50 protein-coding genes (1 of these 50 running past the window's edge) are annotated in these 57671 nt (G+C 42.9%); 26 read left to right on the plus strand and 24 right to left on the minus strand.

The window, feature by feature from the left end; all coding sequences use genetic code 11:
* Window positions 1-160: 160 nt before the first annotated feature.
* From G9Q97_RS16190 to G9Q97_RS16200, 3 genes are all read right to left on the minus strand, one after another.
* Complete coding sequence (locus G9Q97_RS16190) at window positions 161-1015, minus strand: fumarylacetoacetate hydrolase family protein (RefSeq protein WP_166148647.1); 855 nt, start codon at window positions 1013-1015, stop codon at window positions 161-163.
* 23 nt (window positions 1016-1038) lie between these two features.
* Window positions 1039-1797 carry an SDR family NAD(P)-dependent oxidoreductase gene (locus G9Q97_RS16195; RefSeq protein WP_166148648.1) on the minus strand — a complete coding sequence of 253 codons (759 nt, stop codon included), beginning with the start codon at window positions 1795-1797 and terminating at the stop codon, window positions 1039-1041.
* 195 nt (window positions 1798-1992) lie between these two features.
* Window positions 1993-2868, minus strand: coding sequence for a PIG-L deacetylase family protein (locus G9Q97_RS16200; protein ID WP_166148650.1), 876 nt, complete (start codon window positions 2866-2868; stop codon window positions 1993-1995).
* 164 nt (window positions 2869-3032) lie between these two features.
* Between G9Q97_RS16200 and serS the strand changes: the two genes are divergently transcribed.
* On the plus strand, window positions 3033-4310 hold the full coding sequence (gene serS / locus G9Q97_RS16205) for a serine--tRNA ligase (RefSeq protein ID WP_166148652.1): 1278 nt from the start codon (window positions 3033-3035) through the stop codon (window positions 4308-4310).
* Window positions 4311-4340: 30 nt separating this feature from the next.
* Here the strand turns inward: serS and G9Q97_RS16210 are convergent, their stop codons facing one another.
* Entirely contained in the window at window positions 4341-5402 is a 1062-nt protein-coding gene (locus G9Q97_RS16210; protein ID WP_246255756.1) for a dihydrodipicolinate synthase family protein, read from the minus strand.
* Window positions 5403-5565: 163 nt separating this feature from the next.
* Here G9Q97_RS16210 and G9Q97_RS16215 point away from each other — a divergent pair, with 163 nt between their 5' ends.
* From G9Q97_RS16215 to rodA, 15 genes are all read left to right on the plus strand, one after another.
* Complete coding sequence (locus tag G9Q97_RS16215; protein ID WP_166148654.1) at window positions 5566-6231, plus strand: heme exporter protein CcmB; 666 nt, start codon at window positions 5566-5568, stop codon at window positions 6229-6231.
* Window positions 6232-6463: 232 nt separating this feature from the next.
* Window positions 6464-7138 (plus strand): cytochrome c biogenesis protein CcsA, encoded by a 675-nt coding sequence (ccsA, locus tag G9Q97_RS16220; RefSeq protein WP_166148665.1) that lies wholly within the window; start codon window positions 6464-6466, stop codon window positions 7136-7138.
* A gap of 1 nt (window position 7139) precedes the next feature.
* Complete coding sequence (locus G9Q97_RS16225; protein ID WP_166148667.1) at window positions 7140-7382, plus strand: CcmD family protein; 243 nt, start codon at window positions 7140-7142, stop codon at window positions 7380-7382.
* Window positions 7383-7385: 3 nt separating this feature from the next.
* A complete protein-coding gene (locus G9Q97_RS16230; RefSeq protein WP_166148669.1) occupies window positions 7386-7802 on the plus strand; it encodes a cytochrome c maturation protein CcmE domain-containing protein in 417 nt (138 codons plus the stop codon).
* 38 nt (window positions 7803-7840) lie between these two features.
* Complete coding sequence (gene ccsA / locus G9Q97_RS16235; RefSeq protein WP_166148680.1) at window positions 7841-10369, plus strand: cytochrome c biogenesis protein CcsA; 2529 nt, start codon at window positions 7841-7843, stop codon at window positions 10367-10369.
* A 180-nt stretch (window positions 10370-10549) separates the two neighbouring features.
* Window positions 10550-11332 carry a Rossmann-like and DUF2520 domain-containing protein gene (locus G9Q97_RS16240; protein ID WP_166148682.1) on the plus strand — a complete coding sequence of 261 codons (783 nt, stop codon included), beginning with the start codon at window positions 10550-10552 and terminating at the stop codon, window positions 11330-11332.
* Window positions 11333-11549: 217 nt separating this feature from the next.
* Window positions 11550-12422 carry a geranylgeranylglycerol-phosphate geranylgeranyltransferase gene (locus G9Q97_RS16245; RefSeq protein WP_166148683.1) on the plus strand — a complete coding sequence of 291 codons (873 nt, stop codon included), beginning with the start codon at window positions 11550-11552 and terminating at the stop codon, window positions 12420-12422.
* A gap of 31 nt (window positions 12423-12453) precedes the next feature.
* Window positions 12454-13389 carry a glycoside hydrolase family protein gene (locus G9Q97_RS16250; RefSeq protein ID WP_166148685.1) on the plus strand — a complete coding sequence of 312 codons (936 nt, stop codon included), beginning with the start codon at window positions 12454-12456 and terminating at the stop codon, window positions 13387-13389.
* 46 nt (window positions 13390-13435) lie between these two features.
* On the plus strand, window positions 13436-13993 hold the full coding sequence (purN, locus tag G9Q97_RS16255) for a phosphoribosylglycinamide formyltransferase (RefSeq protein ID WP_166148687.1): 558 nt from the start codon (window positions 13436-13438) through the stop codon (window positions 13991-13993).
* Between the two features lie 132 nt (window positions 13994-14125).
* A complete protein-coding gene (gene purH / locus G9Q97_RS16260) occupies window positions 14126-15652 on the plus strand; it encodes a bifunctional phosphoribosylaminoimidazolecarboxamide formyltransferase/IMP cyclohydrolase (protein ID WP_166148689.1) in 1527 nt (508 codons plus the stop codon).
* Between the two features lie 223 nt (window positions 15653-15875).
* Entirely contained in the window at window positions 15876-16904 is a 1029-nt protein-coding gene (locus G9Q97_RS16265) for a rod shape-determining protein (protein WP_166148691.1), read from the plus strand.
* A gap of 7 nt (window positions 16905-16911) precedes the next feature.
* Window positions 16912-17745: a rod shape-determining protein MreC gene (mreC, locus tag G9Q97_RS16270; protein ID WP_166148693.1), complete on the plus strand. Its 834-nt coding sequence runs from the start codon at window positions 16912-16914 to the stop codon at window positions 17743-17745.
* The gene (locus G9Q97_RS16275; protein WP_166148695.1) at window positions 17742-18263 is read left to right on the plus strand and encodes a rod shape-determining protein MreD; all 522 of its coding nucleotides are present in this window, start codon (window positions 17742-17744) and stop codon (window positions 18261-18263) included. Before mreC ends, G9Q97_RS16275 begins: the two co-directional genes overlap by 4 nt.
* Window positions 18264-20066, plus strand: a complete 1803-nt coding sequence (gene mrdA / locus G9Q97_RS16280; protein ID WP_166148697.1) for a penicillin-binding protein 2 — start codon at window positions 18264-18266, stop codon at window positions 20064-20066. It begins immediately after the preceding gene.
* Window positions 20067-21341, plus strand: a complete 1275-nt coding sequence (rodA, locus tag G9Q97_RS16285) for a rod shape-determining protein RodA (RefSeq protein ID WP_166148699.1) — start codon at window positions 20067-20069, stop codon at window positions 21339-21341.
* 15 nt (window positions 21342-21356) lie between these two features.
* Here the strand turns inward: rodA and G9Q97_RS16290 are convergent, their stop codons facing one another.
* Genes G9Q97_RS16290 through G9Q97_RS16300 form a run of 3 tightly spaced genes read right to left on the minus strand, consistent with a single transcriptional unit; the run spans window position 21357 to window position 25179 of the window.
* Window positions 21357-22103: an MIP/aquaporin family protein gene (locus G9Q97_RS16290; RefSeq protein WP_166148701.1), complete on the minus strand. Its 747-nt coding sequence runs from the start codon at window positions 22101-22103 to the stop codon at window positions 21357-21359.
* Window positions 22104-22106: 3 nt separating this feature from the next.
* On the minus strand, window positions 22107-23609 hold the full coding sequence (gene glpK, locus G9Q97_RS16295) for a glycerol kinase GlpK (RefSeq protein ID WP_166148703.1): 1503 nt from the start codon (window positions 23607-23609) through the stop codon (window positions 22107-22109).
* Between the two features lie 4 nt (window positions 23610-23613).
* Window positions 23614-25179, minus strand: coding sequence for a glycerol-3-phosphate dehydrogenase/oxidase (locus tag G9Q97_RS16300; RefSeq protein ID WP_166148705.1), 1566 nt, complete (start codon window positions 25177-25179; stop codon window positions 23614-23616).
* A gap of 94 nt (window positions 25180-25273) precedes the next feature.
* Between G9Q97_RS16300 and G9Q97_RS16305 the strand changes: the two genes are divergently transcribed.
* Window positions 25274-26035: a DeoR/GlpR family DNA-binding transcription regulator gene (locus G9Q97_RS16305; protein ID WP_166148707.1), complete on the plus strand. Its 762-nt coding sequence runs from the start codon at window positions 25274-25276 to the stop codon at window positions 26033-26035.
* A 30-nt stretch (window positions 26036-26065) separates the two neighbouring features.
* Here the strand turns inward: G9Q97_RS16305 and G9Q97_RS16310 are convergent, their stop codons facing one another.
* From G9Q97_RS16310 to tilS, 5 genes are all read right to left on the minus strand, one after another.
* The gene (locus tag G9Q97_RS16310) at window positions 26066-27736 is read right to left on the minus strand and encodes a mechanosensitive ion channel family protein (protein WP_166148708.1); all 1671 of its coding nucleotides are present in this window, start codon (window positions 27734-27736) and stop codon (window positions 26066-26068) included.
* Window positions 27737-27765: 29 nt separating this feature from the next.
* On the minus strand, window positions 27766-30492 hold the full coding sequence (locus tag G9Q97_RS16315) for a hypothetical protein (protein WP_166148710.1): 2727 nt from the start codon (window positions 30490-30492) through the stop codon (window positions 27766-27768).
* Between the two features lie 88 nt (window positions 30493-30580).
* Window positions 30581-31519 (minus strand): malate dehydrogenase, encoded by a 939-nt coding sequence (gene mdh, locus G9Q97_RS16320; RefSeq protein ID WP_166148711.1) that lies wholly within the window; start codon window positions 31517-31519, stop codon window positions 30581-30583.
* An 87-nt stretch (window positions 31520-31606) separates the two neighbouring features.
* Window positions 31607-32128, minus strand: coding sequence for a Crp/Fnr family transcriptional regulator (locus tag G9Q97_RS16325; RefSeq protein ID WP_166148713.1), 522 nt, complete (start codon window positions 32126-32128; stop codon window positions 31607-31609).
* Window positions 32125-33450 (minus strand): tRNA lysidine(34) synthetase TilS, encoded by a 1326-nt coding sequence (tilS, locus tag G9Q97_RS16330; protein WP_166148714.1) that lies wholly within the window; start codon window positions 33448-33450, stop codon window positions 32125-32127. Before tilS ends, G9Q97_RS16325 begins: the two co-directional genes overlap by 4 nt.
* Window positions 33451-33499: 49 nt before the next feature.
* On the opposite strand from tilS, the gene G9Q97_RS16335 reads away from it, so the two are divergent.
* The 8 genes from G9Q97_RS16335 (at window position 33500) to G9Q97_RS16370 (ending at window position 42149) form a co-directional block, all read left to right on the plus strand.
* Window positions 33500-35107: an OstA-like protein gene (locus tag G9Q97_RS16335; protein ID WP_166148716.1), complete on the plus strand. Its 1608-nt coding sequence runs from the start codon at window positions 33500-33502 to the stop codon at window positions 35105-35107.
* 202 nt (window positions 35108-35309) lie between these two features.
* Window positions 35310-36023, plus strand: a complete 714-nt coding sequence (locus G9Q97_RS16340; protein WP_166148718.1) for a T9SS type A sorting domain-containing protein — start codon at window positions 35310-35312, stop codon at window positions 36021-36023.
* A gap of 65 nt (window positions 36024-36088) precedes the next feature.
* Complete coding sequence (locus G9Q97_RS16345; RefSeq protein ID WP_166148720.1) at window positions 36089-37015, plus strand: outer membrane protein assembly factor BamD; 927 nt, start codon at window positions 36089-36091, stop codon at window positions 37013-37015.
* Window positions 37016-37030: 15 nt separating this feature from the next.
* A complete protein-coding gene (locus G9Q97_RS16350) occupies window positions 37031-37345 on the plus strand; it encodes a DNA-directed RNA polymerase subunit omega (RefSeq protein WP_166148722.1) in 315 nt (104 codons plus the stop codon).
* Window positions 37346-38563, plus strand: coding sequence for a bifunctional phosphopantothenoylcysteine decarboxylase/phosphopantothenate--cysteine ligase CoaBC (gene coaBC / locus G9Q97_RS16355; protein WP_166148724.1), 1218 nt, complete (start codon window positions 37346-37348; stop codon window positions 38561-38563).
* Window positions 38564-38609: 46 nt separating this feature from the next.
* Window positions 38610-39521 (plus strand): type IX secretion system protein PorD, encoded by a 912-nt coding sequence (porD, locus tag G9Q97_RS16360; RefSeq protein WP_166148726.1) that lies wholly within the window; start codon window positions 38610-38612, stop codon window positions 39519-39521.
* Between the two features lie 47 nt (window positions 39522-39568).
* Window positions 39569-41221, plus strand: coding sequence for a DNA repair protein RecN (recN, locus tag G9Q97_RS16365; protein WP_166148727.1), 1653 nt, complete (start codon window positions 39569-39571; stop codon window positions 41219-41221).
* 106 nt (window positions 41222-41327) lie between these two features.
* A complete protein-coding gene (locus tag G9Q97_RS16370) occupies window positions 41328-42149 on the plus strand; it encodes an enoyl-ACP reductase FabI (protein ID WP_166148729.1) in 822 nt (273 codons plus the stop codon).
* Between the two features lie 80 nt (window positions 42150-42229).
* Here the strand turns inward: G9Q97_RS16370 and leuB are convergent, their stop codons facing one another.
* The 9 genes from leuB to ilvD are packed head-to-tail and all read right to left on the minus strand — an operon-like array spanning window position 42230 to window position 53419.
* Window positions 42230-43300 carry a 3-isopropylmalate dehydrogenase gene (gene leuB / locus G9Q97_RS16375; RefSeq protein ID WP_166148731.1) on the minus strand — a complete coding sequence of 357 codons (1071 nt, stop codon included), beginning with the start codon at window positions 43298-43300 and terminating at the stop codon, window positions 42230-42232.
* On the minus strand, window positions 43269-44858 hold the full coding sequence (locus G9Q97_RS16380) for an alpha-isopropylmalate synthase regulatory domain-containing protein (protein WP_166148733.1): 1590 nt from the start codon (window positions 44856-44858) through the stop codon (window positions 43269-43271). The genes leuB and G9Q97_RS16380 overlap by 32 nt, the downstream gene beginning before the upstream one ends.
* 56 nt (window positions 44859-44914) lie before the next feature.
* Window positions 44915-45505 carry a 3-isopropylmalate dehydratase small subunit gene (gene leuD / locus G9Q97_RS16385; RefSeq protein ID WP_166148735.1) on the minus strand — a complete coding sequence of 197 codons (591 nt, stop codon included), beginning with the start codon at window positions 45503-45505 and terminating at the stop codon, window positions 44915-44917.
* 4 nt (window positions 45506-45509) lie between these two features.
* Window positions 45510-46931: a 3-isopropylmalate dehydratase large subunit gene (gene leuC / locus G9Q97_RS16390; protein ID WP_166148737.1), complete on the minus strand. Its 1422-nt coding sequence runs from the start codon at window positions 46929-46931 to the stop codon at window positions 45510-45512.
* A gap of 21 nt (window positions 46932-46952) precedes the next feature.
* Window positions 46953-48452, minus strand: a complete 1500-nt coding sequence (locus G9Q97_RS16395; RefSeq protein ID WP_166148739.1) for a 2-isopropylmalate synthase — start codon at window positions 48450-48452, stop codon at window positions 46953-46955.
* Between the two features lie 3 nt (window positions 48453-48455).
* Window positions 48456-49499 carry a ketol-acid reductoisomerase gene (gene ilvC, locus G9Q97_RS16400; protein ID WP_166148741.1) on the minus strand — a complete coding sequence of 348 codons (1044 nt, stop codon included), beginning with the start codon at window positions 49497-49499 and terminating at the stop codon, window positions 48456-48458.
* Between the two features lie 30 nt (window positions 49500-49529).
* Window positions 49530-50030, minus strand: a complete 501-nt coding sequence (gene ilvN, locus G9Q97_RS16405) for an acetolactate synthase small subunit (RefSeq protein ID WP_166148751.1) — start codon at window positions 50028-50030, stop codon at window positions 49530-49532.
* 6 nt (window positions 50031-50036) lie between these two features.
* Entirely contained in the window at window positions 50037-51731 is a 1695-nt protein-coding gene (ilvB, locus tag G9Q97_RS16410; protein WP_166148753.1) for a biosynthetic-type acetolactate synthase large subunit, read from the minus strand.
* A 5-nt stretch (window positions 51732-51736) separates the two neighbouring features.
* Window positions 51737-53419 (minus strand): dihydroxy-acid dehydratase, encoded by a 1683-nt coding sequence (gene ilvD, locus G9Q97_RS16415; RefSeq protein WP_166148755.1) that lies wholly within the window; start codon window positions 53417-53419, stop codon window positions 51737-51739.
* Window positions 53420-53965: 546 nt separating this feature from the next.
* Between ilvD and ispE the strand changes: the two genes are divergently transcribed.
* Complete coding sequence (ispE, locus tag G9Q97_RS16420; protein WP_166148757.1) at window positions 53966-54775, plus strand: 4-(cytidine 5'-diphospho)-2-C-methyl-D-erythritol kinase; 810 nt, start codon at window positions 53966-53968, stop codon at window positions 54773-54775.
* Between the two features lie 3 nt (window positions 54776-54778).
* On the opposite strand, the gene G9Q97_RS16425 is transcribed toward ispE, so the two are convergent.
* The 3 genes in view from G9Q97_RS16425 to tgt are tightly spaced (at most 52 nt apart) and all read right to left on the minus strand, a layout consistent with a single transcriptional unit that may run on beyond the window.
* A complete protein-coding gene (locus G9Q97_RS16425) occupies window positions 54779-55696 on the minus strand; it encodes a DMT family transporter (protein WP_166148759.1) in 918 nt (305 codons plus the stop codon).
* A 1-nt stretch (window position 55697) separates the two neighbouring features.
* On the minus strand, window positions 55698-56771 hold the full coding sequence (locus G9Q97_RS16430) for an LptF/LptG family permease (RefSeq protein WP_166148761.1): 1074 nt from the start codon (window positions 56769-56771) through the stop codon (window positions 55698-55700).
* Between the two features lie 52 nt (window positions 56772-56823).
* Window positions 56824-57671 carry the 3' portion of a tRNA guanosine(34) transglycosylase Tgt gene (gene tgt, locus G9Q97_RS16435; protein ID WP_166148763.1) on the minus strand. The gene runs 283 nt beyond the window's last position, so only the last 848 of its 1131 coding nucleotides appear in the window; the start codon falls outside the window, past its right edge; its stop codon occupies window positions 56824-56826.

Below are 57671 nucleotides of genomic sequence, written 5' to 3' on the forward strand. Positions count from 1 at the left end.
TTTTCGGGGTTTTTGAATTAAATTACCTCTATTTAATTCATTGTATATCAGTTTTTTAGGGATTCAGAAAGAAGCCCTATTTTGATAACGTTGACGAATAAAGAGAAGGTAAATTAGCTTTACCTTCTCTATCATTAAAATGTGCTTTGATAAAGTTACCTTACAACTCCTCTACCTTTTGCCTTGAAACACCCAGCCCATCAATTCCCAGCTCGACCACATCCCCGGCTTTGAGATAAGTTGGCGGCTTTAGCCCCATTCCTACACCGGCGGGTGTTCCGGTACTGATAATGTCCCCCGGAAGCAAACTCATGTACTGACTGATGTAGCTTACCAGCTGAGGTACGTTGAACACCAGGTCTGAGGTATAGCTATCCTGCATGATTTTACCATTTACCTTTAACCAAAGCCTTAAATCATGCGGGTCCTTTATCTCATCCCTGCTCACCAGATAAGGCCCTACCGGAGCAAAAGTATCACAACTCTTACCTTTTACCCATTGCCCACCGTGATTCAATTGAAAATCCCTTTCACTGACATCATTGTGTAAAACATACCCGAACACATGGTCCATGGCTTCGGATTCGGAAACATAACTGGCCTTCTTACCAATGACAATGGCCAATTCTACCTCCCAGTCAGTAGCTTTAGATTTTTTTGGGATGACAATGGGGTCAAAAGGCCCCGTCAGCGCAGAGGTTGCTTTCATGAATAAAACCGGTTGCTTAGGTACTTCCATTCCGCTTTCTTTGGCGTGAAGGGAATAATTCAAGCCCACGCACATGATTTTGGATGGGAAAGGAACCGGTGAACCCAGTCTTTCGCCATCAGTTATCTCCGGGCATTGGTCTTCATGGACATTCAGCCATTCCTCCAACTCCTTTAAACTTTCGCCCTTTCCTAAAAAATCAGCGGTCCAATCGAAGCCGGAAGCGGAGCAATCCAACTTCTTTCCCTTGGCTGTCACTATTCCAGGCCTTTCCTGACCAGCTTTTCCAAATCTTATCAATTTCATTGGTTTTCCTTTTTGTTTATTGTTTACATTTTTAATTTACAAAATCCTCCGTCTACCAGATAGTCTGCTCCTGTGAGGAAAGCAGCCTCATCGGAAGCCAAAAAATAAGCCATATTGGCCACTTCTTCCGGACTTCCCATCCTGCCCACCGGCTGCGTAGCTGCCAATTGATCAAATACTTCCCTTTCTTTTCCCGGATAGGTTTTTGAAAGGTAGTCATCTACAAATGGTGTATGAATCCTGGCCGGAGAAATGGCATTGCACCTGATATTGTCTTTTACATAATCCCTGGCAATGGTAAGGGTCATGTTAAGGACGGCTCCCTTCGACATGGAATAGGCAAAACGGTCGGGTATCCCCATGGTTGCAGCTACAGATGCCATATTGATAATAACTCCCCCGCCCTGTGATTTCATCCTGCCGATCACAGCCCGGGAGCAATTGTATACCCCCTTTACATTTACCGCAAACAAGCGGTCCAGGTCTGCCTCCTCTGTTGTCTCCAGATTACCAATATGTGAAACACCGGCATTGTTCACCAATACATCCAGGTTTCCTTCAATGCTATCAATGACTTCTTTAACCTGCTCCTGATCCGATACATCGGTCAGCTTAAAATCCACCTTTAAACCTTCGTTGGTCAATTCATCTGCTACCTTTTGTCCGTTTTCACGATTAAAATCCAGCAAGTAAACCCTTGATCCTGCTGCGGCAAACTTTCGGACGATAGCCAATCCAATTCCGCTGGCCCCTCCGGTTACCAAAATATTCTTTTCATTCATGTGTCTATAATTTGTTCTTTAATGGCCACATGCCCGCCCGGATGATGCCAGTCGGACGGGGAATCTCGCTATGATAATCATCCCACTGTGTGACGTTTTCGTCATGCCTGCCTGCGGTAGGCAGGCTCGATTTCATGTGTCTAATATTTCCTTTGGTTTATTGCTATTCTATTTAACTGTATGCTGATAAAAAAATCAATCTCCCAGCATGGGAAAAAGCTTCTTCAGCTCCTCATCAGAGGGCTGCGAACCATACTCACACACCTCAAAAGCCTCTGCATATTGTACCTCCTTTGCCCTTTCGGCCCCATACCATTTTGCAAGACTTAGTCTTACTGCGGGAGAAATGCTGCCAAATCGCTTTCCTTTCAACCATTCTTTTCGCGCTTCTTTTCCTTCCGGTACTTCATCGGCATAGCCACCAATCCAGGGCAACCACTCATAAAATTGGGATTCGTGCGCATCCATTCCGTCAATTTTTTTATCGATCACCGAACTGATATCAATGGCTACATGTGGTTCGAAAGGGTTGGGCTTTTGAAAATGATCCTGAAAATACAGGAAAACCGGATTCTTGTCCAAAGCAGGGGTATCCGGAGCAATGTTGGGAACACCCACCATATAGGCTGCATCCTGAACCAGCACTCCGGTATAGCGGTGATCCGGATGATAGTCATTGGGGCGGGGCGCAATCACCACATCAGCATCCCATTCCCTGATTTTCCGAATGATCTGCAACCTGATTTCAAGCGTTGGCAACAATTCCCCATCATGGTTGTCCAGTACATCGTATTCCACACCGAGCCTTCTCGCCACCTCCTGGGTTTCTGCTATTCGGCGCTTGGCCAACATCCCACCACCCTCTTCCATGTGTCCGGCATCTCCATTGGTCACTGAAACAAATTTGACCTTATGCCCCATGGCCACAAAAAGGGAAGCTGTCCCTCCTCCTTTGATATCGCAATCATCAGGATGAGCTCCAATCATGATGATCCTCAATGGGCCGTCCTGCGCCATAGTAAAGGAAATGGAAAATATACAAAATATTAATCCGAGGAATTTTGATTTCATAGCTTTATTATTGGTTCGTAAAAGATAAAGGTTGAAGTTAGTCATTTCGACCTATTTTGCCAATCCCAAAATTCAAATTATCCCTGAATTCTCCGCTTTGCCCGAAACTTATTCCTTATCTTTGCATCCTGAATTTTGAAACGAAAATATAGCCCACAAGATATATGCTTCAGGTTAATGAGATAAGAGAACGTTTTGACCATGCCTGCGAAGGATTAAAAAAAAGAAACCTGAAAAATCCGGAAAGCCTGCTCCATCAGGTTTTGGAATTGGACGATCAAAGAAAACAAATCCAGCTGGAAAGGGATGGACTACAAGCTGAATCCAATGCCCTGGCCAGGCAGATTGGTCAACTCATGAAAGCAGGGGAAAAAGAAGCAGCTGAAAAAACCAAAGAGCGGACAGCGGCCATCAAAAGCCAGGTGAAAATTTTGGAGGAGGATTATATTACTACTGAAAAAAGCCTGACCCAACTGCTTTATACCATCCCCAATGTCCCTCATCATACAGTACCGGCAGGAAAAACCGCCGAAGACAATGAGGAGATCCTTCAAAATGGGAAACTTCCTGATCTTGAGCCAGACTATAAATTGCCTCATTGGGATTTGATCAAAAAATATGACATCGTTGATTTCGAATTAGGAGTAAAAATAACCGGGGCGGGCTTTCCTGTTTATAAAGGAAAAGGTGCCAAACTGCAGCGAGCCCTGATCAATTTTTTTCTGGATGAGGCGGAAAAAGCCGGTTACGACGAGGTCCAACCCCCTGTACTGATCAACGAAGAAAGTGGTTATGCCACAGGCCAACTCCCCGACAAGGAAGGCCAAATGTACCTGGCGACAGGGGACGGGCTTTACCTTATCCCTACCGCTGAAGTACCCATCACCAATATGTACCGCAATGAAATGCTTTCAGAAGCTGATCTTCCCAAAAAAAATGTTGGCTACACCCCTTGCTTCAGAAGAGAAGCAGGTAATTGGGGAGCACATGTCAGGGGTTTAAATCGGTTGCACCAGTTTGACAAAGTAGAAATTGTCCAAATCACCCATCCCGACCATTCTTACCAAACTTTGGAAGCCATGAGTCTGCATGTGCAGGGTTTGTTGCAAAAACTGGAATTGCCCTATCGGGTACTAAGATTGTGTGGTGGAGACATGGGCTTTACAGCTGCCCTAACCTATGATATGGAGGTGTTTTCTGCAGCCCAGGAAAGGTGGCTGGAGGTCAGTTCTGTAAGTAACTTTGAAACTTACCAGTCCAATCGGTTGAAACTCCGGTTTAAAAATGAAAATAAAAAAACCGTTTTGGCCCATACCCTAAACGGGAGTGCGCTGGCATTACCCAGGATTGTTGCCGCGCTACTGGAAAATAATCAAAGTAAAAAAGGTATAAAAATGCCCGAGGTATTGGTACCTTACCTGGGTTTTGAATGGATTTCCTGATTCATTTGAACCACTTCACTAAAAGCGGTTTTATATTCCCAATCTTTCTTTCCAATCCTGAACTTCCCGGAAGGCCAGATCAATTTGTTGTTGATGACCGCTGCTAAGGGGCTGCTCTGCCCTTCGACTGCGTAGTTCCAGGTTCAGACCGGATTTATTCAGGTAATACCGGGATGATAATTGATAATTAACCGTAATTTTAGATTCCATTTCCCTTAATTTTTCCTGAAGCCAGTCTACTTCTGCCCTTTTCTCCGGGTTGTCGGCATGTTGGCATAGCCAGGCAATTACCTCCGGATAATAATTACCTGCAATAGGAGATAATCCTGCGCCTCCGGCGCGCAGTGAAGCTACAGCGCTCCCAATATGCGCATTATAAATACCGAGATCAGATCCCTGAGATCGGTGAAGTTTTTTACGAATGTGTTCGATGTCTTCTGTGGTGTCTTTGTGATAAACCAATCGCCCGGTATCCAAAAGGAAATCCAGTACCTCCAATGACAATATCCTTTTGTATGGACTTGGGCATTCGTAGGTACCCAGAGCCATGGACTTGGTTTGATTCAAATAGGCCTCCAGGCGGCGCATCATTATTTCGTCTGTTTCTGTAGGTTCTGCAAAATGAGAAGTAATCAAAATGACTGCATCAACTCCTGTATCAACTAATTTTTCTGAAAATTCTGCCATCTCAAAGGTATTTTTACCGAAAGACCCGGTAGCAACCACCGGGTAGCGGCCATTTACCTGCTTTACTACTGTTTTTGTTACCTTTAACCGTTCCTCAGGGCTCAGGTCATACATTTCACTACTCAGGCAATTGGCGAAAAATCCTCTTGCACCGGCCTCCAGGTAATGATCCGTAAGGGCTTTCAGCCCCTTATAGTCCACTGATTTGTCTTTTTTGTAGGGCGTTAACATGACAGGCACAAAGGATTTTTCCTTCATAGATTCCTTATTGAAGTTTTGGGCATGCAGTCCAAAATCCGGTGTTAGGCCCGCTGCGACCCCTATAACCATTTTCTTCATGAAGTTTCGCCTTTTCTTTACATCATTGGTCTTCTTTAATTCCATAGCATTCAACAATTTTGGCATGTGGATTTATTTTCTCCAATTTTCCATTACGGCAATAAAGGAAAAAACCTATATTATAGGTACCCGTCATTCGGTAAAAAAGACTAATCTCCGGTAAACAAGGAATTAAATTAATACTGTATTTGCAGACAAAAATCACCTCTATGCCTATATTTGCCTCCCAATGTGGAAGGAAATTGTCATACTGGTAAAAAAAGAAGCCCTTTTGGAGTGGCGGCAAAAGTATGCCATCAACGGCATACTTCTGTACGTTATCAGTGCGGTCTTTACGGCTTACCTGAGTATGGGGGCTGGTTCCGGATCCCTGCAGGTTCCGGTTTGGAATGCGCTGTATTGGATCATCATTTTATTTTCTTCGGTAAATGCCGTAGCCAAAAGCTTTGTCCAGGAGCACCAGGCAAGGCAATTGTATTATTACATGATCGCCTCCCCGGAAGCCATCATATTATCCAAAACCATTTACAATACCCTGCTAACCCTGGTACTGGCCTTATTGGGATATGTGGTTTTTGGCCTGGTCTTTGGAAATCCCGTAGCCGATAAACCGCTTTTCATGCTGAACCTGCTGCTGGGAGCCATGGGCTTTTCGGCTTCCCTGACCATGGTCTCTGCCATCGCCTCAAAAGCAGGAAACAACGGCACATTGATGGCAATTTTGAGTTTCCCGGTATTGATCCCCATCTTATTAATGGCCATTCAGGTTTCAAAAAACGCCATTGATGGATTAGACAGGGAGATTAATTTGGAAAAAATCCTCACTTTACTGGCAATCAATGCCCTTGTAACCGCCAGTGCCTATATCCTTTTCCCTTATCTTTGGAGAAGCTGATCTGCGATTTGCAAACAATTAAAACCGACTTACTACCTGATTTTTACCGGTGAGCAAATAAACTGGATAAAAGTATATTAATCCCTTTTTAAAACTTAATTTTGTACCCGGATTCAAGGAGTCAATTGCTTGTCTCACCGATTTACATTTCCCCTATTTGCCAATCAGGACTGGGGATTTACAGATGTAATAGCAGGCAGGATAACTGGCCCAGGCAATTAAACGCTTAAATATGAAAGCTTATTGGTGGAAAGTTTTGGCCATTGCCTTATTGGCATACACTTTAACCGCAGGTTTGTTGATTGACGTGCCCAGGTTACCCATTTTGAATGAGACCATCAGGGCATTGTTTTTCCATGTTACCATGTGGTTTGGCATGATATTGATGCTTGTGGTCGCCGTTTATTACGGCATCAAACACCTGCAGACAGGAGACCTGGCCCATGATGACATGGCGGTGGAATTTACCAATGCTGCCATTCTTTTCGGGGTGGTGGGGATTACCACAGGCATGGTGTGGGCCAAATTCACCTGGGGGGATTATTGGACCAATGATCCAAAGTTAAACGCATCCGCCATTGGACTATTGATGTATTTTGCCTATCTGGTATTGAGAAACTCCCTTACGGATGTGTATCAGCGAGCAAAAATCAGTGCCGTGTACAGTATTTTTGCCTTTGCCGCCTTTATTCCCCTGATATTTATATTACCCAGACTTACGGACAGTCTACATCCCGGAAACGGGGGCAATCCGGGATTTAACGCTTATGATATGGATAGCAATTTGAGAAAAGTATTTTATCCTGCAATCATAGGCTGGACCCTGCTCGGAGCATGGATAAGTACCATAAGGGTAAGGATCAGACGCCTGGAAAGAAAAATGGAAGATAAATTGATCAATCAATAATATGAAAAAATGTATCGTCATCCTGCTTTTGATTGTAAGCTTTTCGGTAAAAGCTCAGGACAAAATTGGTATAACAGAAGAGGATTACCAGAATTCAAGTGTCCAAATGGCCGACGGGATGAGGTCGGAAGGAAAAATCTATGTGTTAGTTGCCATAATTGGAATTGTTTTGGGTGGTATTTTGGTTTATGTGATACAGACCGACAGAAAGATCAGCGGACTGGAAGAAAAATTTAAAAATTAGACCATGAAAAGAGGACATATTATTGGCTTGGGTATCATAGGAGTAGCCATAATCATCATCATCACTTCCATAGGTGATGCCAGTACGTATGAAAGTTTTTCTACAGCCAAATCCATGGCCAAAAATGGTAACACAGCCGCCATTCATGTAGTAGGCGAGTTAAAAAAAGACCAGAGTGGTCAGGTAGTGGGCATAGAAGTAGGAGAAGACAAAACATCCTTCACCTTTGTCATGGTGGACAATGACGGAACAGAACAGGAAGTATATTACAATGAGCCCGTTCCTGCAGACTTTATCCGGTCTGAGCAGGTAGTAGTCATCGGTACCTATAAAACCGATAAAATGTTTGTGGCTGATAAAATCCTCATGAAGTGTCCCTCAAAATATCAGGAAACAGACGTGAAAACTACTTCATCTTAACACTTTCGGGATCTGTTACATTTTAAAAGAATTTAAACATGATGAATACCTTTGTGGGTAGTTTGGGTCATTTTATGGTTATTCTGGCTTTTGTCAGTGCCTTGATTTCGGCCCTTTCTTATTTCTATTACACCCGGGCCAGTGAGCTCGAAAAACCCTCCTGGAAAAATTTTAGCAGGATTACTTTTTACATCCATGGATTGGCATCTGTCTCTATTGCCTTTTGTTTGTTTGAAATCATATACAATCACCGTTTCGAATATTTTTACGCCTATTCCCATTCCTCAACTGGTCTTCCGGTGCACTACATGATCTCAAGTTTTTGGGAGGGGCAGGAAGGTGCCTTTATTTTATGGATATTCTGGAATGTGGTATTGGGGCTGGTCGTCATCCATACCAATAAATTCTGGGAAGGACCTGTTATGGTGGTATTTACCCTGGTCCAGGCTTTTCTGGTATCCATGATCCTGGGTATTGTCATTGGAGACCTCAAAATCGGAAGTTCACCGTTCATGCTGCTCCGGGACATGTCCGAAGCACCCATATTTCAAATCAACCCTGAATTTATTCCGGAGGACGGTACAGGCCTGAATCCCCTTCTCCAAAATATCTGGATGGTCATTCATCCTCCGACTTTGTTTTTAGGCTATGCCTCTACACTGGTCCCATTTGCCTTCCTGATGGCGGGACTGGCCCTGAAAAAATACGCTGAGTGGATACGCCCTGCTTTACCATGGGCCATTTTCTCAGCCATGATTCTGGGGATGGGTATCATTATGGGGGCCTACTGGGCCTATGTCACGCTTAATTTTGGCGGGTACTGGAACTGGGACCCTGTAGAAAATGCGGTATATGTGCCCTGGCTCATTATGGTAGCGGCTATACATACCATGATCACCTTCAAAAAGAGCTCAACTGCATTAAAAACGGCCATAGTTCTGGTAATCAGTTCATTTATCCTGGTTCTCTATGCTACCTTTCTGGTCAGAAGTGGGGTTTTGGGAGATTCTTCGGTACACTCATTCACGGATCTGGGGCTTTCAGGACAATTGCTGATTTACATGCTTTTCTTTTTGGGTATAGCCTTGGTGCTATCCATCAAAGAGTGGAAAAACATTCCTACCTCCGAAAAAGAGGCTTCGGTTTACTCCCGGGAATTTTGGATATTCATAGGAGCCACCACACTGGGGCTGATGGCCTTTCAGGTGATCATCCCTACCTCAATTCCTGTATACAATGCCATCATCGAGAGTTTCGGTGGGCTTTCCAACCTTGCTCCTCCGGCAGATCAAATTGGATTTTATACCAAGTTTCAACTCTGGTTTGCCGTAGCCCTGGCATTGCTTACGGGTATAGGGCAGTTTTTCTGGTGGAACAAAATGGATAAAAAGGATTTAAAAAATGCCCTGGTTACTCCCTACATCATATCCATGATATTAGCGGCCATTGTGATTACCGTTGGGAAGGTTTATGATGTCTCCTACATCATTATTGTATTGGCAGGAGCCTTTACCATTGTAGCCAACAGCACCATTTTGATCAAGTTGCTCAGAAAAAAAACCTTTAAACTGGCAGGGGGCTCTCTGGCGCATATAGGGTTGGGCATGATATTGATAGGTGTAATGTTTTCTTCCGGTTATTCCGATACCATTTCCATCAACATGTCTGGTTTGACCTACAAGAAAGACTGGGAAGATGAGTTGAACAAAGAAAATGTATTGCTTTGGATCAACAAACCTTTGCAGATGAAAGAATATGAGGTCATCTACAGGGGAAGGTATAAAAAGGTTGCGGGTGTTCCCGGCTATGTCAAAGCAGATGCCATGGAGGAAACTGGTGCGGTAAATCAGGCCATCGCGCTGGAGCCCATTGAATCGAAAGGAAAACAGTATCACCAAAAAGGAGACACCTTAGATTTGGTACTTCAGGAGAATTCTTACTTTAAAGTAGAATATTACCAGGAGGATGAGTTGAAATTTACACTTTTCCCCATGTCACAACCCAACCCTACCATGGGCTTGATTTCTTCTCCAGACTCCAAAAGGTACCTATCCAGAGACCTCTACACCCATGTTTCGGCTATCAATGATTATGAGGAACCGGAATGGAAGGAAGACAAATTTATCAATGCTGCTCCGGGGGAACAGTTTTTTATCAATGATTTCGTCACCCAGTTTGAAGGTGCAGAAGTAATCAATGAAGTGGAAGGCATGACGCTGGAAGAAGGTGACATTGCTGTGAAAGCGGAGCTTACTATCATGGATTATGATGTGGAGAAAAAATTATCTCCGATTTTCCTGATTCGTGGAAATCAGGTGGGAAAAATTGTGGATATAGACAATGATTTGGGTATAAAGGTGGAAGTAGACAATATTGTGCCTGAGGAAAATAAATTTGTCTTTAAGGTCAACACCTATCAAAAAGATTATGTGGTCATGAAAGCTGCTGTGAAACCCATGATCAACCTGCTGTGGCTCGGAACCATCATCATGCTGATCGGATTTACCGTAGCTATTTTCCGAAGATTCGACGAATTCCAGAAAATGAAAAGAAAAGGTTTAGAATAAACCGCATTTTAGAAAACCTTTGAAAATTAAGATAACCCCTAATTTAAGTTAGGGGTTATTTTTTTTTAATTTAAAGGCATGAAATCGGGCATGTCGCAGGGTAAAAAGGGAGGGATGCCCCAAAAGCTCCGATAACTATCGGGACAGGCTGTGTGACCATTAAAAAACAATTATTAACACATGAAACTGGATATAGCAATCATCGGCACAGGTAATGTGGCCTGGCACCTGTCATCAGCACTTGAAAGTGCAGGTCATGTGATTACAGAGGTTTATGGAAGGAATTTGAAAAAGGCAGAAAAAATCTCCTCCCGGCTATATGGTACCGAAGCCCAGGACCATTTGGATTTTACAGAAAGTCAGGCAAATTTATTTATTTTGGCTGTAAGCGATCAGGCAATAGGCGAAATAGCGGAAGCAGTCATACTTCCCGAGGGCAGTGTACTGGTACATACCAGTGGTAATATGGCTTTAGACATTCTGTCTTTTAGCTCTGCAGATTATACAGGCATACTTTATCCTTTACAAAGCTTTACCAAAGGCCGGGAGATTGGCTTTGAAGAGGTTCCTTTTCTTCTGGAAGCCATGGAATCCAAAGCAATGAAAATCCTTAAAACCCTTTGTAAAAGCTTGTCGTCACCTTACTATGTGGTACCCTCCAGGGACAGGAGAGCCATACATGTGGCCGCTGTATTTGCTTCCAATTTTACCAATCACCTGATAGGCATTGCGGAGTCTATCCTGGAAAGACAAGGACTTGAGTTTGACATGTTAAAGCCCCTTGTCACTGAACAAATAAACAAAACCTTACAGATGGGGGCAAAAGCTGCCCAAACAGGACCTGCAAAAAGAGAAGATTTTGGCACATTGGAAAATCACCACGAATTTTTACACTATAATGAACAATTGGCAGAAATTTATCGGTTAATTTCTCAGGACATCATTGACTCTAATCCACTTTAACAGTTGGTTTACAAATGGTTATAAATTAAACCTGCATCATTTTTTTATTGGAAATTATTGTTCAAATTGAGTCCATTGTCGTTATTTTGCAACATGAAACCGAGTATGAAGAGAAGCTTACAGAGAGGGATGATAATAAAGCACCTGCCGGCAGGTCAAGGATTCTCCCGAGCGTCGGGACTGGCTATATGGCTTTTGAAAAGCAATTAATACTCCTATGAAAAACCATAAGGCATCCCCTGTTTTTACTTTTACTGCGTTTGTGAAAATCATTCGCCCGGGCAATTTGCTCATGGTCGCCTTTGCTCAATTAATGACTGCCTTTTTTCTGGTGGGCACCAGCAGATCCGGAATTCCGGTACTTCAGGATTACCACCTGTACTTAATGATCATATCTACTGTAATCCTTACTGCCTCCGGATACATGATTAACGATTATTATGATGTGAAAATAGATTACGTCAACCGACCAAAAACTGTGGTAATAGGCAAAGGCATGAAACGAAGAATGGTCATGATCCTGCACACCATCATGAACATGGCAGGTATTCTAATTGGAACACTGGTCCATCCGCGGATTGGTGCCATCACCTTTGTAGCAGCTTTTCTTTTATGGCTTTACAGCAATTCCCTGAAAAGACTTCCTTTTATTGGTAACCTCACCGTGGCATCACTTACAGGTCTGGCCATATGGATTGTAGGCATTTACTATCAAAAATCAGAGTTGCTGATACTGACCTACGCCATTTTCGCTTTTTTTATCAACCTGATCAGGGAGATCCTGAAAGATATTGAAGACCGGAATGGAGACAGAAAACATGGATGCAGGACCTTACCCATCGTTTTGGGATTCAGGAAAACGAAAAACATCATCTTCCTTATTGCTGTTTTGTTCGTAGCAGCCATTCTTTTTGTAACCTTTAAAATAAATGAACCCTTGTTGTTCCTTTACTTTGGAGGACTGAGTATTTTCTTTTTGATTTTTATGTTTAAAATTTACAAGGCAGACAGAAAATCTCATTTTACTGAACTAAGCACCTTTTCCAAGATTCTGATGTTGACAGGGATCATGAGCATGGGCTTTCTATAATATATTGTTAAAAAATGGCTTATATTTAGGTATGAAAAATGATTTTACCAATTTTTACCTCATTTTTGTATTGGTTTTCTGGGGGGCTTGTAATCCAAAAAGTACAGGAAATGACCACACAGAAGACAATGATTCCTTTCCTGCAGAAATCAGCGTTTTTAAACCTGAAGGGCCAAACCCTGTATTTAAAGGTACAGGGATAGGTACCTGGGATAAAATGATCCGGGAAAGGGGCTACATCCTGAAAGAGAATGACGGATACCACATGTGGTACACGGGATTTGACGGATACGAGGATAACGACTTTCTAAAACTGGGTTATGCCTTTTCGGAAGACGGTTTCCAGTGGACAAGACATGAAGACAACCCCATATTTGCCGAAAGTTGGGTGGAAGACATGATGGTTTGGAAACATGATGGCACTTATTATATGTTTGCCGAAGGCCGGGGAGATATCGCCAAAATGCTAACCTCCACAGATAAGATTCATTGGGAAAACCAGGGAGACCTTAACATCAGACAAGTAGACGGTTCTCCACTGACTGATGGCCCTTATGGCACTCCCACTGTATGGGTGGAAGATGGTACATGGTACTTGTTTTATGAACGGAATGACCAGGGCATCTGGTTGGCCACTTCCCAGGACCAGAAAGTATGGACCAATGTGTCAGATGATCCGGTCATTACCATGGGCCCGGAAAAATACGACCAATATGGCCTGGCTGTAAATCAGATCATCAAATACAAAAATCGATATTATGCCTATTACCATGGCACCTCTCTTGAAGACTGGAGCGACTGGACCATGAATATGGCTGTATCAGATGATCTGGTCCATTGGACCAAATACGCCGAAAATCCCATAATGGGGGAAAACAAGTCCAGTGGTATCACCGTCCATGATGGGGAACGCTTCAGGTTTTATACCATGCACCCCGAAGTAGTTGTCCATTTTCCTGCCGAATAGGAATTGATTTTGTAATTTTACTCCAACATCAAACCTTCGCAATATTTTGAAAAAACTTGCCATTCTTGCCTCCGGAAACGGTACCAATGCGGAAAAAATAATGGAATATTTCCAGAAATCCTCCAAAGCAAAAGTGGCCCTTGTCGCTTCAAATAAAAAAAGTGCCTATGTTTTGGAGCGTTCGAAAAAATTCAATATTCCCACCCGGGTTTTTTCGAAGGAAGAGTTGCAAAATGGCAGGTTGATCGAAATCCTGCGGCAACACAAAACCGATTTTATCATTTTGGCAGGGTTCTTACTTCAGCTACCCCAAGCCCTGATCAAGGCATTTCCCGGAAAAATCATCAACATTCACCCTGCCCTGCTCCCCAAATATGGGGGAAAGGGCATGTATGGTCAGCATGTCCACCAGGCAGTAAAGGAGTCTGGGGATAGCGAAACTGGTATTACCATACATTTGGTCAATGAAAATTACGATGAAGGCAAAATTATTTTTCAAGCCGCTGTTTCCATCGATCAGGGAGACAGCCCCGAAGAAATTGCGGAAAAAGTGCATGCCCTGGAGCACAAATACTATCCAAATGTGATCGAAAGTCTGATTTAATGCACTGATTTTCCTAACTTTGTCCACCTAATAGAAATCTAAAAAATTATCACCAAATCTTTTTCGGATTCGTTGGCAGTTTTTAATGGAATGCTTCGCCAATGGAGAAAAAAATTATAATAGTTAACCGCAATGGCTGAAAAGAAAATACAATCTGCATTGATCTCAGTTTATTACAAAGACAATTTGGAACCCATCATCGAACTCTTAAAACAACAAGGGGTATCGATTTATTCCACAGGTGGCACCCAAAAATTCATAGAGGAACAGGGGGCGGAAGTAATCCCTGTGGAAGAGCTTACCGGTTACCCCTCCATTTTTGGTGGAAGGGTGAAAACCCTTCATCCCAAGGTTTTTGGAGGGATACTTCACCGCAGATCAAATGAAGAAGATGTGTCACAAGCCGAATCTTATGACATTCCAGCTATCGATCTGGTTATTGTAGACTTATATCCCTTTGAAGAGACAGTTGCTTCAGGAGCATCGGAAGCAGACATCATCGAGAAAATAGATATTGGCGGCATCGCATTGATCAGGGCGGCTGCCAAAAACTACGAAGATGTAACCATCATCGCCTCCAGAGCGCAATATGGTGCTTTGGCGGAAAAACTAAAAGCTCAGAACGGCAGCTTAAAAAGTGAAGACCGCAGGTATTTTGCAGCCCAGGCCTTTAATGTCTCCTCTGATTATGACACCCAAATTTTTAATTATTTCAACAGGCAGGAAAATATTCCTTCCCTAAAGATCAGTGAAGGCAATGCAAAAAGCCTGAGATATGGGGAAAACCCTCATCAAAAGGCTCATTTTTATGGAGATTTAACAGCACTTTTCGATCAATTGAATGGAAAAGAATTGTCTTACAACAACCTGGTGGATGTGGATGCCGCAGTGGCATTGATTGCTGAATTTCCCGATGAAGTAGCTTTTGCTATTTTGAAGCACACCAACGCCTGTGGGGCAGCAACAGGCAAGACGGTGAAGGAGGCGTATGAAAAGGCATTTGCTGCGGATACTGTATCGGCATTTGGAGGTGTATTGATCACAAATAAAAAAGTGGACCTGCCCGCTGCTGAATCCATGCACGGCCTGTTTTTTGAGGTGTTAATTGCTCCTGAGTTTGATGAAGATGCCTTGGCGCTTTTGAAAGGCAAGAAAAACAGGATTCTTTTGAAGCAAAAAATAAACTTGACAGGTACCTTACAAATCAAAACCTTATTGAACGGCTTTGTGGCACAGGATAAAGACCTGGTAACAGAGGATAAAACAGCCTTTGAGCTGGTCACCAAAAAAATCCCAACAGAGGAGCAAAAGGATGCCTTGCTGTTTGCCCTGAAAATTTGTAAGCATACCAAATCCAATACCATTGTGCTTAGTAACAAGGACCAGCTATATTCCAGTGGTGTTGGACAGACAAGCCGGGTAGATGCCCTGAAACAGGCCATTGAAAAAGCCAAAACTTTTGGGTTTGATCTGAAAGGAGCTGTGATGGCTTCTGATGCTTTTTTCCCATTTCCGGATTGTGTAGAGATAGCAGGCCAGGAAGGCATCAGCGCAGTGGTACAACCCGGAGGGTCCATTAAGGACAATGACAGCATTGCTTATTGTGATGCGCACGGAATGTCCATGGTCATGACAGGGCTCAGGCATTTTAAACATTGACAAAATATTTCTGGCAAGTTTTTCAATTTTCCGGACTGCTTTAATAAACCATTAAATATTAAAGAATACGTTTTACAGGGATTAGACACCAAAAATAAAGAAGTAAAGGATTTGATGAATAAAACAAAAATAAGATAATATTTTTGTAGGCACCCGTTCTCTTTAAGGGCTGAATTGTGCTAACTTTAAAAAACAATAATCATTTAATTTAGAAAATACCGAAATGGGATTATTTGACTTTTTTTCCAGTGACATTGCCATTGATTTGGGAACAGCCAATACGCTGATCATTCATAAAGAAAAAATTGTAGTGGACGAACCATCCATTATTGCCATAGATAAAACCAATAATAAAGTGTTGGCGGTAGGCAGGGAGGCCATGAACATGCATGAAAAAACGCATGAAAACATCAAGACCATCCGTCCGTTGAAAGATGGGGTGATTGCGGACTTTTATGCCGCAGAGCAGATGATTCGGGGAATGATCAAAATGATCCCCGGACATAACAAGGGCATGTTTCCACAGTCCCACCGCATGGTCATCTGTATTCCGTCAGGAATTACAGAGGTAGAAAAAAGAGCGGTAAGAGATTCCGCCGAACATGCCGGGGGTAAGGAGGTTTACATGATCTACGAACCAATAGCAGCAGCTATCGGTATAGGTATTGATATTGAAAAGCCAATGGGATCCATGATTGTAGATATAGGCGGGGGTACAACGGAGATTGCGTTGATTGCTTTGTCAGGAATTGTTGCTGATCAGTCCATACGTGTAGCTGGAGACTCTTTTACCAAAGACATTTTGGATTACATGAGGAGGCAACACAACCTGTTAATTGGAGAAAGATCAGCGGAGAAAGTCAAAATTGCGATAGGGTCTGCGCTTACGGAATTGGATGACGCTCCAGAGGACTATGAAATCCGGGGAAGAGATTTGATGACCGGTATTCCCAAGGTGATCAAGGTTTCTTATTCAGAAATTGCTTTTGCTTTGGACAAATCGGTTTCCAAAATAGAAGAGGCTGTACTGAAAGCGCTGGAGATCGCTCCACCTGAACTTTCGGCAGATATTTATGACAATGGGATTCACCTTACAGGAGGAGGTGCGCTATTAAAAGGGCTGGACCGCAGGTTGCACCAAAAAACCAAACTGCCTATTCATATTGCGGAGGACCCGTTGAGAGCGGTAGTGAGAGGTACAGGAAATGCTTTAAAAAATATCAATCATTTTAGAACAGTACTCATGACATAAAAGTGAAATGCAGCAAATATTTTTATTTTTATACAGACTAAGGGCAATCCTTCTTTTTCTTGCCCTGGAGTTGTTGGCCGGGGGGATAATATTCACGCATAATTCACCGCAAGGAGCAGTGTTTTTTAACAGCAGCAACAAGCTGGTGGGAAACATGCTGTCAGTCAAAAATAATTTTTTATCCTATTTTTCGCTCTATTCAACCAACCAGGCTTTGGCAGAAAAAAATGCTTACTTGCTGAACAGATTGGATAGTGTGAGCCCGGTGCTGGACTCTGCAGTTTTATCTGTAGATACTGTCTTGTCAAAAAACTTTGAGTTTTGGTCTGCAAGAGTGGTCAATAATTCGATTCACCTCAATCAAAATTACATTACCCTGAATAAAGGGGCAAAGGACGGTATTCAGGAAGGAATGGGGGTTTTTAACGAGCTGGGCGTTGTGGGAAGGGTAAAAGGTACAAGCAGTAATTTTTCCACTGTTATTTCATTATTGAATACGGACCTTTTAATCTCCTCAAAAATAAAGGAAACAGAAGTGTTCGGATCTACAAAATGGGATGGACTCAAGTCAAATGAGGCAAAATTACTATATGTTCCACGCCACGTTCAGATCGTTCCGGGGCAGGAAATCATCACTTCGGGATATAATGCTGTTTTTCCGGAGGGGATATCAATTGGCAAGATCAAAGCAGTTAATCCGGGAAGTGAGACCAATTACCTGGATATCACGATCTCTCTTAGCGTGGATTTCAGCAAATTGAATTTTATCTATCTGGTGAAAAATGATTCCAGGGAGGAATTGGATAGTTTGGAAATAGAAATGGAAACTGCAGGCCCATGACTTCAGGTAAAATATTAAAATACAGCTTAAGCTTTGTTTTATACTTCCTCATTCAGGTTTTTATACTAAAGGATTTGGTGTTGTTTGGGTATGCTTTTTGTTTTTTATACGTTTTCTTTATTCTGAATTTACCACATGAACTTCCCACGGTTCCCCTGATGCTTATCGGTTTTTTTATGGGAATACTGATAGACTTGTTTTATGACAGCCTTGGATTACATGCGGCCAGTGCCGTGTTGCTGGGCTTTTTACGAAACCCATGGATCCAGGTAAATACTCCCACTGGTGGGTATGATGATAATGTTCCCCCTACTTTATTGAATATGGGCATGGGTTGGTACCTGTTTTATAGCATCCCCCTGATCCTCATCCATCATCTTTTGTTTTTTTATATTGATATTTTAGGAACGGAGTTATACCTTCCGCTCGTTATAAGAGTGCTAAGCAGTATGGCATTTACCTTTTTATTGGGAATCATCGTGCAGGCAGTATTTTATAAAAAAGAAAGGGTAATATAAATGTACACAGGGAGGTCTTTGGTTGTTGCGGTCAGCATAGGAATGATCGCATTGGTACTTTTGGGAAAGTTGTTTCTGATACAGGTAACTGATGACAGCTATTTGCGGAAAGCCGAAAGAAATGCCATTCAAAGGGTGGTGGATCACCCCTATCGGGGCCTGGTTTATGATAGAAATAATTCCCTGATGGTATTTAATGATCCGGTATTTGACCTGATGGTGATACCAAAAGAATTTGAACTGGAAGATACCACCAGATTTTGTGATTTGTTTGGCATTGAAAAACAGGTACTGATTGATGGTTTTAATGCCGCTAAAAATTACTCATGGGTCAAGCCTTCCCCATTGATCAAACAAATTAGCAAGGAAGAGTTTGGCAGGGTGCAGGATTTTTTGATTGATTACCGGGGTCTTTTTGTCATGACCCGCTCAGTAAGGGCCTATCCTCAATCAGCCGCTTCAAATGCCCTGGGGTATATCGGAGAAATTAACGCTTCCCAACTGAACCGGGACAGCACCCGATATTATGTACAAGGTGATTATGTGGGATTAAGTGGAATCGAATCTTATTACGAACCGGAACTCAGAGGTAGAAAAGGGGTTAAATACAAATTGGTAAACGTACGGGGCATAGAAAAAGGAGCTTTTAAAAACGGAGATCTCGATACTTTGTCCCTTCCTGGTGAAAATCTGCAAGCTACCATTGACCTGGATTTGCAGGTTTATGGTGAAAAGCTCATGCAGGGTAAGCGCGGTTCCGTAGTGGCTATAGAGCCAAAAACTGGTGAAATCCTAACCATGATATCTGCTCCGGTTTATGATCCCAATATACTTACAGGAGCCAGGTTCGGTGAAAATTACCAGTCTCTGAACATGGATCCGGAAAAACCACTTTTCAACAGGCCCATAATGGCCATGTATCCACCGGGTTCTATCTTCAAGATTGTTCAGTCGCTTATTGGCATGCAGGAAGGTATATTGACCCCCAATACTACCTATCCCTGTAACAGGGCGCTGGTCAATTGTCACAATCATCCCAGCCCTGTAAATCTCTTTGGTGCCATCCGTAACTCATGCAATCCTTACTACCACCAGGCTTTCAGGCAGGTGATCAACCAGGAAGTGTCCTCCAATACCTACGAAGACACTCAGATCGGTTTGGACAAGTGGCGGGAGTCTGTAATGAAATTTGGTCTTGGGAGTCAGCTAGGCATAGACATGCATGGAGAAAAAGGCGGGTCCATTCCTTCCAGTGAGCTGTATGACCGGATCTACGGAAAAGGAAGGTGGAAATATTCTACCATTTATTCTCTTTCAATTGGGCAGGGAGAAATGCTGGTAACCCCGCTTCAAATGGCCAATTTGGCTGCTATTTTTGCCAACAAGGGGTATTATTATACTCCCCACTTGATCAGGGCAATAGATGGTGATCCAAGCCGAATTCCGGAAAAATTTAAAACCAAAAGGGACACAGGCATAGATACGGATCATTTTGATTTGATCCAGGATGCCATGGCAGCAGCACTATCCGGAACTGCCGCGCGGGCCATTATGAAGGATATTACCATTGCCGGAAAAACCGGTACCGCTCAAAATCCGGCAGGAGAGGATCATTCTGTATTCATAGCTTTTGCTCCCAAGGAAGATCCTAAAATTGCCATAGCCGTCTATGTGGAAAATGCAGGTTGGGGAGGACGGGCTGCTGCCAGCACTGCGAGCTTGCTGATAGAAAAATACCTTACCGGAGAGATTAACAGACCGGAATTGGAGGAATATGTGCTACAGGGTGAATTCATTTATTAATTGAGACAAAAAGACACATATTTTCATAAAATCGATTGGATAGCCATAGGTTTGTACTTTGCCCTTGTCTTTGTTGGATGGATCAATATCTATGCGGCAGTCTATGACGAACAAAACGCCACTTCCATTTTTGATTATTCAATCAATTCAGGCAAACAATTGATTTGGATTGGAACCGCCGTTTTACTGATCACCCTTATTATGGTGGCAGACTACAGGCTTTTCCAAAACTTAAGCTTGATCCTATACATCATTTTTGTAATCATACTGTTCTTAACCCCCTTTATTGGCAAAGAAATCAACGGACAGCGAGCCTGGTTTGAGTTGGGTATTTTCCGCCTTCAACCTGCGGAATTCACCAAATTTGCTACTGCATTGGCCCTGGCAAAACTCATGGAAAACCCCACTTTTGACCTGGCAAAATTTGGTCACCAGTTAAAGGCCCTGGGAATCATAGGCCTACCGGTAGCACTGATCATGCTGCAACCGGATACCGGGACAGCCATGGTATACAGCTCCTTCTTTATCATGCTTTACCGGGAAGGCATGCCCCAAAAATATTACCTTTTCGCCTTAAGCCTGATTGGTCTGTCCATATTGACGCTACTCATTACCAACAATTGGTACCTGTATGGTGGACTTGGAGCCATTGTACTGCTTTTGATTTTGGCCAGCAAAAAAACCTGGAAAAATTTCGCTGGTATTTTTTTATTGGGAATCCTGATGTTTGCTTACACTTACAGCCTGGACTATGTGGTAGAAAAATTACCTCCCCACCAGCAAAACCGTATCATGGTCCTGTTTGATCCGGATGTAGATCCGCTTGGAGTGGGCTGGAATGTTACCCAATCCAAAATAGCCATAGGATCAGGAGGGTTATTTGGCAAAGGATATTTGGAAGGAACACAAACAAAATTTGATTTCGTACCAGAACAACACACAGATTTTATTTTTTGCACCCTGGGAGAAGAGTTTGGTTGGATAGGAAGCCTGATCATGATTTCCTTATTTGTCATTTTTCTGCTTCGCCTGGTGTTTTTGGCGGAAAGGCAAAAAACCCGTTTTTCCAGAATTTATGGTTACTGTGTAATTGGACTGCTGTTTTTCCATTTTGCGGTCAACATCGCCATGACCATTGGTCTATTTCCGGTTGTAGGGATACCCCTGCCGTTTTTCAGCTATGGAGGCTCCTCTCTTTGGTCCTTTACCATACTTTTGTTTATCTTCATCAAACTAGACTCTCACAGGATTCAGATATTGGGCAGAAGCTATTGAGCCCATCTAAGTATTTCAAACCATTCCTCCTACTCCCAAAAGCAGGTATATCCCGGCAGCAATGGCCGCTCCCAGAATCGGACCTATAATAGGTACCCAGCTATAGGACCAATCGGAAGAGCCTTTGCCCTTAATAGGTAAGATCTGATGCATGATCCGGGGACCCAGATCCCTTGCCGGATTGATGGCATAGCCGGTGGTTCCCCCAAGAGATAGACCGATCACCCAAACTAAAAAAGCTACGGGCAAGGCACCCAAAGACCCCAAACCGATGGGCGTTCCTTCTCCATCCTGCAACACTGGACCGGTAGAATAGAGGATTACGATGATCAAAACAGAAGTACCCACTACCTCCGAGATTAAATTGGAAGAAAGGTTTCTGATAGCAGGAACCGTACCAAATGGAGCAAACTTCAACCCCGGATCATCCGTGGCATCAAAATGATCTTTGTAGACCAACCAGGCAATACCTGAGCCAAACATAGCACCCAAAACCTGGGCAACAATATATTTAGGTACCATTTCCCAGGCAAAATCTCCCGCAACAGCAAGTCCGATACTTACTGCCGGATTTAAATGCGCACCGCTGTAGGGACCTGCCACCACTACTCCAATGAAGACTCCCAGGGCCCATGCCGTGGTGATTACAATCCATCCGGAATCAAATCCCTTGGTTTTATTCAAAACTACATTGGCCACTACTCCCGAACCCATGGCCAAAAGCAAGGAGGTTCCGACAAATTCAGCAACAAATACGTTCATATATCAATCGTTTAGCCAATTAAGTGATCTGTTTACTGCCTTGTGCCAGTATTTGAGATTTTTTTCCATTTGTTTTTTATCCTTTTTAGGCTTAAAGGATTCATCTGCTTTCCATAATTCCCTGATCTCTTCCACATCTTTCCAGAAACCTATTGCCAAACCTGCCAAATAGGCCGCTCCCAAAGCTGTGGTCTCAATAATGGCCGGCCGTTTTATTTCACATTGGTTAAGATCCGATTGGAACTGCATCAAAAAATCATTGGCAGTGGCCCCACCATCTACGCGCATTTCTATGGTTTCTTCTCCGGCATCCTTCTCCATGGCCTTCAGTACATCATATACCTGATAGGCGATGGCTTCCAGCCCCGCCCTGCTCAAATGGGCCCTGCTGGTCCCCCTGGTAATACCAAAAAATGCTCCCCTTGCATCCTGGTCCCAGTAAGGTGCACCCAGGCCGGTAAGTGCAGGGACAAAATAAACGCCACCATTATCTTCCAGGCTTTTAGCCATGTTTTCACTGTCTTTGGCATCTTTCAATATGGAGATCCCATCCCGGAGCCATTGAATGGCTGCTCCTCCTATAAACACACTTCCTTCCAGAGCGTAATTTACCTTTTCGCCAATTTGCCAGGCAACGGTGGTAAGGAGTTGGTTATTTGATTTAACTGGTTTGTCCCCGGTATTCATCACCAAAAAACAACCCGTTCCATAGGTGGTTTTGGCCATTCCCGGCTCGGTACATAACTGCCCGAATAAGGCTGCCTGCTGGTCTCCTGCTATTCCCGCAATGGGAATCCTGGCAGACAACAAATCTCCGGAAGTGGTCCCGTAAACCTCACTACTGGATTTTACAGTGGGCAATATTTCCCTGGGAATGTCCAAAAGGTCCAGCAATTCAGCATCCCATTTTCTTTCATGAATATTAAAAATCATGGTTCTGCTGGCATTGGTGATATCAGTGATATGCGATCTCCCAGCTGTCATTTTCCATACCAACCAGCTATCTACTGTCCCAAAACACAATTCCCCCTTCCTGGCTCTCTCTCTGGCACCATCCACATTATCCAATATCCATTTGATTTTGGTTCCGGAAAAATAGGCATCTATGATCAGGCCCGTTTTATCCCGAACCATATCCGAATGGCCATTTTCTTTCAGTGTATTACAAAACGCTGATGTACGCCTGTCCTGCCAGACTATGGCATTAAATACAGGCTCGCCTGTATTCCTATCCCAAACAATGGTCGTCTCCCGCTGATTGGTAATACCTATTCCCGCAATCTGATGTGCACTGATTTTTGCGCGGGTAATCGCTTCAGTGGCTACAGATGCCTGGGAAGTCCAAATCTCTTCGGGATCATGCTCCACCCATCCGGATTGAGGGAAAATCTGTTCAAAATCTTTTTGGGCCGAGGAAACAATCTGCCCTTTTTGATTAAAAATAATTGCCCTGGAACTGGTCGTGCCCTGGTCCAGCGCCATAAGAAATTGGTTATCCTGCTTCATGGGTTTATTGATGAATTAAATATTTCTTGGCTAATTTATAAAATTCTTCCAGTTCCTGCCTTATCCAGTCTTCATCTTTTCCAAGTTCCTTTGCCATAATCGCAGCTACTTTTGGTGCCATATGCATGGCCGCTTTGGCATCTAACAGCAGAATACGGCACCTTCTCGAAAGAAAATCTTCAATTTTCTGGGCCATTTCCTCTCTTACTGCCCAAACTACCTCCGCTCCAGTATATGGATAATTCTCCAACAAAGGTGTCGCCCAATCTTCATTCTCTTTTTGTAACTGCAGGATCCTGGCTGCATCCGACCCGTACCATTGCAAGTGGCCTTTTACCTGCGAAAGGGTGTAGCCATGTAATTTTTTTTCGGCTGAAGTACTCTTTTGCTGCGCCATACCGTGGATCTTGTAGTGTGCCTCCACTGTATCTTCGCCCATTTTTCTAAAGGTGGTCCACTTACCTCCTGTAATGGTGATCAGTTTGCTTTCTGAAACAATCACTTTATGGCTTCTGGATATTTCCTTTGTCTTGGTGCTTCCCTCTTTTGGTGCGGCCAGGGGTCTCAATCCGGCAAAGACGGACAACACATCTTTTCTTTTAGGTGCTGAATCCAGATAGTTGCTGGCCGTTTCCAAAATAAAATCAATCTCAGAAGAAAGCGGCTGGGGTTCCATTTTAGGTTTTTTCCTTATGGTATCTGTAGTCCCCAGTACCAGTTTCCCCTGCCAGGGCACGGCAAAAAGAACCCTGCCATCTGAGGTGCTGGGAATCATCAATGCATCTTTGCCACCCAAAAACCGGGCATCTACGACCAAATGAACTCCCTGGCTGGGCTGGATCATTTTCCCGGCCCCTGGATTGTCCATCTGCAATATCTTGTCAGCGAATACACCTGTCGCGTTGACCACTGTTTTTGCTTTGACCGGATAGTTTTTCTTTCCCAATAAATCCCTGAATTCTAATCCATTAATTATCCCTGCCTCATCTTTAGAAAGGTGATTCACCTTGGCATAATTGAGCAGACAGCCACCCATCTCATCACAGGTTTTGGCTATTATCAAAGCCAGCCTGGCATCATCAAATTGCCCGTCATGGTAAACAACCCCCCCTTTGAGTCCCTTTTTCCGAATTTCAGGAAGCTTTTTTACAGTTTCTTCTTTGGAAATAAACCTGGATTTACCCAATCTTAAGCTACCCGCCATCCAATCGTAAATCTTCAACCCTATGGAGTACTTCCACCTGTCCAGGAAGGTATACAAGGGAATGATAAATGGTTGGTTGACGGTGAGATGTGGCGCGTTCTTTAACAAACGTCCCCTTTCTTTCAGAGCTTCTAACACCAGTCCGACCTCTCCCTGCGCCAGGTAACGAACCCCTCCATGTACCAGTTTTGTACTGCGGCTGGAGGTGCCTTTGGCAAAATCAGACTTTTCCAACAACAACACCTTTAAACCCCTGGATAGGGCATCAAGCGCCACTCCAAGACCAGAGGCTCCTCCCCCAATAACAGCAAGATCCCAAATTTCATTCTCTTGTGCTACCCTGGTTAAATTGTTTTTCCTTTTCATTTAAATAGTATTACTTCACTAAAGTAATATAAATAGAAACAAAAAGAAACAAAAAGAAATTTTTTATTACCTTTATTAAGTAATAAATTGAATTATGGTAATAGCAGAGAGACATAAATACATTTTGGACCAGCTGAAATCAGCCGGCTATGTCAGTGTAGCTGCCTTGAGTAAGTCCATGAATGTTACCATGGTAACGGTCAGAAAAGACCTTAAAATCCTTGAAGACAAAGGTTTATTATTCAGGTCACATGGAAGTGCTACGCCTGTCGCACCCTATGTGATGGATAAACCTGTCGATGAGAAGCAACTGGTACAGGTAGAGCAAAAAAGAGCGATTGCGCAGAAAGCCGTAGACCTGCTTAAGGAAAAGGAGGCCATCATCATCGGTTCGGGCACAACCGTTCTCGCATTTGCACAGGCCATCCCAAAAGACCTTTCCCTTACCATTCTCACCGGAGCCATGAATGTCAGTATAGCCTTACTGGACCTCCATCAGGCTGAAATAGTGCAATTAGGAGGAGTGGTGAGGAAGAGCAGCAGTTCCGTAGTGGGGCATTTTGCCGAAACAATGATCAATAATTTCGCATGCAGCAAATTATTCATCAGCGTTGATGGAATAGATGCAGAATTTGGACTCACCACTTCTAATATGATGGAAGCTCACCTCAACAGTACCATGATCCGGTCCGTTCAGAAAACCATAGTGCTGGCGGATAGCAGTAAGTTTGGAAAAAAAAGTTTCGGCAAAATTGCCAATCTCGAGGATGTGGACATCATCATCTCAGATAAGGCATTGTCCCAACATTATGTCAGTTTACTGGAAGACAAGGGCATTGAAGTATTCCTGGTTTAATCGGTTGCACCCACCAGGTCTGGCCAGAGATTAGGAAGGCTGTTCCCCCTGGGTCTCACCTTGAATAAACTGATCCAGTCTTTTTTGATAGGAAGCCTTTTCATCTTCGTAAATAGGTGTAAACCCCTTCTTTTCCGGAAATGTCTCCATGTGCAAGGTCTGTGTGGGAAAAGCAAACCTTACCCCCAACTTATTGGCCAACCGAATTGCCCCCAGTATCATATCCTCTCTGGCCTTTAATTCTTCCGGCCAACTCGGTACCTCGAAAAACACATAAAACATGATGTCCAGACTGTAGGCAGAAAGATTGTTCAGGTAAATATTGTAAAAATCCTTGCGTGTTTTCGGGTGTTGCTGCACTATTCTTTTTAAGCCCTCCACAAAAACCTCTATCAATTCAGGAGGCGTATCATAGGTTATAGTAATGGTACTGTAAAATCTTCTGTATTTTCTTAATCCATGGTTATCTACAGTCGCATCAGCAATTTTACCATTTGGAATGTACATCAGGGAATTTCTGAAGGTTCTGACCCTGGTAGACCGGAAACCCACCTCTTCCACTGTTCCATCCACTTCTCCGCTGGTGATCCAGTCACCAACCTGAAAAGGCTTGTCAATAAAAATCATCACCGATCCGAAAAAGTTTTTGATGGTATCCTGGGCGGCCAGGGCAAATGCCAGACCACCAATGGAAAGTCCGGTCAGAAAAGGAACGATGTCTATTCTTAGTCCATATTTTAAAATAAACAGCGACCCGATAACGATCACAAATGCTTTTAGCGTTTTGCGGACCAGGGGCACCAATTGATCATCTAAAGTAGAGGCTGTCTTGTCCGCCATGCGCTCCATGTAGCCTGAAAAAACATCGACCAATTTGTAAAAGATAATGGTAACGATAAAGGGTTTAGTCGCATTTAAAAGCAGGGTAATCCAGGAAACAAGATAAATGGGCAGTTGAAGTACCTTTAAAAAGACATCAAGGAGTAGGACGATCAAATATATACTGACGATTCTGGCCACAGGCAAAAGGTACTGTTTGGCAATCCTTTTATAGCCTGACCTCATTAAAACATAATACAAACCCCTGTCTACCAAAAAGGTAAAAAGTTTGTGACTGACAAAAACCAACAAAATCAAAAAGAAAATCCCCACAAGTTGCCAAAGGTGGAGCCCGAAATAAACCTGACTACCTATTTTGGGCAATAAATTCAGTAGTTTATCCGTACCCCATATATATGTTTCTTTATGAAGGGTTTTGATATTCTGAACAGTGGCGGCAGAAAACTTCCATTGACCACCCACTTTTTCCAAATACACTGAGGGCAGAATAATTTCATCAAAAACATAAATCTGTTTGCCCTTACGAACTGTGTCCCTGTAATTGGGATTGTTGGGGATTTCATTCATCCTTACATACACACCGTTCCCATCAAAAATCTGTTTGAGCATTACCGCCAGGGACTCCGCATTTTGCCCCTGGCTGGCCTCCATATTCAATGCCTCTGCTGCAATAGAAGGATTGTAAGCTTCCTCATTTAGGTTGTAAAAAAAGGTATAAGTGGTATGGTAGGGAGAACTGAAATTATTATGATCAGCGGTATCCAAAGCCATTGAATTACCAGTATCCAACAACTGCCCGTTTGCAGCTTGTGCAAACAAAATCAATACTACAATTAAAAATTTACTTAATCCTAATTTCATGGGCTACAAAATAAAGCGATCCTTATACATTAAAATGGAATCTTATATACCTGAAGTTCATTACCATAGACTGTCACCAGCGTGTATTCGTTTCTGCTACCAGAAAAACTTATCCAAAGATTTTCACTCACACTAATCGGCTTTTGGTTGATAAGTTTGCCCTGGTAATTGTACAAATAGGCAAAATCCTGCGTCTTGTCCAAAACTACAAAAATTTTATTTCCAGGTCCAAATGAATAATAGCGGTACTCCAATTCCTCGGAAAGAATGTTCGTTTCAAAAAGCAGGCTTTCGTCCGGATTCAATACCTTCAATTCATTGTATTCCCGAATTACCCAAACATAGTCGGTCCCTACCTGGTCGTTTACCAAATCAAATCTGGTATCCCGGTCAGGCCTTAATAATTGATTCCTGTAGGTCAACTCACCTTTAAAATTAACTTTCACTACTTCTCCCGCATCATTTACGGTTACTATTTTGGAAAGACCCTCCTCACTTCCTTCTTCAATGCCATAAGCAGTGGAAATACTTTCGCCAAGAACAACATTCCCTCCTGCCCTGCTCTCTCCCCTTCGGTTAAATAGTCTTAGTTTACCATTTTTGTGCAGGGCGACCATGAAATCCCCCAGGCCAGGCACTCTGTGATGGGCCGGTTTTGCAGCAAGAGGTCCATCAGTAGATGCCCTGGGTGACCACTCCTGCAATAGTTCTCCACCCACATTGTATACAAACAAGTCTCCTTCCCTATCCGCTACGAAAAGTCTGTACTCCCTATTATTGTCATAATCCAAAACATTAAGGTGTGCGATATCTCTCCCTGATTCGAAATGGATAGGATATCCCGGAAGCAATTGACCATACCGGTCTAAGGCATAAATCAGGTTCCGGGTAGCAAAAACCAACTGGAGCTTCCCATTCTGGTAATAATCAATCTGGAAAACATCGCTGATGACTTCTTCGGGAATACGCTCAGAAAACACAATCCCCCCCTCTTCGGATACCAGGTGGATAAAAAAATCTTCATCCTGCACCAGAAAATCTGTGCTCTTGTCATTGAAATTCTCCAACCCTTCAGGGCCATGAATTAATTTTTTATCAAATGGGGTACTGCGGGATTCCCGAAGCATTAATTGCCCGCTAGTAACCTTCTTGTCCAAATTAATATCAAACAAGATTTCAATTTCTCCATTTCCCCTTAAGTAAACCTTCATCCATTCAAAGGATCGAAAAGCAGCTCCATATTTTTGAAAAACCGAACTCCAGGCCGGCTTGCTGAATTGAGTAAGTAAATTGAAAAAACGGTCATTGTTCAGAAAGATTTGTATAGGTGCATCACTTTGGCTTTTTTTCAACACCCTGTTAAACGCAACCGATTTTCCCCAGGTATTGTCATAATAGATATCCTCAAGGAAATTTCTCATGGTCCTCAGGCTATTGGCCATAACCAGCCGATCATCCACCCTCGCCAGATAAGATTTCCCAAAACCACTAAAATTCCCATTAAAAATATAGGCGGGAAATTCTTTCAATTCCAGCAGAATCACTTCATACCCCAAAATGTGCGCCCTATAATGCTTGCTTGAATCCTGTTGGTTCATTTCCAAAATATAGCTTTCCAGGTTTCGGAATGATTCTTCTGCATTCTCTACTCCCAACAGTAATATTTGGTTAGGGTTATTTCCCATCAGCCTTTCTTCCAGGACCAGGGAAACTTCACCTGTAAGGGACTTAATAAATGCCTGTATTTCCTTACTTTCTGAAATTTCCGCAGCAATCAACGGTTCCGGAGAAAAGGAAGTATTTGGAATGTGTTGAAAGTGCTGAAATTCAGAAAATAAATACAGGTACGTCAGTGCTGTTCTGTTACTGATGAGTGAAGAGAAAGGCAGACCAGTGGAACTGTTAATGTTTGAAATGACTTCTTTTGGTTTTCCATTAACAAATAACTTCCCGCTAAAACTCATGCCCTGATCAGAAAATGCAGGTACAAGATTGGCAGAAAAGTCGTTGGCGGCCAAATCTGAAACCAGCTTATTGTTTTTAACCGATGAGATTTCCCTGACCAAATCAGAAAATGCATTTCCGGACAACCTTAAGACACCATTATTCATGGCAGGTATTTCAGTCTGAAATAAATGGGGGAAGGTTTGTTTATAGCTTTTAAGCTCCTCAGATTTAGCGTATCGGATTCCTTCTTCCACTAAAAAGGAGGAAAAACTACCCATCAATACATTGTTAAAAACAGCATAGGTAAATACCTTATCAGCCTGATTCAATCGCACTTCAAAAAGATTGACTCCGCTGTAGGTTCTTGTTTTAATGGGATCTGCCTGATTTCCCAGACCTTTTTTTAAGTTTTGAATAAAATCAAGAAACTCCCGATCATTAAAGGCAATGGACACCAAAAATCCAAAATCCTCTTTTCCCAATGGGTGAAGGGAAAGTTTAAATCTTTGACCTTTCAGGTAATCATCAAGTGCCCCGGATTTACCGGTAATGCTATCTAAATGGATCAATTGAGACTCAAGGCTCGCCAGGGCGGGAAGCTGATGCAGTTTTTCCCAGACTGGTTGGCCCACAATAGTATTCCACATGCCAACCGGGTCTTTGCTTTCGTACACCAACACCGCATCGGGTGGAATTATTTCCGAGCCTTCCAAGCTGTTTTCAAGTAGATCTGATTTCAAAATCAGAAAAGCCGCAAAGCCCAAAACCAGAATTAATAAGATTACCAGAAGGGTTTTAATTTGGTTCACTGCCTGTTTTATTTTGTTCCGGAATCAAATCAACAAAAAAATCCCAACGGATAAAAGTTGGGATTTTTATTTGGTTAAAACTTAAAATTTATTTTTTACGCAATCCATCCAGCACGGCCATTACCTCTTTGACATGGGTTCTTGAAACTTCCAGCAAGGCTTTTTCCTCCGCATTCAATTCAAGCTCAATTACTTTCTCGATTCCATTTTTGCCCAATATTACAGGCACGCCCAGATAGCAATCGTCGATCCCGTATTCTCCATCCAATTTGATACATACCGGGAAAACCCTTTTCTGGTTTTTAACAATAGACTCTACCATCTGTGCAGCTGCAGATCCGGGGGCATACCATGCGGATGTACCCATCAATTTCACCAATTCTCCACCGCCAAATTTAGTCCTTTCAATGATGGCATCAAGCTTCTCTTTTGAGATTAATTCAGTTACTGGTATACCAGCCACAGTAGTGTATCGCGGAAGGGGAACCATGGTATCCCCGTGGCCACCCATTAGAATTGCCTGGATTTCCTTTGGGGAAATATCCAACTCCTCTGCTATGAATGCCCTGTAACGGGCAGTATCCAAAATTCCTGCCATTCCAATTACCCTTGATCTGGGAAATTTTGAGGTGACATGGGCCTGATAAGTCATGACATCCAGAGGGTTGGAAACCACTACGATAATGGCATCAGGGGAATGTTTGACCACATTCTCGGTTACCGTTTTAACAATTCCTGCATTGGTTTCTATAAGATCATCTCTGGTCATTCCCGGTTTTCGGGGTAATCCCGAGGTGATGACCACCACGTCAGAACCTGCTGTTTTGGAATAATCATTGGTACTTCCAATAGTTCTGCTATCGTATACGTTAATGGGAGCCTTTTGCCAAATATCCAATGCTTTCCCTTCAGCCACCCCCTCTTTGATATCTACCAGAACAATTTCCTCAGCAATTTCTCGGTAAGCCAAAACATCTGCGCAAGTTGCGCCCACATTGCCAGCTCCGACTACGGTTACTTTTGTCATTTTTTATAATCGGTTTAGATTTAATATTTTTTCAAAACTTGCGCTAAGATATTAAAGAATGCGCTTTATAGGAAGCAATATCCCGAATTATTCAAACATCTGCCCCAGGTTAAAAAAGCCATAGGAGTTTCTATATGATGTGAAAAGTTGTTGATTGGTCTGGTTATAATAACCTGCCAGGGAAGTCATCATTTTGGCTCTTATTTTTTGGTTGTTTTGAAAAATATCCAAAATGGCATAATTGGGAATCACCCATAACAAAGCTTCTTCTGTATTCACGATGGCTGTGTAAATTCTTTTCGAATTTTCCAACATGGAGTTCTCTCCAAAGGCATTCCCTTCTTTGACCTTTATGATGGTTTCAAAATCTGAGCGAATATCAATATTAAGGGTTACTTCTCCTTTTTCTAAAATATACAAGGCCTGGCTTGGATCGTTCCTGAAAAAAACCACCTCATCTCTTTCGTATTTTCTCTGGTGTATGGCCGGAAGAAATCTGGACAATTCAGCAAAACTGAGATCTCTGAAGAACCTGACTTTCCTCAAAAACTCGAATTGTCTGAGTTCGGAATCACTGTATTTCTTTCTGAAAGGGTTCAGCTTATTCATACTGTTTTTTTAAAATATACTACTTCACGGGTGGAGGAAGTAACCTTAAACCGATCATCAATCCTGTACCCGACCACCCAAATGATGGCCTCTCCGGAGCAAAGCACCTTTATTGTTTTTTTCTTGATCAAAGGCACCTTCAAGTCTATCAGGTAGTCACTGATTTTTTTGAATTGCCGCATACCCAAAGGCATAAACCTGTCTCCCTCCTCCCAATTCCTCAACAATAAAGGAAAATCGAGGAACTGCTTGTCCAAAAGGGCATTTTCTGTAGACCGATCAATCTTCCAATCCTGGTTTAAATACAGAATGTCAAAATTTGTACCATCAGGCAGCACCAGGGAGATATCATGGTCCTGAATAAGTGAGGGGCTGGTACCATTATCTTTTGTCCCCAAAATCAGGCATTCCCTGTCCAAATTTAGAATCCAATCCCCAGAAAGAAAATACTTCCCGGACATACCGTTTTGAACAGCCCCTAAGATATCCTGAACCTGGGCAAACACAAAGCCCTTTGGCCGCAACCAATAAAATAGCAATGAAGCCTTGCCCGGGACATCATCCAGGTCCTTTGTATCAAGGTATTCATAGGGTGGCTCATGTTTCACCCGGGCCTCCAGCCATCGGTCAAAAAAATAAAAAAAGGCTTTCCCGGTATCCTTAATCCTATCAAAACTATATTGCATAAGTTCCGGGCCACTGGGGTCAAAATCTAATAAAGCCGGCAATATTTTATGGCGAATATAATTCCTTTTGTACAGGGTCTTTTGATTGCTGCTATCCTCCCTCCAAGCCAAAGATTCTGCCGACATAAACTCCTGAATTTCAGATCTTTTAAATGGTAATAGTGGTCTGATAATGAAATCTCTCTTCTCGGCCATTCCGTAAACTCCCTCTATACCCGTTCCCCGAAGCAAGTTGAGCAAAACCGTTTCCAACTGATCATCGGCCTGATGGGCCACCAAAACACCGGCAGCATCCAGCTTTTTCTGCAGTTTTTCAAACCAGTCATACCTCAATTCCCTTGCTGCCATCTGCAAAGACAAACCCTGAGTTTCCATATAAGTCCCGGTATCAAACGTTTTTACATGGCAGGTAACCTTTAGTTTCTTTGCCAGGTCCCGAACAAATACTTCGTCCTGATCACTTTCCATACCCCTTAGCTGGTAGTTGCAATGAAGCATAGAAAATTGGTAGTTAGCCTGGTGCAACAAATGGGCCAGTGCTACACTGTCCATACCTCCACTAATCGCCAAAAGATAATGCTTTTGGACATCCAAAACATTATTTTCCCGTACATGATGGATAAATCTTTGAAGCATAAATCAAAAATACCATTTTATATTAATTTTGCCTCGGAAATCAATTCGGATGACATCAATCAGATTTATTTTATTTAGTTTTTGCCTGTGTACGGCGATTTTCCGGGCAAACGCACAAGACGAAAAAAACCGTTTGGAAATTCTCCAGGCCGATGAACTTCTGGGTGCAAAAGGTTTTGACCGACTTTTACATGATGTGGTCATGGAACACCAAAACTCCCTTATCTATTGTGATTCGGCTCATTTCTATGGACAAGAAAACCTGGCCAAACTCTTTGGAAATGTGCGCATTGAAGACCAGGACGATCCCATTACCGTCACCAGCCTATATGCCGAGTACGATGGTGACAGCCAAATGGCAAGACTCCGAAACAATGTAGTCCTGGTCAACGAAGGGACTACCCTTTACACCGATTATTTGGATTATGACAGGGGATCAGGGGTAGCCAATTATTTTAATTCAGGAATGGTCAAAGACAGCACCAACACCCTTACCAGTGAAAAGGGCGTTTATGAAACCCAGATAAAAAAAATCACTTTTACGGATGAGGTGACTTTGGTAAACCCTGATTACACCATGAAATCCAACTTCCTTTTTTACGATACGGAAACAAAAATTGCCGAGACTGAAAAATTAACCAATATACTTTCCAAAGACGGTACCAAGCTAAATGCCCAAAGAGGCAGCTTTTACGACACGGAAAATAAAATTTTCAGGTTTTATGATGGCGATGTGGAATCCGAAAACAGCATCATATACGGTGAAATATTGTATTATGAAGAAAATGCCCAATATTATGAAGCCAGGGGTAATGTAAGCATTTACAATAAGGAAAGAAATGTGGAAGTATTTGGAGAAGAGGGCAAATATTGGGAGGCCGACCAATATTCCAAAGTTTATGGCAAAGCCCTGACCCAAAAATATTTTGAATCGGATACCCTATTTATGATTGCCGACACCTTGATTACCCAGGATGGAGAGCAACCCGAGGAAAAATTCATGCTAGCTTACCCAAATATGCGCATGTTGAAATCAGACCTTGCTGGGAGAGCCGACTCCATGGCCTACTTGTATGCCGATTCCACCGTATACCTCTATTCAGACCCTGTCTTATGGAACAATAAGAGTCAGATTACTGCAGACAGCATTAATTTCATAATAGCCAACGAAGAAATCGATAGGGCATTACTCATAGACAATGCTTTTGCCATTACAAAAGATACCGTTAACAATTTCAATCAAATTAAGGGTCGAAAGATGACGGGCTATTTCTTAAAGGGAGAAATGGACAAACTGGATGTGGAAGGCAATGGCGAATCATTGTATTTTGCACTCGAAAATGACACGACTTTTAAAGGATTAAATCAGCTGCTTTGCGGGCGGATAATCATGCAATTTCAGGAAGGTGCAGTAAGGAAAATCAGTCATTCTATCAAACCGGAGGCCTCATTCATCCCTCCACATTTGATTGAAGAAGACCAGAAACAATTGAAGGGTTTTACCTGGAGGGAAGATGAACGTCCTGACCGGACTTTGGTCGATAACTGGAGAATGCCGGCTGTGAGGAATAAAAACCGCTACAGCTTTTTTGATGAACCTGATGAAAGCCTTCCCCTACCCGATGATGACGAAATACAAAAACTTATAGATAATTAATAATAAATACCCTTTAAATGACATTTTTATGAAAAGCAATACTTTTTAAAACAATTATTAACGGATGACCTGAAAAAAAATTTCATGATTGTTAACAATTTTTAACCCTGATATTGTAAAAAAGTGGAACCTATTGGCTATTTTTATACGTATGTAATAGAAACCAAAAACAAAAGTTATCAATTATCGATTTTAACTCTACATGAAATTCTTCTTCACACTATTCATCATCCTGTTTTCAGTAGCGCAGCAACACGTTGCGGCCAGGCAGGTACGTGTTTTAAGTGAAAAAGTAACCTTCAATGGAAATGTAAATACTACCCAGCGGAAATCCCTTATTCTCCAAAATGATTCTAATGAAAGTGCCACCTACTTCTTGAGGTACTTGAGAGGAAATATTGGATCTTCTCAAAACATATTGATCTGCCTGGGGGATGAATGTTATGATCCCAGGGAGGATTTATCTCCCATCAGATTTACCCTGGCTCCAGGTGAAATATTTACGGATCTATATATTGAGTTTGAACTTGGGATAACAGCCACCAAAGGTACTTTCGATCTGCATTTCTTCAATGCGTCTAATATAAGAGATGCTTTCGTGATAGAAAGTGTTTATAATGTTACCGGAGCAAACCCTATAGACAATGTAAGCCATAAAGACGTGGATATGGGAAGCATTTATCCCAACCCTAGCGTTCGCACGGCACAACTTGATTACAAAATAAAAAATCCCAATGCCAAGGTCCGGGTAGTGATCAACAGTTTTATTGGCAATCCCATTTACGACTTCAATTTAGACCCAAATCAGGAAACCCTGCTGATACCGGTAACTGATCTGAATCCCGGAACTTATTTTTATACCTTAATTGTCGACAATAAAAATATTGTCACCAAGAAACTCTACGTTAAAAGGTAAGAATTGTCTATCACCGACAAACTGCCTTGATAACCAATTAATAATCCATTATATTTGCAGGCCTAATGATGAAAGCACAAGCATATCTTATTATACTACTCGTTTCTTCCCTTTCTTTTGGTTGTGGCGAGTTTTACAAATTGGAAAAAAGCACCAACTGGGATGAGCTTTATGAAGCTGCCAACAGGTATTATGACCAAGGCGATTACAACAAGTCTATTATATTGTATGACAGGGTTTTACCGGTAATAAAAGGGAGTGGAAAAGCAGAATTGGCGGAATTCAATTACGCTTATGCCCATTTCCGTATGAAAAGGTATATAGAGTCTGCAGGCTATTTTAAAACATTTTTCGATACTTATAATCGTTCACCTTTAGCTGAGGAAGCGCTCTTTATGCATGCCTATTCCCTGTATCTGGACTCACCCGACTACAACCTGGATCAAAGAAGTTCAAGGGAAGCGGTTAATGCCATTCAGTTGTTCATGAACCGGTATCCGGAGTCGGATTCTTACGAAAGAGCGACTTCAATGATTGATGACCTTCAGAAAAGATTTGAGGAAAAAGCCTTTGAAGAGTCCAAAATGTATTATCGCTTAACTGATGGGCTATTCCCGGGTGAATTTTACCGGGCATGTATTGTTAATTTTCAAAACTTTGCCAAGTCATTTCCCGATAGCAAATACAATGAAGAACTTGCCTTTAAATTGGTAGAAGTCAGTGCGGCTTATGCAGAAAGAAGTGTATTTGATAAAAAAGAAGAAAGACTCAACCAATCCATTGATTTTGCACAAGACTTCAATCAAAAATACCCGGATAGCGGTTATGGAAAAAAAGTCAATAACCTCATGTCCGAAACCAAAACTGAATTGGAATCTCATTACCGTCTAAAGGAACAATACGAGGCCCGCTCTGCTGAAGCCCGTAAAATCAGGGAAGAAGAAGAAAGAAATCAAGCGGCCACTGAGGCATTAAGAAACGTAGAAAATTAAACAAACAATCAAAACATGGCAGTTAATCCATCAATTATCACCAGGGACCTGGATAAAGTAGCCGAAAAATCAGGTAATCTTTACGAATCAATATTCGTGGTATCTCAAAGGGCAAAGCAAATCTCCTCTACCATGAAAGAAGAGTTAAACAACAAGCTCTCTGAGTTTGCTTCTACAGTAGATAACCTGGAAGAGGTGTTTGAAAACAAGGAACAAATTGAAATTTCAAAATTCTATGAAAGAATGCCCAAGCCAAGCACCATGGCGATGGAGGAATTCATGGAGGACAAGGTTTTGTTCAGATATCCGGAAGAAGAAAGCGAATCTTAAATGCCGCTATCAGGCAAAAATGTCTTAGTGGGCGTAACAGGTGGCATCGCAGCCTATAAAGCTGCGGTGCTCATACGCTTGTTGATAAAATCCGGAGCAGAAGTCAAGGTCATTATGACGACTTCTGCTTTGGACTTTATCGGCCCCCTCACACTATCGACATTATCCAAAAACCCCGTTTATATTGATTTTTTTAATAGAAGCACCGGGGAATGGACCAATCACGTGGAATTGGGAAATTGGGCAGACCTGATGATTATTGCTCCTCTGTCAGCCAATACCCTGGCCAAAATGGCAAGTGGGCAAAGTGATAATTTACTGTGCTGCACCTACTTATCTTGCACTTGTCCGGTGCTTGTAGCACCAGCCATGGACCTGGACATGTACCGCCATGCTGCTGTTATAAAAAATCTGGACACTTTGCGAAGCTTTGGCAATAAAGTGATGGAAGCCAGCACTGGTGATCTGGCAAGTGGCTTGGTTGGACAGGGCAGAATGCCCGAGCCGGAGGAAATACTGGAGGAAGCAAAGCAGATTATTATTCCAAATACTCCACTTAAAAATAAAAAAATCATGATTACTGCTGGCCCCACTCAGGAGGCCATAGATCCGGTGCGCTATATCAGCAACCACTCCAGTGGGAAAATGGGCATTTCCATAGCCCATGAGGCTGCTAAAAGAGGTGCCCAGGTCACGCTTATATTAGGGCCTACGGCGTTAAAACCTGAATTGTCCAGCATACGAACGGTGCATGTCAGCAGTGCACAAGACATGTTTGAGGCCGCAAAAACCCATCACAAACAAGCCGATGTGGCTATTTTTTCTGCAGCCGTGGCCGATTACCGTCCGGAAAAACCTGCCACAGAGAAAATTAAAAAAGACCAACAGGTTTATGCCGTCTCACTTGTTAAAAACCCGGATATAGCCCAATATTTGGGGAAGCAAAAGCGAACTGAACAGTTCCATATTGGTTTTGCGCTGGAAACGGATGAAGGATCCGAAAGTGCCAAAAATAAATTGTTAAATAAAAATCTGGATTTTATCGTATTGAATACCTTGCTTGACCCGGAAGCTGGCTTTCAAAAAGACACCAACAAAGCGACCCTGATTTTTAGAAATGATGAAGCAATAAAAACACCTGTTATGACCAAAGAAAAGTTGGCTAAAATAATTTTGAATCAATTAGAAACCCTAATTGGCACAACAGAAAACAAATAATAGCGTTTGTTATTGTAAATTTTCATCCATAAATAACCTCAAGATTATGGTGCGTTTCCTGGTCATTTGCTGTTTGCTTTTTTATTTTGTCGCTCCATTGAGGGTTACGGCACAACAACTGGATTTTACCGTAACCATCAATAGTGAAAGAGCCAGAACCCAGGATCAGGATGTTTTTGACCAAATGAAGACCGCATTTGAGCAGTTTCTAAATAATAGGAGTTGGACAGACGACGAGTTTAAGCCTGAAGAAAGGATTAAAGGCAACCTATTGATTACCATCAATGACATGCCTCAGGTAGGATTGTTTTCGGCCACGGTACAAATTCAGACGGTACGTCCCGTCTATGGTTCAAATTATGAAAGCCTGATGCTGAATTTTGCTGACAGGAACTGGACCTTTGAATATGTAGATTCCCAGCCTTTAGAATTCAATCAATATTCATTTCTAAATAACATCACTTCGCTTTTGGCTTATTACGCCTACATTGCCCTGGGGATTGACTATGACTCTTTTTCCCCAAGAGGTGGTGATCCATTCTACGAAACGGCCAACAATATTGTAGCAAACGCCCAGCAATCTTCCAGACCCGGCTGGAATCAGAATACCTCCGATAAAAGAAATCGATATTGGCTAACCAATGAATTGTACAATTCCCAGGTATTGGTTCCGGTAAGGGATGCTTATTATCTATATCATCGGCGGGGCCTGGACCTGCTCACCAGCAAACCAGAAGAAGGCTATAAAAACATCCTTGAAGCCATCAAAAATGTGGAAGAAGCCAACCGGGTACAACCTAACAGCATCCTCACAATTACTTTTATGGATGCTAAATCTGATGAGCTCTGTAAAATACTTAAAAATGCCCCACTGGAAATCAAACAGGAAGCCGTAGCCGCCTTGTTAAAGGTTGATCCGAACAATGCGAGAAAATACAATGACATTTTAAAAGGATAATCCTCTTTTTTGGTTAATTTTGACACCCTGAATGAAACCAAAGCACCATGTTAACCAACCTTAGCATCGCCAATTATGCTTTGATAGAAAAATTGGAAATGAAACCCTGCCCAGGCCTGAACATGATCACAGGAGAGACCGGTGCAGGTAAATCCATCATGTTGGGTGCTGTAGGCTTATTGCTAGGTAACAGGGCAGATACTAAATCCCTATACAATGAGGAGAAAAAGTGTATCATAGAAGGTGTTTTTGAGGTGAAAAATTATGGGTTAAAACCATTTTTCGAACAGGAAGAATTGGATTATGAAACTTTTTGTATCATCCGAAGGGAAATTTCTCCTTCCGGCAAATCAAGAGCCTTTATCAATGATACTCCAGTAAAACTGGAAACCTTAAAGGTTTTGGGAAAAACATTAATGGATATCCATTCCCAGCATGAAAATCTCCTGTTGGGAGCCTCCTCTTACCAATTGTCCCTGTTGGATGCTTTCGCCAAAACAAAAGAAGAAAAGACACGGTTTAAACGACTATTCCAGGACTATGTAGCCCTTCAGAAAAATGTGGGTGCCCTGGAAAAAGAAATGGTTAATCTTCAGCAAGAATCCGATTACAATCAATTTCAGCTGGAAGAACTCAGCTCCCTTAACCTGACTAGCGGAGAGCAGGAACAGCTGGAATCAGAAGAAGAAATCCTGAACCATGCCGAGGAAATCAAAGCAAAGGCACTGGAGGCTTTGGAGCTTCTGGACAATGAGCAAATGGGCGCCATGCAATTGCTGGGATCAGCAAAACAGCACTTCAATTTTCTCGGAAAATTTGGTAAAAACCTGGCAGATTTAGAACAGAGGTTTCAGAGTCTGATCATTGAATTGAAAGATATCCTGCAAAGCCTGTCTGCTGAAGAACAGCATGTAGAAGTTGATGTCGAAAGGTCTGAATGGGTAAGGGAAAGGTTAAGTAAAATTTACCAGCTTCAAAAAAAACATGGTGTTCAATCCGATGAAGCATTGATTGAACTTACTTCCACTCTTGCCGACAAGGTTTTCAGGGCGGATCATTTGGAAGAAGAACTGTCCAAAAAACGAGCTGAGTTAAAAACGGCCGAGCAAGCACTGTATTCGGCCGGAGAGCAGTTGTCAAAAAAAAGAATGTCTGTATTTAAGGATTTCAGTAAAGAAATTCAGCAGTTACTCGGTCAGCTCGGCATGGAAAATGCTAAAGTTGAGATCCTTAGAAAAGAGATTCCGGCAAATGAATCCGGGATAGACGAAATTGATATTTTATTTTCGGCCAACAAGGGAATTCCTGCCCAACCTATCGGTCAGGTAGCTTCCGGTGGAGAATTTTCGAGGTTGATGTTTGCCATAAAATTTGTCATGGCAGACAAAATGGCTTTGCCTACTCTGATATTTGACGAAATCGATACAGGGGTGTCTGGAGAGGTTGCACTTCAAATGGTGCGAATGATGCAGAAAATTGCTGAAAACCACCAGGTTATCTGTATCAGCCATCTTGCTCAGGTTGCGGCCAAAGGTGAAAAACACTATTTCGTTTTCAAGGACAACAGTGCAAAAAGGACTGTGAGCAAAATAAAGTTATTGAATGCTGAGGAAAGACTTCTTGAAATTGCCAAGATGATTTCCGGATCCAATCCTTCTGCCACAGCCTTCGAAAATGCCAAGGAGTTATTGAACAATTAGACAATAAGAATTAGTTACAAAAGCTTATTTTCCAAAAAGTTTTCATCATTATTAGCTAATTTTAAAGAATATTATTTAATTTAAGTTAGAAAGTTAAAAGAAAAATATGTCTGAAAATCTATTAAAAGGTAAAAAAGGAATCATTACCGGGGCATTGGATGAAAATTCCATTGCCTGGCAAACAGCCTTGAAGGCCAAAGAACAAGGGGCGAAATTCGTCCTTACCAATGCTCCTATAGCAATGAGAATGGGAGCAATTAAAGAATTGGCAGCGGCTTGTGACACCATTATCATCCCAGCCGATGCCACTTCCGTGGAAGACATAGAAAAGCTTTATGATGAGGCTAAAGAATATTTGGGTGGGAATTTTGATTTCCTACTGCATTCCATAGGCATGTCACCCAACGTAAGAAAAGGCAAGGCATATGGAGACCTGAATTACGACTGGGTACAAAAATCTTACGATGTCTCCGCCATTTCTTTTCATAAAATGTTGCAGGTGGCCGAACAGAAAGATATTTTAAATGAATGGGCCTCTGTGGTTGGCTTGAGCTATATAGCTGCCCAACGGGCTTTCCCATTCTATTCAGACATGTCTGAAGCAAAGGCAATTTTGGAAAGCATCGCCAGAAACTACGGCCTGAGATATGGTAAACTCAAAAAAGTCAGGGTCAATACCGTTTCTCAATCGCCAACAAAAACAACTGCCGGATCAGGAATTGGGGGCTTTGATGACTTCTTTGATTTTGCAGATATCGCTTCACCACTTGGAAACGCTTCTGCTGAGGCATGTGCTGAGTATATTATTTCTTTGTTTTCAGATTTTACCAGAATGGTTACCATGCAGAACCTTTTCCATGATGGAGGATATTCTTCTTGTGGAATAACCCAGGAACTGATTGATATTTTTGTTGAAAAAAAGAAATAGAAACTACAATATGCCCAATAAAAAACGAAGCCCTCTTGCTCTGGAAACAAGAAGGCTTCGTTTTTTATTGGGATTCTTTTCTATGACTTAGCGATTTGTGAGGCCAGCCAATCACCCACTTCAGAGGTCTTATAAGCTTTATCACCCTCAGCCAGATCTTCGGTCACAATCCCACTTTCCAGGGAAAGATTGACTGCATCAGAGATGGCTTTTGCTTCGTCCATAAGTCCAAAAGCATACTCAAACATCATGGAGGCTGACAATACAGCAGCCAGGGGGTTGGCGATATCCTTTCCTGCTGCCTGGGGATAAGAACCATGTATGGGTTCAAAAAGCTTGGTTTTAATCCCTATAGAAGCTGAAGGCATCAGTCCCATGGAGCCACTGATCACTGAAGCCTCATCAGTAAGGATGTCTCCAAACAAATTTTCCGTGATCAATACATCATAGGCTTTGGGCCACTGTACCAAACGCATGGCTACAGCATCCACAAATTCGTATTCAACCTTCACATCCGGATATTCCGGGGCAATACGCTGAACCGTTTCCCTCCACAGCCTGGATGTAGCCAACACATTTGCCTTGTCCACACAGGTTAGTAATTTTCTTCTTTTTTGGGCAAATTCAAAGCCCATGCGGGCCAGTCTTTCAATTTCTTCTACAGAGTAAACGCATGTATCAAATGCTTTTGTACCCTGTTCGTTTCTTCCCCTTGGTTCACCAAAGTAAATACCTCCGGTCAGTTCTCTTAAAAAAACCAAGTCCGTTCCCTCTATTCTTTCTCTTTTCAGAGGAGATTTATGAAGCAATGAAGGAAAGGTAAAAGTGGGACGCACATTGGAAAATAAGCCCAACCTTTTCCTCATTTCCAACAGCCCCTGTTCTGGTCTAACCTTTGCACTTGGATCATTATCAAATTTGGGATCGCCAATGGCTCCAAAAAGCACTGCATCGGACTGAAGACAAACCTGGTGGGTCTCTTCAGGATAAGGCTGGCCTACAGCATCTATTGCGGCAGCACCTGTAATGGCTTCCTTAAAAGTAATTTGATGGTTGAATTTTTTTCCAATGGCCTCAACGACTTTTACCGCTTGAGCAATCACTTCAGGTCCTATTCCATCACCAGGCAATAGGGCTATATTCATTTCCATAAGGGTTCTTTTTTTCTGTTTTGTTATTATTTTTAATTTGTTCAATGATATTTAACATTTTTTCGGTTGCCTTCATGGCAGCAATGGTCTGGTCACTGTCCAGTCCCTTGGTTTTAAAAATTCTTCCACCCAGGTCCCAGGTGATGACACATTCCACAAAAGCATCGGTCTTGCCCCCCGGAGGGATACTGATATGAAAATCAGTTAGCTTTGGAAGCTCTTTGTTGAGTGATTTATAAATCTTCTTCAATGCCTTCATAAATGAATCATACTGTCCATCTCCAGAGGCATTCTGTTCATAAAACTCGCTGTACATCTTTATCCTTAGCTGAACAGAGGGCTTTAGCCCTTTGGAATGCACCATATGGTAACCATCTATGACAATATCCTTGTGGATGGAATTGTTCTGTAAGACATCTGAAATGATGTAAGGCAGGTCTTCGGTAGTAACCCTTTCCTTTTTGTCACCAAGCTCTATGATTTTCTGCGTCACCTTGGCCAATTCGTCCGGTTCCAGAGAAATACCCAATTCCACCAGATTTTTGAGAATATTTGCCTTCCCCGAGGTCTTACCCAAGGCATATTTGCGGGTTCTCCCAAACCTTTCCGGTAATAAATCACTGAAATAAAGGTTTTTCTTGTTATCCCCGTCAGCATGTACTCCTGCTGTTTGGGTAAACACATTCTCTCCAACCACAGGCTTATTGGCTGGGATTCTCAAACCAGAAAACTGCTCTACCAATTTACTGATTCTATAAATTTTACTTTCGTTGATGTTTAAAGAATAATCGGTAAAATCTTTGATTACAGCTACAACCGACTCTAGGGGCGCATTTCCGGTCCTTTCACCCAAACCATTGACCGTAGTATGTATCCCTCTGGCGCCAACATTTATTGCATTCAGCACATTGGCCACCGAAAGGTCATAGTCATTGTGAGCATGAAAATCAAAATGGACCTGGGGAAACGATTGGCAAATTTCTCCAAGAAAATCATTGACCTCCTGGGGGCAAAGCAATCCCAAAGTATCGGGCAACATGATCCGCTTTACAGGCAAGGTAGAAAGAAACCGGATCATAGATAGGGCATAGTCCTTTGAATTTCTCATGCCGTTACTCCAATCTTCCAGATAAACATTCACTTCTATCCCGTGCTCCTGTGCGTAACGGATGCATTCGGCAATTTCCTCAAAATGAGTTTCCGGTGATTTCTTTAATTGATGCGTCAGGTGATTTAAGGAACCTTTGGTAAGCAGGTTAAGCACTTTCGCCCCTGCATCCACGATCCAATCAACTGACTTGGGAGTATCCACAAAACCTAAAACCTCGATTTTATCCAGATAACCCTTTTCAGCAGCCCAATGAGTGATCTTCTTTACTCCCTCGAGTTCCCCCTCCGAAACCCTGGCAGATGCCACTTCGATGCGGTCCACCCGAAGTTCCTCCAGCAAAAGCTTTGCAATCTGTAACTTTTCTGAAGGGAGGAAGGATACTCCTGAGGTTTGCTCCCCATCCCTGAGGGTGGTATCCATGATTTCTATATTCTTTTCTCTGCGCATCCCTGTCAATTCATCATTCCTAACCCCTAAAATTCCTCTGTTCTCTGCTTTACATTTTATCTACCTGCCTCAAAAGCCTGAATCTCCGTCTTCAGGTTCAACAAGTAATCGATATCATCAAAGCCATTCTTCATGTTTTGCTTCTTGTAGGAATTGATATCGAAGCTTTCAGATCTACCCGTAGAAAGCAAGGTAATGGTTTGCTTGTTGATATCCACTTCTACCTCCGCAGAAGGGTCTGCTTCTACAGCGGCAAAAAGCTCATCTGCAAATTCAGGGGTTACCGTTACGGGTAGCACACCGATATTCAAGCAGTTGTTTTTAAATATATCCGCAAAGAAACTGGACACCACACAGCGGAAGCCATAATCATAAATTGCCCAAACGGCGTGTTCCCTACTGGATCCGGAACCGAAATTCCTCCCCGCCAAAAGGATTTTCCCTTCATAGGTAGGATCATTCAGGACGAAATCAGGTTTTGGGTTCCCTTCGCTATCGTACCGCCAATCCCTAAAAAGATTATCCCCAAATCCCTTCCTTTCGGTGGCTTTTAAAAACCTGGCCGGAATGATTTGGTCGGTATCTACATTCTCGGTAGAAAGCGGGACCATTCTGCTGGTCAAAACATCAAATTTATCGTATGCCATGATTTTATTTTTCTAATGCTAATTCCTCTATCAAATCCCTTGGGTCAGTTATTTCACCCGTGATGGCCACTGCGGCAACAGTGAGTGGTGAAGCCAGCAATGTACGGCTTCCCGGACCCTGTCTTCCTTCAAAGTTACGGTTGGAAGTAGAAACTGCATATTTCCCGGATGGGATCTTATCGTCATTCATTGCCAAACAAGCCGAGCAACCTGGCTGCCTGAGCTTGAATCCAGCTTCCTCCAAAATCTGGACCAAACCTTCTTCCATGGCTTTTTTCTCTACTTCTCTGGAGCCGGGTACGATCCAGGCAGTTATGTTATCCGCCTTCTTTTTGCCTTTGACAAATTCAGCCACCGTCCTCAGGTCCTCTATTCTTCCATTGGTACAACTCCCCACAAAGACATAGTCAATTTTCTTGCCTTTCATGGGTTCTCCCGGCTTAAACCCCATATAATCCAGGGACTTGATATAAGATTTTTTTACACTCTCCTTCATCCCTTCAGTGGTGGGTATACTCTCCCTTACTTTTACCCCCATACCAGGATTGGTGCCATACGTGATCATGGGCTCTATATCCACCGCATTGTAGTGGTATTCCAGGTCAAATTCTGCCCCTTCATCGGTTTTTAAGGTCTTCCAGTAAGCTACTGCCTGATCCCATGCTTCCCCTTTTGGCGCCAAATCCTTGCCCTCAAGATAATTAAAAGTAGTTTCGTCAGGAGCGATTAGCCCGCCTCTGGCTCCCATTTCTATACTCATGTTACAGATCGTCATTCTGGCTTCCATGCTCAAAGACCGGATGGCACTACCTGCATATTCTATAAAATAACCTGTTCCACCACTGGCAGAAATCTGGGAAATAATATATAAAATAATGTCCTTAGAGCTCACCCCTCTCCCAAGGGTCCCGTCTACTGTAATGCGCATCTTTTTAGGCTTGGCCTGCATGATACACTGGGTAGCAAAAACCATTTCAACTTCAGAAGTACCAATCCCAAAGGCGATGGTTCCAAAAGCACCATGGGTGGAGGTATGGCTATCACCGCATACGATGGTCATTCCCGGTTGGGTGATTCCCAGTTCAGGGCCTATCACATGAACAATTCCGTGGTGGTCTGTCCCCAGGTCATGCAAATCGATGCCATGTCTTTTACAATTCTCCCTGAGTTTTTCTACCTGCATCCGGGAGAGCTGGTCTTTGATGGTCTTATCCTGATCGATAGTAGGCACATTGTGATCCGGAGTGGCTACGGTCCTTTCGGGAAACATCACCTTGGTGCCCCTTTTCTCCAGGTTCAGGAATGCTACCGGACTGGTTACTTCATGGATAAAATGCTTATCAATGAAAAACACATCTGGCCCGTCAGGGATTGATTTGATCACATGGGCATCCCAAATTTTATCAAATAATGTTTTCTTCTCCATTATGGTTAAATTTTTGTCAACTTACTTGACAGGTAACTTGTTTAAAGCATCTACGAAAGCTTTGGCAGAAGCCAAAACAATATCTGTTTCGGACCCAAACCCATGATAGGGCTTCCCTTCATGCATCAGGCGCATATGCACCTTGCATGTATCATCACTTCCCTTTGTCATGGCCTGGATCAAAAACTCATCCAGGATTACCTCTTGAGAAATGAGTTGTTTGATGGCCTTGATCACAGCGTCAACAGGCCCGTTGCCCTTAGAAACACCCTGTTTGATATCGTCGCCGATAGCCAAACTGATCTCAGCACTGGCTTCTTCGCCTTCTTTGCCCTGGTAGGCAATCTGCTCAAGTGAGATGAAAGGTGAGTTTTCTATATGTTCTCCCAATAGGGATAACAAGTCTTTTCTTCCGATGTCCCGCTTGGCATCGGCCAAAACCAGAAAATCTTCATAGATCTCATCCAGCTTCTCCTTTTCAAATTCAAACCCGAGCAATTTTAAATGGTGCTTTAAGGCTGCACGGCCGCTTCTTGCCGTAAGAACTATGGAAGATTCCTCCACCCCAACATCCTTCGGGTCCATTATCTCATAATTTTCCCTGTTTTTAAGCACTCCATCCTGATGAATTCCGGAAGAATGTGCAAAGGCGTTTCTGCCAACAATTGCCTTATTGGGCTGAATCGGCATATTCATCAGCTTGGAAATGATCCTGCTGGTTTCGTATATTTTTTTGGTGTTGATATCGGTATATACGGGGATCTCCTTGTGGCTTTTGATGGCCATGACTACTTCCTCAAGGGAAGTATTGCCAGCCCGCTCTCCTATACCGTTCATGGTTACTTCCACTTGTCTTGCGCCATTCAGCACTCCGGAAAGGCTATTGGCTGTGGCCAATCCCAGATCATTGTGACAATGCGTGGCAATAATGGCCTGATCGATATTGGAAACATTTTCCTTTAAATGCCGGATGATGTTTCCATATTGTTCCGGAAGACAGTAACCGGTGGTATCCGGAATATTGACCACCCTGGCCCCGGCTTTAATAACGGCTTCCAGAATTCGGGTGAGAAATTCCGGATCTGCCCGGCCTGCATCTTCGGCATAAAACTCCACTTCTTCCACAAGATTCCGGGCCAGCTTCACAGCTTTTATGGCTTTCTCCATTACGGCTTCCGGCGTACTTCTGAGTTTGTGCTGTATGTGGTAGCCTGAAACGCCTATACCTGTATGAATCCTGCTCCTTTTGGCAAAACGCAATGCTTCCGCCGCCACTTCAATATCTTTTTCCACTGCCCTGGATAAAGCACAGATAATTGGCCGATCCACTGCCTTTGATATTTCTACTACGGAATTGAAATCCCCAGGGCTGGATATGGGAAATCCAGCCTCAAGGATATCAACACCCAGTTCTTCCAAAGCCTTGGCTACCACAATCTTTTCCCTGGTATCGAGCTGACAACCCGGTACCTGTTCACCATCCCTTAGGGTGGTATCGAATATCCAAAGCTTTTCTGACATGATTTAATTGTTCTCCGGTCTTAATTTACGGACAGTTGCACCTGCCTGCCACATTTCTGATTCTCTCAATTCCTTTAACTCTTCCTCCAGCTTCACCCTGTAATCTGATTTGCTGTTGGATTCTATTGACTTGGCGGCTTCCTTACCTGCCTTTACACTGTTGTATAAATCTTCAAAAACAGGTTTGGTGGCATCCCTGAAAGGCTTCCACCAATCCAAAGCACCCCGCTGAGCAGTGGTAGAACAATTGGCATACATCCAATCCATTCCGTTTTCGGCCACCAATGGCATCAAACTTTGGGTTAGTTCTTCTACAGTTTCGTTAAAAGCCTCTGAAGGAGAATGCCCATTGGCTCTCAATACTTCATACTGAGCTGCGAAAATACCCTGAATAGCTCCCATCAATGTTCCTCTTTCTCCGGTAAGATCCGAAGTCACTTCTTTGTAGAAGTCAGTTTCGAACAAATATCCGGAACCTACACCTATACCCAGCGCCACGGCTCTGTCGCGGGCTTTACCAGTTGCGTCCTGGTAAATGGCAAATGAAGAATTCAAACCTCTACCCTCAACAAACATTCTCCTCAATGAAGTTCCTGAGCCTTTTGGTGCTACCAAAATCACATCCACATCTTTAGGCGGAATAATGCCTGTCTGGTCTTTGTAGGTTACACCAAAGCCATGGGAAAAATACAATGCCTTTCCTGCTTTCAAGTGCTTCTTAACAGTAGGCCAAAGGGCAATTTGTCCGGCATCAGACAACAAAAACTGAAGAATGGTCCCCTTTTCGCAGGCTTCCTCCAATTCAAAAAGAGTTTCCCCAGGCACCCAGCCATCTGCAATGGCCTTATCCCAGGTTTTAGAATCCTTGCGCTGACCAACAATGACATTGAATCCATTGTCTTTTAGGTTAAGGGCCTGTCCAGGGCCCTGTACTCCGTAGCCTAAAACGGCAATTACCTCATCTTTAAGTACTTCCTTGGCTTTTTCAAGAGGAAATTCCTCTCTTGTTACAACATTTTCTTCAACTGTACCGAACTTCAGTTTCATAATTATATATTAAAATTAATTTTAAATAGGTTACAAATATTTATCTATGGTTTCCATGGGCTTGGCCACGGCCACCCTTCCCGATCTAACGAATTCCAAAACATTGAAGTCCTTCAGTACCTCCAATAATTCCTGGGTCTCCTCTTTGTGACCCGTCATTTCAATTACCACAAAGTCTTTCTCCGCAGAAATGATCCTGGCATTGTGCTGCCGGATTACTTTTTCCAATCCAGAGTCAATATTATCAATGGGGATTTTATACAGGGCAATTTCCTGAAAAACCATTTCATCATCCAGGTAATAAAAAGCCTTGATCACGTCTATGATCTTTTCTATTTGCTTGGATAGCTGAATGATTTGCTCTTCGGTGGTATGCACCACAATGGTTATTCTGTAGATGCCTTCTTCCCTGCTTTCTGATGCGGTAAACCCATCAATATTAATGCCTCTACGGGTAAAAATCAGCGTTATTCTACTGAGTATACCTATGAAATTTTCTGTAAAAACAGAAATGGTGTATCTTTTATTCATTATGAATCAACTAAGTCTAACCTCTTCAACTGAACTTCCTGAAGCAATCATCGGGAATACATTGTCTTCTTTTTCTACTACTACTTCAAGAAAATAAGGTCCTTCATGGACAAACATTTCTGCAACTGCCTGACGCAGGTCCCCACGTATGTCAACTTTCTGAACTTTAAAATTATACGCTTCAGCTATTTTAATAAAATCAGGGTTATCCAACTCGGTAAAGGAATAGCGCTTGTCGAAAAACAATTGTTGCCACTGCCTTACCATGCCCAGGAAATTATTGTTCAATAAAACAACCTTTACAGGAGCCTGGGTCTGCATAATGGTCCCCAACTCCTGAATGGTCATTTGTATGCCACCATCACCTACCACACAGATTACCTGTCTGTTGAAATCATGCAACTGAGCTCCCAAGGCTGCGGGAAGGGCAAAACCCATGGTTCCCAATCCCCCTGATGTTACCTGGGTACGGGTGGTTTTGTATTCAAAATACCTCCAGGCTACCATTTGGTGTTGCCCCACATCTGTTACCAGAATGGCATCATCTGATTTAAATTCATTGATATGACGAATAACCTCTCCCATGGTCAGGCCAACTTTGGTAGGTGAAAGGTCATTTCCCACAACCACCCGCTTTTCTTCAGCCTCCAATTCCCTGAATGCTTTAATCCATTCGGGGTGGGATCGTTTTTCTACTTTTTCAGTAAGCTTCTCCAGGCTAATGCGGCAATCACCTAAAACAGCCACCTCACATTTTACATTTTTATTTATCTCTGCAGGATCCAATTCCAGGTGAATAACTTTTGCCTGTTTGGCATAGCGTTTCACATCCCCGGTAACCCGGTCATCAAAACGCATTCCAACTGCAATCAGGACATCACATTGGTTGGTCAAAATATTGGGCCCATAGTTCCCGTGCATCCCCAATTTTCCTACATAGTTGGGATGATCCTCTGATAAGGCACCCGTGCCCAGTAGCGTACAAGCCGCAGGTATACCAGATTTATCGAGGAATTCCTGCAACGCCTTTTCGGCCTTTCCCAATATCACTCCCTGTCCAAACAGTACATAGGGCTTCTTAGCCTGGTTGATAAGATTTGCTGCCTGCACTATGATGCTATCCTCCAACTTGGGGTAGGGTCTGTAAGACCTTATATTCAGACAAGGAACATAATTAAATTCCCCAAGGGCTGTTTGCGCATCTTTGGTAATATCGATCAAAACCGGACCAGGCCTTCCCGAACGGGCTATATGAAATCCCTTGGCGATGGCAGGAGCTATATCTTCCACCTTTCGAACCTGAATATTCCACTTTGTACCCGGCATGGATATGCCTACCACATCTGTTTCCTGAAAAGCATCCGTACCTAACAAATGAGAAGCTACCTGACCGGTAATGCATACCAAGGGCGTACTGTCAATAAGTGCGTCAGCAATACCTGTAATCAAATTGGTAGCTCCAGGGCCGGAAGTAGCCATACAGACACCCACCTGACCTGAAACCCGGGCATAGCCCTGGGCCGCATGTATGGCGCCCTGCTCGTGTCTTGTCAGAATGTGCTGGATATGATCCATATAATCGTACAAGGCATCATATACCGGCATAATGGCTCCTCCTGGGTAGCCAAAGATGTATCTGGCGTTTTCTGCCACCAATGACTTGATGACTATTTCAGCACCTCTTATTCGGGAATCATTCATAATCGTTAACTTTTATCTGTCACGCACCCCTCGGATGCCGTAGAAACTAACTGAGAATATTTTTTTAGCGTTCCATTTAAATGGCTTAAATCTTTGTTAACCCAGGTTTTTTTCCTTTCTTCAAAGGCTTCAGGGCTAACATTGCAGCTTATTTCCAAACTTTCCGCATTGATGGTTACGATATCACCATTCTGCAGGAGTCCGATCGGTCCACCTACATAGGCTTCGGGCGTTACATGTCCTACCACAAAACCATGGGTGCCTCCGGAAAATCGCCCATCTGTGATCAAAGCCACATCCGAACCCAGGCCGGAGCCAATAATTATGGAAGTGGGTTTCAACATCTCGGGCATTCCCGGTCCCCCCTTGGGACCTACGTACCTGATTACAACCACATCACCTTTCTGAACCTCCTGGTTTTTCATGGCATCATTGGCCTCCTGTTCTGAATTGTAAACCTTTGCCGGTCCGGTAAAGGAAACACCCTCTTTTCCGGAAATTTTAGCCACCGCACCTTCAGGTGCCAGGTTTCCATTTAAGATACACAAGTGACCTGTGGCCTTAATCGGATCTTCCAGCGGGCAGATTACACTTCCCTTTTCTGCCTTAACCGGAGCAATGTTGGCCAGGTTTTCTGCAATAGTCTTACCTGTTACTGTCATGCAATCTCCATGCAGCAAACCATTATCCAGCAAATATTTCATAAATGCCGGAAGCCCACCCTGCTCGTGCAGGTCCTCCATCAGGTACTTGCCACTTGGCTTGAAATCACCCAAAACAGGCGTACTTGCATTGATTCGCTTAAAGTCTTCCAGGCCAAAATCTATGCCAGCCGTACGCGCAATAGCAAGCAAATGAAGAACTGCATTGGTACTTCCTGCCAATGCTACCACTACCCGGACGGCGTTTTCCAGACTCTTTCGGGTAAGGATGTCTTTTGGCTTAAGGTCCATGGCCAGGAGGTTAGCTATAAACTCTCCTGCGGCCTCACATTCTGCAGCTTTTTCTTTGGAATTGGCCGGGTTAGACGCACTGTAAGGCAGGGAAAGCCCCATGGCCTCTATGGCCGAAGACATGGTGTTTGCAGTATACATCCCGCCGCATGCCCCCGCTCCTGGACAGGCATTCTTGATGACACCCATGTAGTCCTCATCTGAAATCTCGTCTTTGATGCGCTTGCCGTAGGCTTCAAATGCAGAGACGATATTGAGTTTCTCCCCTTTGTATTTCCCGGAACGGATAGTACCCCCATAGACCATGATGCTGGGCCGGTTGACACGAAGCATGCCCATAATAGCTCCTGGCATATTTTTATCACAACCAGCCACTGCTACAATCCCATCGAACGAATGACCTAAAATAAATGATTCAATGGAGTCAGCAATGATTTCCCTGGAAGGCAAACTGTACCGCATCCCGGCTGTTCCCATGGAAATTCCGTCACTGATACCTATTGTATTGAAAACCATTCCAGTTAGCTTGGATTTCACGGTAGCAGCCTTGATGGCTCTCGCGAAATCATTGAGGTGCATGTTACAGGGATTGCTCTCATATCCACAGCTGGCCACTCCCACAAAGGGTTGTTTCATTTTTTCATCTGAAAGACCGGTGGCATACAACATGGCCATTGAAGCAGGATTTTCCTGATTATCACTTACCTCCCAACTGTGTTTCTTTGAATCACTCATTTATTTGTATCTATTTTTTTTTAACAACTGGCTTATAAAAAAAAGTGCTTCACTCGAATGAAGCACTTTATGGTATTTTTCTATCGGCAATAGATCAGCGCTTCATCCCTCTCTAGATGATAATGACGATAAGTACGACAAGGCTGACCAGAATGAACATATTTCGTTTTTTTTAAATGGTAATCTTTACCTTTTTGGTTCTAATGATAATGCAATATTAAAACCCATAATCCATACTTACAATATTTTATTTCATTTTTTAATTTATGAGAAATAATAATATTAGGCATTTGAAATAGAAATAGAAATTATAGTTTATTATTAAGTAAAGTGTAGAATTTAATTTTTTAAATTTTACTAATGTAAAAAATTTCAAAATATTATTCTGATGCAAACATTTGTTAAATTTTTTCCCCAAAACAGGCTTTAACTGTCCCTTTCACCACCCTTTATCCCCCAAATGATTTTTCTTTCGGAGGAATTGTCCTTGTCCCTTCAATTTATCCATGGCTTTATTTTACTTTTGGATTCAAAAGGCACTTTATCATGATCACTTTTCCCAACGCAAAAATAAATCTGGGGCTGCAAATCCTAGGCAAAAGAGAAGACAACTACCACGAAATCAGTACCTGCATGTACCCTATACCTGTTACTGATGCTTTGGAAATAATCCCATCCGAAAACTCCGGGTTCAGTAGTAGCGGAATGGCCATTCCCGGTAAATCTGAAAATAACCTGATCTTAAAGGCCTATCATTTATTGGTGGCTGATTTCCCGCAATTATCGCCTGTTCAAGTCCACCTGCATAAAAACATACCCATTGGGGCTGGTCTTGGCGGGGGATCTGCTGATGCAGCTTTCGCACTATCCATGCTGAATGATATCTTTGCGTTAAAAATTGACAAACAAAAACTTAAACAGTATGCGGCGCGCCTGGGCAGCGACTGTCCATTTTTCATTGAAAATCAGGCCCAAATTGCCACAGGAAGAGGGGAATTGCTTCAACCTGCAGCGGTGAAGCTGTCAGGAAACTGGCTGTACCTTATTCATCCTGGAATTCATATCAGTACTCAGGAAGCCTATGCCGGTGTACAACCCGTATCCGGACAGAAAGACCTGAAGGAAATATTGAAAAAACCTGAAAACTGGAAAAAAGATCTTGACAATGATTTTGAAAGCAGCCTCTTTAAAAAATATCCCATACTTTCAGTCATCAAATCTTCACTGTATCAGGCAGGAGCCTGGTACGCTTCTATGTCGGGCTCAGGTTCATCCGTTTTCGGCTTATTTTCAGAAGAGCCGAAACAGCTTTCCTTTCCGGACCACTATATACAGTTGCGTAAAGCGCTTGATTAAACCTTATTGCAGTCGACGCAATTGCCGGGTCATTTTCCTTTTGAGTGCATACTGGATGACTGGGTACAAACATACGGAGAACAGGATGACCATGGTTCCCAAATAGAAGCCTGCTGTCATTTTTTCCTTTTCACCAAATACCAAAAAGGCAAGCAGAATACCATACACCGGTTCCATATTGATTGTCAGGTTGATGGCAAAAGCCGTGACCCTTTTCATCAAATGGACTGAGGCAGTAAAAGCAAAAACCGTACATACCTGCGAGAGCACCAACAACCAAAACCAGTCCCAGCCCTGAGGCAACCAGCCAATGCTTCCTGAAGAAAAATAGAATGCATAGAAAGGCAAAAAACTCAATGCCGCGAGACAGGCTCCCAGCATTTCATAAAATGTAATGATGAATGGACTGCTGGACTTGATCAATCGCCCATTGACCACTGTAAATATGGCTCCGATAAGTGCTGCAGCAACAGCCATGCTCAGTCCCAGCCAATAGCCGGTTTCAAATTTGAATATGACCAACAGGCCCAAAATAACCAGCAGGCCGAGAAATACCTCATACCATTTGACAGGCTCCCGGTTTACAAGTGGTTCGATGATGGCCGTCCAAAGTGAGCAGGTGGCCATTCCGGCCAGACAAACCGAGGCGGTAGATACCTGTGCTGCCCAAAAAAATAATATCCAATGCGCCCCGATCAATCCCCCCGTCAACAGGAATTTGCCCAGATTCGACCAGCTGACTTTTACAGGTTTTTTCTTGAATTTAATCAATATAAAAAGTCCGGCACTGGCCATTAATGTTCTGTAAATCACAATTTCTACCGGAGGAAGAGAAATCAACAAACCCAATACAGCGGTAAAGCCCCAAATCAGGACCACCAGATGCAGCCATAAATAATCCTTTACTGTGGCCAGCTCCATTTTACCGGGGTATTGTCTTGTATAAAATCAATCCGGTCAAACCAAATACCATATTGGGTATCCATACGGCCAACACCGGATAGGCAGTACCGGCTTCAGCAAAAGTCCTTGAAAGGAGAAAGAGAATGATGTACACGAATGCCAGGAGAAAGCCAAGGGCAATCTTAAACCCCGATCCTCCCCTGGTCTTTTTGGCAGAGACAATGACCCCGATAAAGGTGAGGAGAATGGCGGCAAAGGGAGACATGAAACGCACATACTTTTCTATGCGGTAATAGCTGATATTATCCGCTCCTCTTTCCTCGAGGATTTTTATCTGTTCAGTAAGCTTTGGAAGGGTTAAGGTTTCATGGTGGTTCAGCGGCAGGTCAAAATCATTGGGGGTAATGGATAAGGTGGTATCCATCTCATCGCCGGTATCCCATTTCTCCCCCATTTCCTGCAATTCCCGAAGTTTCCAGTTCCTGGCATTCCAGGCATTGGTGGTGGTATCCCATACGATCCGGTCTGCTGAGAATTTGGACAGCAATTTGCCTTCTTCAATATGTTCCAATGTAAAATTATAACCGGTATTGGCTGAGGTATAATAACGGGAAATGTAGGCAAACACATCTGGTGCCACCTGGATGTGTATGTTTTGCTGATTGGACTGTTGTTGTTTGTCCAGGTACTCAACTTTAAACTGCGAAACTCCTGCTGTAGCCACAGGCAGTACCCAGCCGTTGAGCAGAAAACTCACCACCGCAATTAAAATGGCCGATAAAAGAAAAGGGACCAACATTCGCATGAAACTTACCCCACTGCTTAAAATGGCAATAATTTCCGTTCTTCCCGCCATTTTTGAGGTGATAAAAATCACGGAAATGAAAACTGTTATTGGCGTAAGCAGGTTGTTCAGGTACAATCCGTAATTCAGCATGTACTGCAACACTTCACTGGTCGGTACATTATTTCTGATATAGGTATCGTTTTTCTCCGTGAAATCCAGCACCAGCACCACCATGATCAGCATCAAAACCACAAAAAGGTAGGTCTTGAGAAAATCCTTTATGATCAATTTGTCCAATAGCTTCATTTTAACCGGCTTAATTTCCCAATGATAGCAAACGGATTAATATCCACGGGGTTTATAGACGCCTGCCAACTTTTTCTACCATGGCATTTTTCCATGGTAGAAAATCCCCTTTTATAATATGTTCCCTGGCCTGGGCTACCAACCAAAGATAAAAAGATAAATTATGAATACTGGCAATCTGCGCCGCCAACATTTCCTTACTAATCGTCAGGTGCCTCAGGTAGGCCCGGGTATAAAAACTACTGACATGGGAGGGGAAGCCGGTATCTATCGGAGAAAAATCCGCTTTCCATTTTTCATTTCGGATATTGATAATCCCTTCGGTAGTGAACAACATCCCATTTCTGGCATTTCTGGTCGGCATCACGCAATCAAACATATCTATGCCCAAGCCGATTGCCTCCAGAATATTGGCAGGTGTTCCCACGCCCATCAGGTACCTGGGCTTTTCTTTAGGCAAAAGATCGGTAACCAGATCTGTCATCTCATACATCAATTCTGCCGGTTCGCCTACTGATAATCCCCCTATGGCATTCCCTTCCATATCCTGATCTGCCACAAAACGGGCAGCATCTTGTCTTAAATCCTTGTAGGTACTGCCCTGGACAATGGGAAAGAGAGCCTGCTGATAGCCATACTTTCCTTCGGTAGTGTCAAATCTTTGTTTGCAGCGCCCGAGCCAGCGTTGGGTCAGGGCCAGGGAGGTTTTGGCATAATTCCACTCGCAGGGGTAGGGTGTGCATTCATCAAAAGCCATGATGATATCTGCTCCTATACTGCGCTGCACATCCATCACCGATTCAGGACTGAAATGATGCCTGGAGCCATCAATATGGGACTGAAACATGACAGCCTCCTCGGTAATTTTCCGGCTATCTGCCAGGGAAAATACCTGATATC

Source organism: Cyclobacterium plantarum, from assembly GCF_011290685.1.
GTDB lineage: Bacteria > Bacteroidota > Bacteroidia > Cytophagales > Cyclobacteriaceae > Cyclobacterium > Cyclobacterium plantarum.

Coding starts and splice junctions, on each gene's coding strand:
- G9Q97_RS16190 (WP_166148647.1), bottom strand. CDS start 1,015: ATGAAATTGATAAGATTTGGAAAAGCTGGTCAGGAAAGGCCTGGAATA.
- G9Q97_RS16195 (WP_166148648.1), bottom strand. CDS start 1,797: ATGAATGAAAAGAATATTTTGGTAACCGGAGGGGCCAGCGGAATTGGA.
- G9Q97_RS16200 (WP_166148650.1), bottom strand. CDS start 2,868: ATGAAATCAAAATTCCTCGGATTAATATTTTGTATATTTTCCATTTCC.
- serS (WP_166148652.1), top strand. CDS start 3,033: ATGCTTCAGGTTAATGAGATAAGAGAACGTTTTGACCATGCCTGCGAA.
- G9Q97_RS16210 (WP_246255756.1), bottom strand. CDS start 5,402: ATGCCAAAATTGTTGAATGCTATGGAATTAAAGAAGACCAATGATGTA.
- G9Q97_RS16215 (WP_166148654.1), top strand. CDS start 5,566: ATGTGGAAGGAAATTGTCATACTGGTAAAAAAAGAAGCCCTTTTGGAG.
- ccsA (WP_166148665.1), top strand. CDS start 6,464: ATGAAAGCTTATTGGTGGAAAGTTTTGGCCATTGCCTTATTGGCATAC.
- G9Q97_RS16225 (WP_166148667.1), top strand. CDS start 7,140: ATGAAAAAATGTATCGTCATCCTGCTTTTGATTGTAAGCTTTTCGGTA.
- G9Q97_RS16230 (WP_166148669.1), top strand. CDS start 7,386: ATGAAAAGAGGACATATTATTGGCTTGGGTATCATAGGAGTAGCCATA.
- ccsA (WP_166148680.1), top strand. CDS start 7,841: ATGATGAATACCTTTGTGGGTAGTTTGGGTCATTTTATGGTTATTCTG.
- G9Q97_RS16240 (WP_166148682.1), top strand. CDS start 10,550: ATGAAACTGGATATAGCAATCATCGGCACAGGTAATGTGGCCTGGCAC.
- G9Q97_RS16245 (WP_166148683.1), top strand. CDS start 11,550: ATGAAAAACCATAAGGCATCCCCTGTTTTTACTTTTACTGCGTTTGTG.
- G9Q97_RS16250 (WP_166148685.1), top strand. CDS start 12,454: ATGAAAAATGATTTTACCAATTTTTACCTCATTTTTGTATTGGTTTTC.
- purH (WP_166148689.1), top strand. CDS start 14,126: ATGGCTGAAAAGAAAATACAATCTGCATTGATCTCAGTTTATTACAAA.
- G9Q97_RS16265 (WP_166148691.1), top strand. CDS start 15,876: ATGGGATTATTTGACTTTTTTTCCAGTGACATTGCCATTGATTTGGGA.
- mreC (WP_166148693.1), top strand. CDS start 16,912: ATGCAGCAAATATTTTTATTTTTATACAGACTAAGGGCAATCCTTCTT.
- G9Q97_RS16275 (WP_166148695.1), top strand. CDS start 17,742: ATGACTTCAGGTAAAATATTAAAATACAGCTTAAGCTTTGTTTTATAC.
- mrdA (WP_166148697.1), top strand. CDS start 18,264: ATGTACACAGGGAGGTCTTTGGTTGTTGCGGTCAGCATAGGAATGATC.
- G9Q97_RS16290 (WP_166148701.1), bottom strand. CDS start 22,103: ATGAACGTATTTGTTGCTGAATTTGTCGGAACCTCCTTGCTTTTGGCC.
- glpK (WP_166148703.1), bottom strand. CDS start 23,609: ATGAAGCAGGATAACCAATTTCTTATGGCGCTGGACCAGGGCACGACC.
- G9Q97_RS16300 (WP_166148705.1), bottom strand. CDS start 25,179: ATGAAAAGGAAAAACAATTTAACCAGGGTAGCACAAGAGAATGAAATT.
- G9Q97_RS16305 (WP_166148707.1), top strand. CDS start 25,274: ATGGTAATAGCAGAGAGACATAAATACATTTTGGACCAGCTGAAATCA.
- G9Q97_RS16310 (WP_166148708.1), bottom strand. CDS start 27,736: ATGAAATTAGGATTAAGTAAATTTTTAATTGTAGTATTGATTTTGTTT.
- mdh (WP_166148711.1), bottom strand. CDS start 31,519: ATGACAAAAGTAACCGTAGTCGGAGCTGGCAATGTGGGCGCAACTTGC.
- G9Q97_RS16325 (WP_166148713.1), bottom strand. CDS start 32,128: ATGAATAAGCTGAACCCTTTCAGAAAGAAATACAGTGATTCCGAACTC.
- tilS (WP_166148714.1), bottom strand. CDS start 33,450: ATGCTTCAAAGATTTATCCATCATGTACGGGAAAATAATGTTTTGGAT.
- G9Q97_RS16335 (WP_166148716.1), top strand. CDS start 33,500: ATGACATCAATCAGATTTATTTTATTTAGTTTTTGCCTGTGTACGGCG.
- G9Q97_RS16340 (WP_166148718.1), top strand. CDS start 35,310: ATGAAATTCTTCTTCACACTATTCATCATCCTGTTTTCAGTAGCGCAG.
- G9Q97_RS16345 (WP_166148720.1), top strand. CDS start 36,089: ATGATGAAAGCACAAGCATATCTTATTATACTACTCGTTTCTTCCCTT.
- G9Q97_RS16350 (WP_166148722.1), top strand. CDS start 37,031: ATGGCAGTTAATCCATCAATTATCACCAGGGACCTGGATAAAGTAGCC.
- coaBC (WP_166148724.1), top strand. CDS start 37,346: ATGCCGCTATCAGGCAAAAATGTCTTAGTGGGCGTAACAGGTGGCATC.
- porD (WP_166148726.1), top strand. CDS start 38,610: ATGGTGCGTTTCCTGGTCATTTGCTGTTTGCTTTTTTATTTTGTCGCT.
- recN (WP_166148727.1), top strand. CDS start 39,569: ATGTTAACCAACCTTAGCATCGCCAATTATGCTTTGATAGAAAAATTG.
- G9Q97_RS16370 (WP_166148729.1), top strand. CDS start 41,328: ATGTCTGAAAATCTATTAAAAGGTAAAAAAGGAATCATTACCGGGGCA.
- leuB (WP_166148731.1), bottom strand. CDS start 43,300: ATGGAAATGAATATAGCCCTATTGCCTGGTGATGGAATAGGACCTGAA.
- G9Q97_RS16380 (WP_166148733.1), bottom strand. CDS start 44,858: ATGCGCAGAGAAAAGAATATAGAAATCATGGATACCACCCTCAGGGAT.
- leuD (WP_166148735.1), bottom strand. CDS start 45,505: ATGGCATACGATAAATTTGATGTTTTGACCAGCAGAATGGTCCCGCTT.
- leuC (WP_166148737.1), bottom strand. CDS start 46,931: ATGGAGAAGAAAACATTATTTGATAAAATTTGGGATGCCCATGTGATC.
- G9Q97_RS16395 (WP_166148739.1), bottom strand. CDS start 48,452: ATGTCAGAAAAGCTTTGGATATTCGATACCACCCTAAGGGATGGTGAA.
- ilvC (WP_166148741.1), bottom strand. CDS start 49,499: ATGAAACTGAAGTTCGGTACAGTTGAAGAAAATGTTGTAACAAGAGAG.
- ilvN (WP_166148751.1), bottom strand. CDS start 50,030: ATGAATAAAAGATACACCATTTCTGTTTTTACAGAAAATTTCATAGGT.
- ilvB (WP_166148753.1), bottom strand. CDS start 51,731: ATGAATGATTCCCGAATAAGAGGTGCTGAAATAGTCATCAAGTCATTG.
- ilvD (WP_166148755.1), bottom strand. CDS start 53,419: ATGAGTGATTCAAAGAAACACAGTTGGGAGGTAAGTGATAATCAGGAA.
- ispE (WP_166148757.1), top strand. CDS start 53,966: ATGATCACTTTTCCCAACGCAAAAATAAATCTGGGGCTGCAAATCCTA.
- G9Q97_RS16425 (WP_166148759.1), bottom strand. CDS start 55,696: ATGGAGCTGGCCACAGTAAAGGATTATTTATGGCTGCATCTGGTGGTC.
- G9Q97_RS16430 (WP_166148761.1), bottom strand. CDS start 56,771: ATGAAGCTATTGGACAAATTGATCATAAAGGATTTTCTCAAGACCTAC.